The organism is Flavobacterium sp. (genome assembly GCF_044361015.1).
GTDB lineage: Bacteria > Bacteroidota > Bacteroidia > Flavobacteriales > Flavobacteriaceae > Flavobacterium.
Map to the genome: position 1 here is coordinate 1 of NZ_JBIKJL010000013.1, position 50,632 is coordinate 50,632.

The 50,632-nt window shown below is 31.5% G+C and carries 53 protein-coding genes and 2 pseudogenes; 24 read left to right on the forward strand and 31 right to left on the reverse strand.

Annotation, left to right across the window (positions count from 1 at the left end; genetic code table 11):
- Positions 1-337: 337 nt before the first annotated feature.
- Complete coding sequence (locus ACIQ2Z_RS05190) at positions 338-1,042, reverse strand: DUF4294 domain-containing protein (RefSeq protein WP_396183091.1); 705 nt, start codon at positions 1,040-1,042, stop codon at positions 338-340.
- A gap of 76 nt (positions 1,043-1,118) precedes the next feature.
- On the opposite strand from ACIQ2Z_RS05190, the gene ACIQ2Z_RS05195 reads away from it, so the two are divergent.
- Together ACIQ2Z_RS05195 and ACIQ2Z_RS05200 are read left to right on the forward strand one after the other, a co-directional pair.
- Complete coding sequence (locus ACIQ2Z_RS05195; protein ID WP_396183092.1) at positions 1,119-2,207, forward strand: M42 family metallopeptidase; 1,089 nt, start codon at positions 1,119-1,121, stop codon at positions 2,205-2,207.
- Positions 2,208-2,291: 84 nt separating this feature from the next.
- Positions 2,292-3,488 carry an LETM1-related biofilm-associated protein gene (locus tag ACIQ2Z_RS05200; protein ID WP_396183093.1) on the forward strand — a complete coding sequence of 399 codons (1,197 nt, stop codon included), beginning with the start codon at positions 2,292-2,294 and terminating at the stop codon, positions 3,486-3,488.
- Between the two features lie 15 nt (positions 3,489-3,503).
- On the opposite strand, the gene ACIQ2Z_RS05205 is transcribed toward ACIQ2Z_RS05200, so the two are convergent.
- From ACIQ2Z_RS05205 to ACIQ2Z_RS05235, 7 genes and pseudogenes are all read right to left on the reverse strand, one after another.
- Positions 3,504-4,328 carry a DUF3943 domain-containing protein gene (locus ACIQ2Z_RS05205; protein WP_396183094.1) on the reverse strand — a complete coding sequence of 275 codons (825 nt, stop codon included), beginning with the start codon at positions 4,326-4,328 and terminating at the stop codon, positions 3,504-3,506.
- A gap of 93 nt (positions 4,329-4,421) precedes the next feature.
- Positions 4,422-5,057 (reverse strand): carbonate dehydratase, encoded by a 636-nt coding sequence (gene can, locus ACIQ2Z_RS05210; protein WP_396183095.1) that lies wholly within the window; start codon positions 5,055-5,057, stop codon positions 4,422-4,424.
- A gap of 333 nt (positions 5,058-5,390) precedes the next feature.
- Positions 5,391-7,007: a SulP family inorganic anion transporter gene (locus tag ACIQ2Z_RS05215; protein WP_396183096.1), complete on the reverse strand. Its 1,617-nt coding sequence runs from the start codon at positions 7,005-7,007 to the stop codon at positions 5,391-5,393.
- A 22-nt stretch (positions 7,008-7,029) separates the two neighbouring features.
- The gene (locus ACIQ2Z_RS05220; RefSeq protein WP_396183097.1) at positions 7,030-7,671 is read right to left on the reverse strand and encodes a carbonic anhydrase family protein; all 642 of its coding nucleotides are present in this window, start codon (positions 7,669-7,671) and stop codon (positions 7,030-7,032) included.
- A gap of 102 nt (positions 7,672-7,773) precedes the next feature.
- Positions 7,774-7,979: pseudogene (locus tag ACIQ2Z_RS05225) on the reverse strand (SulP family inorganic anion transporter); the annotation flags it as partial.
- Positions 7,980-8,057: 78 nt separating this feature from the next.
- Positions 8,058-8,342 carry a hypothetical protein gene (locus tag ACIQ2Z_RS05230; protein ID WP_396183098.1) on the reverse strand — a complete coding sequence of 95 codons (285 nt, stop codon included), beginning with the start codon at positions 8,340-8,342 and terminating at the stop codon, positions 8,058-8,060.
- 66 nt (positions 8,343-8,408) lie between these two features.
- The gene (locus tag ACIQ2Z_RS05235) at positions 8,409-8,888 is read right to left on the reverse strand and encodes a Dps family protein (protein ID WP_396183100.1); all 480 of its coding nucleotides are present in this window, start codon (positions 8,886-8,888) and stop codon (positions 8,409-8,411) included.
- Between the two features lie 105 nt (positions 8,889-8,993).
- Between ACIQ2Z_RS05235 and ACIQ2Z_RS05240 the strand changes: the two genes are divergently transcribed.
- Positions 8,994-9,938 (forward strand): LysR substrate-binding domain-containing protein, encoded by a 945-nt coding sequence (locus tag ACIQ2Z_RS05240; protein WP_396183101.1) that lies wholly within the window; start codon positions 8,994-8,996, stop codon positions 9,936-9,938.
- A gap of 29 nt (positions 9,939-9,967) precedes the next feature.
- Here ACIQ2Z_RS05240 and ACIQ2Z_RS05245 read toward each other — a convergent pair whose 3' ends face one another.
- The 5 genes from ACIQ2Z_RS05245 to ACIQ2Z_RS05265 form a co-directional block, all read right to left on the reverse strand.
- A complete protein-coding gene (locus ACIQ2Z_RS05245) occupies positions 9,968-10,165 on the reverse strand; it encodes a hypothetical protein (RefSeq protein WP_396183102.1) in 198 nt (65 codons plus the stop codon).
- Positions 10,166-10,264: 99 nt separating this feature from the next.
- Positions 10,265-11,056 (reverse strand): TIGR00266 family protein, encoded by a 792-nt coding sequence (locus ACIQ2Z_RS05250; RefSeq protein ID WP_396183103.1) that lies wholly within the window; start codon positions 11,054-11,056, stop codon positions 10,265-10,267.
- 36 nt (positions 11,057-11,092) lie between these two features.
- Positions 11,093-11,755, reverse strand: coding sequence for a tRNA (5-methylaminomethyl-2-thiouridine)(34)-methyltransferase MnmD (mnmD, locus tag ACIQ2Z_RS05255; protein WP_396183104.1), 663 nt, complete (start codon positions 11,753-11,755; stop codon positions 11,093-11,095).
- A gap of 13 nt (positions 11,756-11,768) precedes the next feature.
- Positions 11,769-12,221 (reverse strand): hypothetical protein, encoded by a 453-nt coding sequence (locus ACIQ2Z_RS05260; RefSeq protein WP_396183105.1) that lies wholly within the window; start codon positions 12,219-12,221, stop codon positions 11,769-11,771.
- Positions 12,221-12,715 carry a DUF4920 domain-containing protein gene (locus ACIQ2Z_RS05265; RefSeq protein WP_396183106.1) on the reverse strand — a complete coding sequence of 165 codons (495 nt, stop codon included), beginning with the start codon at positions 12,713-12,715 and terminating at the stop codon, positions 12,221-12,223. The genes ACIQ2Z_RS05260 and ACIQ2Z_RS05265 overlap by 1 nt, the downstream gene beginning before the upstream one ends.
- A gap of 301 nt (positions 12,716-13,016) precedes the next feature.
- Here ACIQ2Z_RS05265 and ACIQ2Z_RS05270 point away from each other — a divergent pair, with 301 nt between their 5' ends.
- Positions 13,017-14,084 (forward strand): branched-chain amino acid aminotransferase, encoded by a 1,068-nt coding sequence (locus ACIQ2Z_RS05270; RefSeq protein ID WP_396183107.1) that lies wholly within the window; start codon positions 13,017-13,019, stop codon positions 14,082-14,084.
- A gap of 57 nt (positions 14,085-14,141) precedes the next feature.
- Here the strand turns inward: ACIQ2Z_RS05270 and ACIQ2Z_RS05275 are convergent, their stop codons facing one another.
- On the reverse strand, positions 14,142-14,525 hold the full coding sequence (locus ACIQ2Z_RS05275) for a hypothetical protein (protein WP_396183108.1): 384 nt from the start codon (positions 14,523-14,525) through the stop codon (positions 14,142-14,144).
- A 466-nt stretch (positions 14,526-14,991) separates the two neighbouring features.
- Between ACIQ2Z_RS05275 and ACIQ2Z_RS05280 the strand changes: the two genes are divergently transcribed.
- The 4 genes from ACIQ2Z_RS05280 (at position 14,992) to ACIQ2Z_RS05295 (ending at position 17,639) form a co-directional block, all read left to right on the forward strand.
- A complete protein-coding gene (locus ACIQ2Z_RS05280) occupies positions 14,992-16,068 on the forward strand; it encodes a transcriptional regulator (protein ID WP_396183109.1) in 1,077 nt (358 codons plus the stop codon).
- Between the two features lie 101 nt (positions 16,069-16,169).
- The gene (locus ACIQ2Z_RS05285; RefSeq protein WP_396183110.1) at positions 16,170-16,712 is read left to right on the forward strand and encodes an RNA polymerase sigma factor; all 543 of its coding nucleotides are present in this window, start codon (positions 16,170-16,172) and stop codon (positions 16,710-16,712) included.
- Positions 16,713-16,742: 30 nt separating this feature from the next.
- Positions 16,743-17,162 carry a hypothetical protein gene (locus tag ACIQ2Z_RS05290; RefSeq protein WP_396183111.1) on the forward strand — a complete coding sequence of 140 codons (420 nt, stop codon included), beginning with the start codon at positions 16,743-16,745 and terminating at the stop codon, positions 17,160-17,162.
- Positions 17,163-17,174: 12 nt separating this feature from the next.
- A complete protein-coding gene (locus ACIQ2Z_RS05295) occupies positions 17,175-17,639 on the forward strand; it encodes a sensor of ECF-type sigma factor (protein ID WP_396183112.1) in 465 nt (154 codons plus the stop codon).
- Here ACIQ2Z_RS05295 and ACIQ2Z_RS05300 read toward each other — a convergent pair.
- On the reverse strand, positions 17,636-18,700 hold the full coding sequence (locus ACIQ2Z_RS05300) for a WD40/YVTN/BNR-like repeat-containing protein (protein WP_396183113.1): 1,065 nt from the start codon (positions 18,698-18,700) through the stop codon (positions 17,636-17,638). The genes ACIQ2Z_RS05295 and ACIQ2Z_RS05300 overlap by 4 nt on opposite strands.
- A 159-nt stretch (positions 18,701-18,859) precedes the next feature.
- On the opposite strand from ACIQ2Z_RS05300, the gene ACIQ2Z_RS05305 reads away from it, so the two are divergent.
- Positions 18,860-20,203 (forward strand): hypothetical protein, encoded by a 1,344-nt coding sequence (locus ACIQ2Z_RS05305; protein WP_396183114.1) that lies wholly within the window; start codon positions 18,860-18,862, stop codon positions 20,201-20,203.
- Positions 20,204-20,270: 67 nt separating this feature from the next.
- Here ACIQ2Z_RS05305 and ACIQ2Z_RS05310 read toward each other — a convergent pair whose 3' ends face one another.
- From ACIQ2Z_RS05310 to ACIQ2Z_RS05320, 3 genes are read right to left on the reverse strand one after another with little or no spacing between them, the layout of a single operon-like run.
- Positions 20,271-21,431 (reverse strand): T9SS type A sorting domain-containing protein, encoded by a 1,161-nt coding sequence (locus ACIQ2Z_RS05310; RefSeq protein ID WP_396183115.1) that lies wholly within the window; start codon positions 21,429-21,431, stop codon positions 20,271-20,273.
- Between the two features lie 38 nt (positions 21,432-21,469).
- Positions 21,470-22,516, reverse strand: a complete 1,047-nt coding sequence (locus ACIQ2Z_RS05315) for an RluA family pseudouridine synthase (RefSeq protein WP_396183116.1) — start codon at positions 22,514-22,516, stop codon at positions 21,470-21,472.
- Positions 22,509-23,123 carry a PASTA domain-containing protein gene (locus ACIQ2Z_RS05320; RefSeq protein WP_396183117.1) on the reverse strand — a complete coding sequence of 205 codons (615 nt, stop codon included), beginning with the start codon at positions 23,121-23,123 and terminating at the stop codon, positions 22,509-22,511. Before ACIQ2Z_RS05320 ends, ACIQ2Z_RS05315 begins: the two co-directional genes overlap by 8 nt.
- A 104-nt stretch (positions 23,124-23,227) precedes the next feature.
- On the opposite strand from ACIQ2Z_RS05320, the gene ACIQ2Z_RS05325 reads away from it, so the two are divergent.
- Both ACIQ2Z_RS05325 and coaD read left to right on the forward strand, forming a co-directional pair.
- Positions 23,228-24,202 carry a D-alanine--D-alanine ligase gene (locus ACIQ2Z_RS05325; protein WP_396183118.1) on the forward strand — a complete coding sequence of 325 codons (975 nt, stop codon included), beginning with the start codon at positions 23,228-23,230 and terminating at the stop codon, positions 24,200-24,202.
- Positions 24,203-24,209: 7 nt separating this feature from the next.
- Complete coding sequence (gene coaD, locus ACIQ2Z_RS05330) at positions 24,210-24,665, forward strand: pantetheine-phosphate adenylyltransferase (RefSeq protein WP_396183119.1); 456 nt, start codon at positions 24,210-24,212, stop codon at positions 24,663-24,665.
- A 49-nt stretch (positions 24,666-24,714) separates the two neighbouring features.
- On the opposite strand, the gene ACIQ2Z_RS05335 is transcribed toward coaD, so the two are convergent.
- Positions 24,715-25,575, reverse strand: coding sequence for a T9SS type A sorting domain-containing protein (locus ACIQ2Z_RS05335; protein WP_396183120.1), 861 nt, complete (start codon positions 25,573-25,575; stop codon positions 24,715-24,717).
- Between the two features lie 93 nt (positions 25,576-25,668).
- Here ACIQ2Z_RS05335 and ACIQ2Z_RS05340 point away from each other — a divergent pair, with 93 nt between their 5' ends.
- Positions 25,669-27,393, forward strand: coding sequence for a M14 family metallopeptidase (locus ACIQ2Z_RS05340; RefSeq protein ID WP_396183121.1), 1,725 nt, complete (start codon positions 25,669-25,671; stop codon positions 27,391-27,393).
- A 68-nt stretch (positions 27,394-27,461) separates the two neighbouring features.
- On the opposite strand, the gene ACIQ2Z_RS05345 is transcribed toward ACIQ2Z_RS05340, so the two are convergent.
- The 3 genes from ACIQ2Z_RS05345 to ACIQ2Z_RS05355 form a co-directional block, all read right to left on the reverse strand.
- The gene (locus ACIQ2Z_RS05345; protein ID WP_396183122.1) at positions 27,462-27,977 is read right to left on the reverse strand and encodes a T9SS type A sorting domain-containing protein; all 516 of its coding nucleotides are present in this window, start codon (positions 27,975-27,977) and stop codon (positions 27,462-27,464) included.
- 81 nt (positions 27,978-28,058) lie between these two features.
- Entirely contained in the window at positions 28,059-28,382 is a 324-nt protein-coding gene (locus ACIQ2Z_RS05350; protein ID WP_396183123.1) for a hypothetical protein, read from the reverse strand.
- 40 nt (positions 28,383-28,422) lie between these two features.
- The gene (locus tag ACIQ2Z_RS05355) at positions 28,423-29,010 is read right to left on the reverse strand and encodes an NUDIX hydrolase (RefSeq protein ID WP_396183124.1); all 588 of its coding nucleotides are present in this window, start codon (positions 29,008-29,010) and stop codon (positions 28,423-28,425) included.
- 7 nt (positions 29,011-29,017) lie between these two features.
- Between ACIQ2Z_RS05355 and pyrE the strand changes: the two genes are divergently transcribed.
- A complete protein-coding gene (gene pyrE / locus ACIQ2Z_RS05360; protein WP_396183125.1) occupies positions 29,018-29,665 on the forward strand; it encodes an orotate phosphoribosyltransferase in 648 nt (215 codons plus the stop codon).
- 89 nt (positions 29,666-29,754) lie between these two features.
- Complete coding sequence (locus ACIQ2Z_RS05365) at positions 29,755-30,147, forward strand: SRPBCC family protein (protein WP_396183126.1); 393 nt, start codon at positions 29,755-29,757, stop codon at positions 30,145-30,147.
- Between the two features lie 2 nt (positions 30,148-30,149).
- Here ACIQ2Z_RS05365 and ACIQ2Z_RS05370 read toward each other — a convergent pair whose 3' ends face one another.
- The 7 genes from ACIQ2Z_RS05370 to ACIQ2Z_RS05400 all read right to left on the reverse strand — a co-directional run bounded on the left by ACIQ2Z_RS05370 (position 30,150) and on the right by ACIQ2Z_RS05400 (position 38,603).
- Positions 30,150-33,146 (reverse strand): glycoside hydrolase family 3 N-terminal domain-containing protein, encoded by a 2,997-nt coding sequence (locus ACIQ2Z_RS05370; protein ID WP_396183127.1) that lies wholly within the window; start codon positions 33,144-33,146, stop codon positions 30,150-30,152.
- A gap of 12 nt (positions 33,147-33,158) precedes the next feature.
- Positions 33,159-33,641, reverse strand: coding sequence for an ABC transporter ATPase (locus tag ACIQ2Z_RS05375; protein ID WP_396183128.1), 483 nt, complete (start codon positions 33,639-33,641; stop codon positions 33,159-33,161).
- A gap of 79 nt (positions 33,642-33,720) precedes the next feature.
- Positions 33,721-34,512 (reverse strand): (Fe-S)-binding protein, encoded by a 792-nt coding sequence (locus ACIQ2Z_RS05380; RefSeq protein WP_396183129.1) that lies wholly within the window; start codon positions 34,510-34,512, stop codon positions 33,721-33,723.
- Positions 34,513-34,551: 39 nt separating this feature from the next.
- Positions 34,552-34,995: a phosphoheptose isomerase gene (locus ACIQ2Z_RS05385; protein ID WP_396183130.1), complete on the reverse strand. Its 444-nt coding sequence runs from the start codon at positions 34,993-34,995 to the stop codon at positions 34,552-34,554.
- An 80-nt stretch (positions 34,996-35,075) separates the two neighbouring features.
- A complete protein-coding gene (locus ACIQ2Z_RS05390) occupies positions 35,076-36,401 on the reverse strand; it encodes a 4Fe-4S dicluster domain-containing protein (RefSeq protein WP_396183131.1) in 1,326 nt (441 codons plus the stop codon).
- A 6-nt stretch (positions 36,402-36,407) separates the two neighbouring features.
- A complete protein-coding gene (locus ACIQ2Z_RS05395; RefSeq protein WP_396183132.1) occupies positions 36,408-37,379 on the reverse strand; it encodes an MlaD family protein in 972 nt (323 codons plus the stop codon).
- Between the two features lie 39 nt (positions 37,380-37,418).
- Positions 37,419-38,603 (reverse strand): N-acetylmuramoyl-L-alanine amidase, encoded by a 1,185-nt coding sequence (locus ACIQ2Z_RS05400; protein ID WP_396183133.1) that lies wholly within the window; start codon positions 38,601-38,603, stop codon positions 37,419-37,421.
- A gap of 79 nt (positions 38,604-38,682) precedes the next feature.
- On the opposite strand from ACIQ2Z_RS05400, the gene ACIQ2Z_RS05405 reads away from it, so the two are divergent.
- Positions 38,683-41,403 carry a putative LPS assembly protein LptD gene (locus tag ACIQ2Z_RS05405; protein ID WP_396183134.1) on the forward strand — a complete coding sequence of 907 codons (2,721 nt, stop codon included), beginning with the start codon at positions 38,683-38,685 and terminating at the stop codon, positions 41,401-41,403.
- Between the two features lie 36 nt (positions 41,404-41,439).
- Complete coding sequence (locus ACIQ2Z_RS05410) at positions 41,440-41,820, forward strand: RidA family protein (protein WP_396183135.1); 381 nt, start codon at positions 41,440-41,442, stop codon at positions 41,818-41,820.
- A gap of 3 nt (positions 41,821-41,823) precedes the next feature.
- Here the strand turns inward: ACIQ2Z_RS05410 and ACIQ2Z_RS05415 are convergent, their stop codons facing one another.
- On the reverse strand, positions 41,824-43,404 hold the full coding sequence (locus ACIQ2Z_RS05415) for a T9SS type A sorting domain-containing protein (protein WP_396183136.1): 1,581 nt from the start codon (positions 43,402-43,404) through the stop codon (positions 41,824-41,826).
- A 242-nt stretch (positions 43,405-43,646) separates the two neighbouring features.
- A pseudogene (locus ACIQ2Z_RS05420) lies at positions 43,647-43,940 on the reverse strand (response regulator); the annotation flags it as partial.
- Between the two features lie 382 nt (positions 43,941-44,322).
- Between ACIQ2Z_RS05420 and ACIQ2Z_RS05425 the strand changes: the two are divergent.
- The 8 genes from ACIQ2Z_RS05425 to ACIQ2Z_RS05460 all read left to right on the forward strand — a co-directional run.
- Positions 44,323-44,670: a DoxX family protein gene (locus ACIQ2Z_RS05425; RefSeq protein WP_396183137.1), complete on the forward strand. Its 348-nt coding sequence runs from the start codon at positions 44,323-44,325 to the stop codon at positions 44,668-44,670.
- The gene (locus ACIQ2Z_RS05430; RefSeq protein ID WP_396183138.1) at positions 44,670-45,011 is read left to right on the forward strand and encodes a DoxX family protein; all 342 of its coding nucleotides are present in this window, start codon (positions 44,670-44,672) and stop codon (positions 45,009-45,011) included. The genes ACIQ2Z_RS05425 and ACIQ2Z_RS05430 overlap by 1 nt, the downstream gene beginning before the upstream one ends.
- A gap of 83 nt (positions 45,012-45,094) precedes the next feature.
- Complete coding sequence (locus ACIQ2Z_RS05435; protein ID WP_396183139.1) at positions 45,095-46,000, forward strand: hypothetical protein; 906 nt, start codon at positions 45,095-45,097, stop codon at positions 45,998-46,000.
- Between the two features lie 205 nt (positions 46,001-46,205).
- Positions 46,206-46,355 (forward strand): hypothetical protein, encoded by a 150-nt coding sequence (locus tag ACIQ2Z_RS05440; protein WP_396183140.1) that lies wholly within the window; start codon positions 46,206-46,208, stop codon positions 46,353-46,355.
- A 76-nt stretch (positions 46,356-46,431) separates the two neighbouring features.
- The gene (gene trmD, locus ACIQ2Z_RS05445) at positions 46,432-47,109 is read left to right on the forward strand and encodes a tRNA (guanosine(37)-N1)-methyltransferase TrmD (protein WP_396183141.1); all 678 of its coding nucleotides are present in this window, start codon (positions 46,432-46,434) and stop codon (positions 47,107-47,109) included.
- Between the two features lie 121 nt (positions 47,110-47,230).
- Complete coding sequence (gene rplS, locus ACIQ2Z_RS05450; protein WP_396183142.1) at positions 47,231-47,581, forward strand: 50S ribosomal protein L19; 351 nt, start codon at positions 47,231-47,233, stop codon at positions 47,579-47,581.
- A 156-nt stretch (positions 47,582-47,737) separates the two neighbouring features.
- Positions 47,738-49,855, forward strand: a complete 2,118-nt coding sequence (gene recG / locus ACIQ2Z_RS05455) for an ATP-dependent DNA helicase RecG (protein ID WP_396183143.1) — start codon at positions 47,738-47,740, stop codon at positions 49,853-49,855.
- Between the two features lie 125 nt (positions 49,856-49,980).
- The coding region (locus ACIQ2Z_RS05460; protein WP_396183144.1) for a bestrophin family protein at positions 49,981-50,632 on the forward strand (652 nt) is incomplete at its 3' end.

Below are 50,632 nucleotides of genomic sequence, written 5' to 3' on the forward strand. Positions count from 1 at the left end.
TTATCAATTTTTTATCCTCATTATATATCTATGAACGTAGCCCTGATTGAGGGTGCAAAAGTAACCCTCTTTTACCAATTTCCAAATCTTTTTTAACCTATTTTTTTTTCTTTTTCGCAACTAGCTGGTTAATCGCACTTTGTAATTCATTTATTTTTTTTGAAACCTATATTAACTGCCTTTATAATAACAATTTTGGGTTTTGTTATCAAAATGTTGAGAATTGTAGTAAAATTAACTGTCTTTTATTAATCGTCGGAAATAATAAATCCTACTATTAAATCTAAAAAAATAAATATAATAATTAATAAAACTTTTGAATTGGTGATTTGAAAAACTATTGAGGAGTATTCTTTTTTTCTTTTGCCTTTTCAACTTTTTCTTTCCATATTTTGGAAAGTTCAACATAATCGATAAAGTTGGCTGAAGGTTGACGTTGCAAACGCCCTTCATTAAAAGCTTTTAACAAAATACTTTCGATAAGAAAATCTTCCGTTACAGTAAAAGGGTCATATTTTGTTTTTAAATCTATGTCAAAAACTTTTGCAGTATTACTTGCCCAAAAGGCTTTCCAACTACTTTTTAAATCTTTAACTAATGTATAGGTCGATTTTCCTGTTTGGCGATAAATTAATTTGACTAAAATTTGACCTTGTTTACGAGATAATTTTTTAAGTTGGCCTTCAAATTCAATTTCTAGGTAGTTTTCAACAATCTTAAAGTATTTCTTTTTTTCACGTTCTGTTTTAAATTTACCCATATTGTAATTTAACCGCGTCAAATTGTCGGCTGCTAATTTCGCATAAGGATAAACTTTAATAACCCGTTGTTGTAATAACAGAAACTTTTTGCGGTATTCATCCTCTTTATTGGATTTATGTCCGGTTACTACAACTTCATCTAAATCTAAGGAAGTTCGTAATATGGAGTCATTTCCAATCAAATAATATATAACTAGGGAATCTTTTTTTGTCTCCTGAGAATTGGCAATAAATACGGTACACAGAAATAAAATTGATAAAAAGGCCTTCATGTTTTTCATAAATAAAGTTCAAAAATAGAGATTTATACTTAACTATGATATCTTATTTATAATTTAGCAAAAAAAATCAAAATTTATGTTTGCAAAAACCATACTAAAAAAATCATCACTCACATTTTTAGAAAAATATTTAAACAATGCCTCGCCTACAGGCTATGAATCGGAAGGTCAAAAACTATGGATGGAATATATTAAACCTTATGTTGGTACCTTTATTACAGATACTTATGGAACAGCAGTTGGTATTATAAATCTGGATGCCCCTTATAAAGTAGTCATTGAAGGTCATTCAGATGAAATTTCATGGTATGTAAATTACATTACAGACAATGGCCTGATCTATGTAATTAGAAACGGTGGTTCAGATCATCAAATTGCACCTTCTAAACGGGTTAATATTCATACTAAAAAAGGAATTGTTAAAGGAGTATTTGGATGGCCAGCTATACATACACGAAATAGAGGAAAGGAAGAAAATGCTAGAATTGACAACTTATTTGTAGACTTGGGATGCTCAACAAAGGAGGAAGTTGAGAAATTGGGTGTTCATGTAGGATGCGTAATTACATATCCAGATGAATTTATGATTTTAAACGAAAACAAATTTGTTTGTCGAGCAATTGATAATCGAATGGGCGGATTTATGGTGGCAGAAGTTGCTCGTTTATTGTTTGAAAATAAAAAGAAATTACCATTTGGATTATACATTACAAACTCTGTTCAAGAAGAAGTTGGTTTACGCGGGGCAGAAATGATTACAAAAACCATCAAACCCAATGTTGCCATTGTAACTGATGTTTGTCATGATACTACAACCCCAATGATTGACAAAAAGATTGAAGGAGAAACACAAATTGGTAAAGGACCGGTTATTACTTATGCTCCGGCAGTTCAAAATAATTTAAGAGAATTAATTATTTCAACAGCTGAAGTGAATAAAATTCCTTTTCAACGATTAGCATCTTCAAGGGTTACCGGAACAGATACTGATGCATTTGCTTACAGCAATGGTGGTGTAGCATCGGCATTAATCTCTTTACCCTTACGTTATATGCATACTACGGTTGAAATGGTTCACCGTGAAGATGTAGAAAACGTAATTAAATTAATATATGAAACCTTATTAAATATGGAAAACAACGAATCCTTTTCCTATTTCAAATAAACTATTGTTTTTTTTAAGATTACCAAAGGTTGATTTTAGGGAATTTTTGCTTTAAAAACCATAGCTTTGCAAAAAATTGAGTGAATGATTAATCCGTCTGCACATGGTTGGATAGACAAGTTTTTTAGCAAATATTATTTGCTTAATTCACCCTATGAAATTGATAGTAAAGATTTTTATTGCAGAACGCGTGCTACCGGGTTTATTTATGGTCATGTTATTTCGATTGGTTCTTTTAAACCTTTATTGATAAAAGGTTGGACCTCTGAAGAAATTTCAAAAGTAGCTTTATTGAATAGTTTATTTGGTATTTATCAATTGACTGCAAAAAATCAAGATAAATCTGAATTTTCTAAAATGGTTTTAAAATTTTATAATACGATAAATCCGGAAGGTTTTTCACTCCTAAAAAAAATATTACCCAATGAAAGTGATTCAATAAAATTAGAAAAAATAATTAGTGAAAGGGTTCAAACCAACGATAATATGGTAAGTAAAAACTTTTCACATATTGTTACCAATGCCTTATTGTTTATTGATGTTCTTGCTTTCCAAAATTTTCTTATTAACAACGAATTATCAAAAAATTATATCCAGAAAACAGAAGAAATTATTTTAGGTATAGTTTCTTTGGCTTTAACAACAAAAAGTAATAAAACATTGTATGATGATTTACTTATTAAACTTTTTGAAACTTCAGTGCGATATACTAAATTTTCAGGCACAAAAATAGATAGCTTAGACAAATTACCTTTAGAAATACTTCAAACAAATTTAGAAAAATACTATATCATGGATTTGGCTGCAATGGCTATTTGGAATGATAGTGAAATGGAAAAAAAAGAAGCTGAATTTTTACATGAATTGGGCTATACTCTACAATTAGAAAAATACTATATATTAGAATGTATATCAGCAATTAATCAATTTATAAATAAGTATAAAGCTGAAATCCCCTATTTTAATTATTCAAATCCAATTAAACATTTTTATGATCAATCGACACAAAATGTAGTTAATTTGATAACTCGAAATAAAAAAAGACTACAAAAAGAATTAGCTGAAAGTAAAGAATTAGTGGTATTACTAGCTACCTCAACTCAACGCGAATTAGATACTCAGGAAAAAAAGAAAATGAAAAAACAGCTTTTAGATGTATGTAAGACTATCCCATCTCTAACTATTTTTTTATTACCCGGCGGAAGTTTATTATTGCCCATATTAATAAAATTTATTCCGCAGATACTTCCCTCGTCGTTTAATGAAAATTTAGACAATTAAAGAATTTTAAAAAAATTAGAATTTCAATACCATCTGCATTCCCCAAGTTTGTTTATTGGTGAAAGGATTTCTCTCAATTGGAATAAAACTTGAATAAGCCACTACTTTATTTTTGGTTTTATACCCAAAAACATCTAATATTTCATTGAAGGGATCCATAATAAAAAGTGTAGTATTTCCCAAGAATTTTGAGTTCAAAATTCTTCTTTCATTTCTGATAATTTTTCCTTTTGCAATAAAAAACCCTTCACCAACTATTGAACCTACAACCGGAGTGATGATTAAATCTTGCCAAGAAGGTATTTCTGCAAAAGCTTCGATTCCATATTCCCAAAAAAATGTAGACATTAAAAAAGAATAAGTGGCACATTCCCAAGGTTTGTAACCACTTCCTCGGGCTGACATATAATAGACTCCTCCTGCCCATGGATGGATAATATAATTCATTACAAAATCATCTTCGTCTATAACGGGACCGGCTTTTACATTTTCTTTCCACTTTTTAAGCAACCCTTCTTCTTTTATTTCCTCTTTATCCCATTTAGATATACTCTCCGGTGCAATCCACAAAAGTCCAAATGCTCCTAAAGCGGTTACTGCATACATTCCTGTATTATACCACAATCTTTTTGGGTCACGTTGGGGATTGTAAATTCTGCTCGAATCAATTCGTGTTAAAGGTTCAAATTGGATAATTTTCGGGAAATCCTCTAATGAAGTTAAAGTATCTTTAACTAATTCTAATTTAGGAGTTGCAGGGATAGAATCATTTTGACCTGTTACTTTTGTAACGTTCAAAAAAATAAAAAAACCTAGTAAAAGAATACTTATTTTTCCCATGAAGCGACAAAAATATAAAAATGTAGCAAGAATCTAAATCTTTCTACACTTTTTTTAACATTTATAAGTAAATTTATTTTTTCTTATAAATAGTTAGAATTTAAGTTGATATACTTCATCTAATTCATCATTATTTTTGAAGTTTACACCTAAATCCGTTACATATCCCGAATTAAGTCCATAAACCCATCCATGAATTGACAATTTCTGTCCAGTTTTCCATGCTGACTGTACAATTGATGTTTTGGCTAAATCATACACTTGTTCTTTTACATTTAATTCTACAAACTTATTGAATCGGTCTGTTTCATCACTTGTATTATCAAGTTCTTCTTGATGAAAACGATATACATCTTTTATGTGTCGTATCCAATTATCTATAATTCCAATTGAATCATTTCCCATAGCAGCCTTTATACCACCACATCCATAATGACCACAAACGATGATATGTTTCACTTTTAAAGCATTTACTGCATAATCAAGAACACTAAGCATATTCATATCGGAGTGAATAACCATGTTTGCAATATTTCTATGCACAAAAACTTCACCCGGAGCTGCTCCAATGATTTCATTTGCAGGAACTCTACTATCTGAACAACCTATCCAAAGTAAGGGTGGGTTTTGTCCCTTTGATAAATCTTTAAAAAACTCAGGGTCTAATTTTAATTTATCTTCAACCCATTTTTTATTATTCTCTAGTATTTTTTTATAGAACTCGCTCATATCAAATTATTTTTTATTAGTGTTTTTTGTTATGCTCAATAGAAACGTGTTGTCTATCTTTGGTACTATTGCATCAGTTTACATCATAGAAAATTCAAATTTACCATGAAGTTTAACCTTTTTAATTTAAGATGCTTTTATCATATTGCTTGGCTAAGAAAACCAAAATTTCACCAATACAAGCCTCAGGAATTAACTCCAAAAATTGAGCTAAATATAGGGCTTCTTCTGTCAATTTTTTACGTATTATAGTAAAAAACACCCTCAGTGTGTCTACTGAAGGTGTTTTGTGAATTTTTAATTCACTCTTAAGAACGCAGAAATCTATTACTTTTAATTTTTAAATGCAGTATCTCCTGCGTCAAAATAAGAATAATTCTTGATTTTTTCTTTAAGGAAAAAATCAACATAACTCTGAGGATTGGTTACATTACCTCTTTCAGAAAGTAGATTTACGGTGATATTTTTATTTTCGGATTGTACTACAAAATCTTCAAGAATATCTATAATATCGCTATCAATGTATTTACTATTTCTAACGTCAAGCTCCAAAGTGATATCATTTGGAAGACTTTGAAGTTGTTTTGCAATAGCACCTTTATTTAAGAAAGTTACCTCTTCTGCAAAAACCATTTTTACTAATTTATCATTTGCTTTGTCTAAATGAAGGAAAAGTGAGTTTTGGTAACTTTTGACCATAATTACGATTATCCCAATAATTAAACCTGCCATAATACCCCATAATAAATCTTTTGCAACGATAACCGCAATTGTAGTTACAAAAGGCACAAATTGTGTCCACCCTTTATCCCACATTTTTTTAAATAAACTTGGTTTAGCTAGTTTATAACCAACCACTATGAGGACCGCAGCTAAAACTGATAAAGGAATATTATTTAGTAATTTAGGTAATGCTAAAACAGCAAGTAATAACAAAAAACCGTGAATAATAGATGACATTTTACTTTTAGCATTCGACTGTATATTGGCAGAGCTTCTTACAATCACTTGTGTTAAAGGTAACCCCCCTATCAATCCTGACAAGACATTTCCTGTGCCCTGAGCAAATAGTTCGCGATTAGTTGGCGTAACATTTTTAGCGGGGTCTAACTTATCTGTTGCCTCAACACTCAATAACGTCTCTAAACTTGCTATTAACGCTAAAGTAAAGGCAATAGTCCAAACTCTAACATCTTGAATAGCACTAAAATCAGGAAACGTAAGGAAAGCTTTTAAATCGTTAAAATTTTCAGCCACAGGAATCGACACTAAGTGTATGTCTTTTATGGCTAGATCTGTGTTGTTATCAAATATTAATTTAATGATTGTACCAACTACGACAGCTATAATAGGTCCTTGAATTACTTTGAATATTTTTGACTTTTTTGCTAAAATATTATCCCAAAAGAGAATCAATGTTAAGCCCAAAACACCAATAATTACAGATCCTGGGGTTATATTGCCAAGTATATGTATAATGGCAGAGAAAGTTGTTTCACCCGATGCTTCTACAAACTCATCTGCTCCCATAGGTTCAGCATCATATCCAAATAAATGTGGAATTTGTTTTAAGATGATAATAATTCCAATGCCCGAAAGCATACCAAGTATGACGCTATTTGGAAAAAAGTAGCCGATAATCCCAAATCGTAAGATGCCAAACAGTATCTGTATTAATCCGGCTAAGACTACCGCAACTAAAAATACTTCAAAGTTGCCAAGCTCAATGATTGCAGCTGCAACAATAGCAGCTAGCCCTGCTGCAGGACCTGAAACGCCAAGATTTGAACCGCTTAATGCCCCAACTACTATACCTCCTATCACACCAGTTATTAAGCCTGACAAAAGTGGTGCACCAGAGGCTAATGCAATACCTAAACACAAAGGTAATGCTACAAAAAAAACAACTATACTTGCTGGGAAATCACTTTTTAAAGTTTTTAAATTCATTTTTTCTATTTATTAATTCTAATTATACAATGAAGGTTGTATCAGCGTAGTAAGTAACCTGTCCTGTTGTTAAATCATGCATTCCGCCAATAATACCAACTTCACCGTTTTCAATCATGTGTTCAAGTATAGTGCTTCTTTCCATGATTGCTTTTACGGATCTTTTTACATTTATGGCAGCCACATTTTCAACAAAATCAGCATTTTTTGAGTTGCGATTTTCTTTAGTTTCTACTTCGTCATCTACGGCGGGTCTTATTTTGGCAAGCAAGGCTGTTAAATTACCCATTTCGGCATGGTCACAAGCTCCTTTTACTGCTCCACATTTGCTATGTCCTAAAATCACAATTATTTTTGAACCCGCTAATTTACATGCAAACTCTATGCTCCCTAAAATATCTTCATTGATAATATTTCCAGCAATACGCACACTAAAAATATCACCAAGTCCTTGGTCAAAAATAAGTTCGGCAGAAGTTCTGCTATCAATACAGCTTAAAACCACAGCAAATGGATGCTGTCCATCTGAGGTTTCGTTTGCTTGTTGTAATAGATTACGATTTGCTTTTAAGTTGTTAACAAATCTCTTATTGCCCTCTTGGAGCAATTTCAAAGCGATAGATGGCGTAATTGAATCTTGTAATTCTTTTGTTAATGTTTTCATTATTTTACTGTTTTTTGTTTATAATGTTATTGTTGTTTTTTAAACTTACGATTAGCTGATATATATTTCGTTAAATATGATTCCTTAAAAAAATTTAATTAATGCTACAGGACCGGAAATGCTGATGTTAGATTTACTTAATAACCCAACTAGAATTCCACCTATTACTACAGAAATAATTCCGGAAAAAAGATATGCTCCGGATGCTAATGCAATCCTACACACAACGGAAGTGCAACTAAAAATACCACCAAACCAGATACAAAATCAGATTTGAGGTGTGCCAAAATATTAATTTTTTTTGTCATTGACCTGAAATAAAATATGAATAAATAGTTAAAAAAACTATTGTTTCTCTGACTTAACAGAATAAAACACTTTCATATTTATACTTCGGGAGGCGGAGAAAATATTTCCTCTAAAACATCATCATATTGGATGTGGTTTTCAAAGGATACTTTTTTAGAGGAATGAATAATAAATTCAAAAGTTAATTCCTCTTTTAAATTTTTGATTGCTTCTTTTACTTTAAAGTTTTTGTGTGATTCCTCTTCTTCTGACATGTTATAAATAATAGACATGTCAACACTTTTATTCAAATATCCAACAATTGTGGGTAATGATATAAATGTAACAAATAAAACTAACACTAAAGAAGCTGTAATCTTCATAATTGCAAAACTATACTTTAAGCTGATTAATGCATAATTTTTTTATATAATTTAAAATAACTTTAACTAAATTCCTTCCTCTAACCAAGCCTTCATCATCCACATTGTTTTTTCTTGTTCTTTAATAAAATCACTCATCATAGAATTAGTTCCTTCATCTAATGCCTCACCCGCTTGTTTTAAAATTACTCTTTCTATTTTTAATAATTGAGTTAAGGAGCTCACAATTAAATTTATGGCATTTTCATCGTTTGAAACATCTCGTCCTACAAACAATTTGTTATTTTTAATATAGTCTTCAAAAGTATGCAACGGTGTTCCTCCCAGGGTAAGTATACGTTCTGCAATTAAATCTATTTTTAATTGACTATCATTATATAATTCTTCAAATTTTAAATGAAGATCAAAAAAACGTTTCCCTTTGATATTCCAATGTAACCCTCTTAAATTTTGATAATACACCTGAAAATTAGCTAATAAAATGTTTAATTCAGCAGACAAAACTTCTGCTTTTTTTGAATCCAGACCTATACTATTGGTTTTCATTACTTTATGTTTTTATAAATTATTACATAAATTTACAAAATATTAGCCATAAATCATATAAATAAAATTGATAGTTTTTATATTTGCATCATAAATTACTATTAGATGACCATTACCCAATTAAAATATGTTTTAGCCGTTGCAGAACATAAAAATTTTACGTTAGCCGCAGAAAAGTGTTTTGTCACACAGCCTACTTTAAGTATGCAAATACAAAAAATTGAAGAAGAATTAGGGATTTTAATTTTTGACCGAAGTAAAAAACCCATCCAATTAACAGAAATTGGACAAAAAATTGTCAATCAATCTAAAAACATTGTCAATGAAGCGGAACGAATTCAAGATATTGTAGATCAGCAGAAAGGATTTATTGGGGGAGAATTCCGATTAGGAATTATTCCAACAGTTATGCCAACCTTACTTCCGATGTTTTTGAATAACTTTATTAAAAAATATCCAAAAGTTAATTTAATTATTGAAGAGTTAAATACCACTGAAATAATAGTAAAACTTAAGAATGGCCATCTAGATGCTGCCATTGCAGTTACACCTTTGGAAGAAGAAAAAATTAAGGAAGTTGTTTTATATTTTGAACCTTTTGTTGCCTATATTCCTGAAAGTCATGCTTATTTTGAAAAAAAGGAAATTGAAATTTCCGATTTAAACTTAGATGAAATTTTATTGTTACAAGATGGACATTGTTTTAGAGACGGAATTGTCAATTTGTGTAAAAATAATAACACCACTTCGGATAAGTTTAACTTTCACATAGAAAGTGGCAGTTTTGAAACCTTAATAAAATTAGCGGATGAAGGTTTAGGTACAACTCTTCTACCCTATTTACATACATTAGATTTGAAAGAAAATGACAAGAAGAAACTTCGTCATTTTAAAGATCCAAAACCGGCACGTGAAGTCAGTTTAATTTACCCGAGGAGTGAATTGAAAATTCATATCATTGATGCTTTACGAAATGTTATTTCAGGAGTTATTCGAGGTGCAATTGCTTTTCAGGATGTTCAAATTATAAGTCCAATTCAAAAGAAATAAAAAAAGGAGCTATTTAGGCTCCTTTAGTTTTATGGGTTAACATAAATTAAACAACATCTTAATTCCGGTTTTTCTTCCGTAAAACTCAGCAACCAATCCCTCAATTGCTCAATTTCATATGGCAAAAGTGACTTTAGGGCTTTTTTCAGTTCTTTACGGAACAGATTAGGATCAAAACTAACGCTTTCAAGAATTCTCTTCGAGTAAGCAAACATGGTACTTGTCATAATCGTTTTTTAAGTAGGTTATTACTAATATTAGGATTAACCAAATTTATTAAATTTTATTTAATGAAAATTTTATTTTAAGAGTTAATTAGTATAATATTAACGATTATCGCCATCTAATAAGTTGCCTAAACCTCCTAACAAGCTTCCTTCTTCTTTATGTTTTCCGCCACCTTGAGGAGCTGCATCCCAGACTCTACTTGCTAATCTGCTGAAAGGAAGTGATTGAATATATACTGTTCCGGGACCTTTTAAAGTGGCAAAAAACAGACCTTCGCCACCAAAAATAGTATTTCTTATTCCTCCTACAAATTGAATATCGTAGTCTACATTTTGCGTAAAACCCACGATGCAACCGGTGTCAACTTTAATTAATTGTCCGGATTGTAGTTCAATTTTTGCCATAGTTCCACCGGCATGCACAAAAGCAAGTCCGGAACCCTCCAATTTTTGCATGATAAAACCCTCGCCTCCGAAAAGTCCGCGACCTAATTTTCTGGAGAATTCGATGCCTATTTTCACACCTTGATTGGCACATAAGAAAGCATCTTTTTGGCAAATGAATCGTCCACCAATGGCATTCAAATCGATTGGTAGAATTTTTCCCGGATAAGGCGAAGCGAAGGAGATTTTGCGTTGGTTTGGATAAGTATTTTGAAACAATGTCATAAACAAACTTTCACCGGTTAGCAAACGCTTTCCGGCAGAGAAGATCTTGTCCATAATTCCACCTGCATCGCTTCCGTCTCCAAAAATGGTTTTCATTTGAATACCATCTTCCATCATCATAAAGCCACCAGCTTCCGCAATTACTGATTCGGATGAACTCAAATTGATTTCTACATATTGCATTTCTTCACCGTAAATGGTGTAATCAATAATTTTATACATAATTTAGTATTTACAATACAACACTCTTTTTACAATCTACTCTTTTATCCCTCGCAACATTTCTCTTTTTCCGGGAGGTCCGGCTAATTTTTCAATTTGAAAACCGGCTTCCATCATGGCTCTTTTGATGTGTCCGCGACATGCGTAGGTGACCAATATTCCACCTGATTTTAAAGCCGTGTACATTTTCGTAAAAATTTCCAAACTCCACAGTTCCGGTTGCACCCGAAATCCAAAAGCATCAAAATAAATCAAATCAAATTGATTTATATCGTCAATTTCAGTAAATAATTGTTTACGTTTTGTTAGTCGGAAATGATTTGAAATTGTTACATTTTCTTCCCATTTACTAAGATGAAATAATTCAAATACAGGTTTAAAATTAGTAGCATTTAATTGATTTACATAATTCATTTGTAAAACTTCCTGAGAAGAAATCGGAAAGCCTTCAACACCAACATAGTCAACCATTTGATTTGATAGTTGACTTTCCAAAAAAGTGATAAACGCATTTAATCCGGTGCCGAAACCAATTTCTAAAATCGAAACGGATTGCCCTTTAAAAAGTGACAATCCGTTTTTGATGAATACATGCTGGGCTTCTTGAATGGCTCCGTGTTTGGAATGGTAACTTTCGTTCCAATCCGGGAGGTGAATGGAGGTTGATCCATCGGAAGTCACAATTATTTCTCTTTTCAAATGAACTTGTTTACTAATTTAATTGTAATTTTTTTATTCGAACAATCGGGCCGCTACATTTTACTTCATGACAAGAAATACAGGCTTGTATTGCATTGCTGTAATGTGCTTTCGCATTTTCAGGATCTTTATAAATCAATTCCTGAGCTTCCAAAAACACTTTTGCTTGTTTTTTGAAAAAATCGTCATTTTCAGTTGGATCCGTCATGATTGCACTGTGAATTTTTGCAAAGTGACTGGGGAATTCACCAGCCGGCTCGCCTTTTTCCAAACGAGCTTTTAGTCGTTGGTTGTCCACGTACATTTGTTCCATAAGCAGAGCCATTTCCGACATTTCGTACATGTCAAAAGTCTTTTTTGCTAGTGTATCTTTTGTTGCAGTAGTTTCTTTGGTGGTGGTTTCCTTAGTTTGTTGGCAACTTACTAAAGTAAAAAACGAAAGGACTATGAAAAGTACTTTATTCATTATTCTTTGATTAACACACCATTTGACAAAAAGGAATACGAAACTTTTGGTTCGATAATTGAATCAATTGCCGCTTGCGATTTGCCAGCATCTTTGGCATAATGTTTTAGCTCATCAACCGATTCTACTGAAATAAATGCCTTACCATTAACGATTGCTTCACTTCCTGCAGCATTTAAAGGCATGAAAAATCCATAATCTTTAAAACGCACAAATGTGTTTTTGTCATCACTCAAATTCATATTCATCCAGCAGCCTTTTTTCTGGCAAACATCTTTAATTTCTGAACGAAATTTAACCTCAACTGTGTCGCCTTCTTTAAGAGTTTCAAATTTGGCTAACAATTGTTCTTTTGTTATAGCTCCATCTAAGGTAATTGAATCACCAAATGATTGAAATTTTTCAGGAGCAACATTTGTTACTTCTTTAACTTCAACATTTTTACAAGCTATCATCGAGAAAATAGCTACCGCAATAACAAATACTTTTTTCATGTTTTAATTAATTAGATTTTACATTATTTATACAAAAGTAAAGAGTTTAATCCTTTTTAGAAGTATATTCTAATAAAATTTAAGCCATTGCTATCAAATCTGTAACAATTTTTATTCAGTTTAAGGAAAAATAAAAAAGTGTTGCTTATTTATCCTTTTTTTAGAAAACCATAAAAAACTCCACTATTTTTTTCTAATTTAGCAAAATCTTAAACAAAGTTATTATAGTTTTACATTTAAAAACATATCTCTTTGTTTTTCAATAACTTAAACACAACTGTACACTTTTAAATAAAAATCAATGAGTTCTAAACTTACTAACGAAATCGATATAGTTAAAGCTTCCAATTCAAAAATTAACTCGGTAGATTTTGAAAACCTCACCTTCGGAAATATTTTTACTGACCACATGTTAATCTGTGATTTTAAAGAAGGAAAATGGCAAAAACCTACCATTAAACAATACGAACCATTCCTGATTGACCCCTCTGCAAAAGTTTTTCATTATGGCCAAGCCATTTTTGAAGGAATGAAAGCATATAAAGATGAAAATGATGATGTTTGGATGTTTAGACCCGATCAAAATTATGAGCGTTTTAATCATTCTGCTGCTCGTTTAGCAATGCCGGAAGTAACGGAAGAAATTTTTATTGGTGGCTTGCATGCTCTCTTAAATTTAGAAAGAGATTGGGTAAAAAAAGGAAAAGGAAACACGTTGTATATTCGCCCTTTTATGATTGCGATTGGAACAGGTGTTATTGCTCAACCTTCTACTCAATATAGATTTATGATTATCCTTTCTCCTGCCCGTGCTTATTATTCAGGCGAAGTAAAAGTGCTTATTGCTGAACATTACAGCCGTGCGGCCAATGGAGGAATTGGTGCTGCAAAAGCAGCCGGAAACTATTCTGCTCAATTTTATCCAACTAAATTAGCCAATGAAAAAGGCTTTCAACAAATCATTTGGACAGATGATGCCACGCATACCAAATTGGAAGAAGCAGGTACAATGAACGTATTTTTTAGAATAAACGACACCTTATATACAGCACCAATCAGCGAACGTATTTTAGACGGTGTCACTAGAAAAAGTTTAATTGATTTAGCGAAACGAGAAGGAATCAATGTTGAAGTTCGTTCTGTATTAGTTTCAGAATTAATTGACGCAGTAAAACATGGCAGTTTGAAAGAAATTTTTGGGGCAGGAACAGCGGCCGTTGTCAATCCAATTGTTGGTTTTTCATTTCAGGAAACTTATTATGAATTACCAAAAATTGAAAATTCATATGCCATTCAATTAAAAGAAAAACTGACTAATATTCAATATAAATTAGCAGAAGATACTTTTGGATGGACCGTTAAAGTATAAGTTAACTTCTATTATAGAAAGTGTTCAATTGAAACCAAATTCACTGAACACTTTTTTTTATTTAAAAATCTTTTCAAAATCAGGTTTGAAATAATTTGGCCCTTTCATCACTTTTCCGTCTTCGCGATAAATTGGTCTTCCATCCTCTCCCAACTTACTCATGTTGCTGCGTTGAATTTCTTCAAACACTTCTTCAATTTTGTGTTGCAATCCGTGTTCTATAATTGTACCACACAAAATATAAAGCATATCACCTAACGCATCGGCCACTTCAACCAAGTCATTGTTCATGGCAGCTTCAAGGTATTCTTCATTTTCTTCTTTCATTAAATTATAACGTAGTAGATTTTTATTTTCGCCCAAATGAACAGCTGGTGATTCCTTAAAACCAATTTCAAAAGCTTCATGAAACTCTTTTACGGCATGAATTTGTTTTTGCATAATTCCATAAATTTAAAAAGTAAAAATAGAATTTTGGAAAACATCTTTTGTCACTTCAATTCAAAAACAATTAACTATTTTTGTTGAAAAATAAAACTATGTTTTCCAAAGGTCAATTAATTTTTGCAGGGATTTTTGTCGTCTGTTTTATAGCCATTATGATTTATGTTTATCGGAAAGACTTTGCTTTACATAAAATTCATTACAAAGGAAGCCTAAAAGTATTGTTTGGTTTTATTCTCTTTATTATTTTACTGTTCATCATAAAAATTTATCTTAAAAATAAATAGCTTTTTTATAAAATTCTTTTAAATAAACATGCCTCAAATAGTGTCTACTTTTTGGGGCATTTTTTTCAACTATTTTTTTTTGATAGCTCTGTTCAATTTATAAATTTAAAAAATCAAGGTTTTTTAACCAAAATAAATTTCCTACCTTTACATTTGAATATTCATAATAGAACGTCATGAGAATATTGAAATATATCTTACTTTTAATCGTTTTAGTAGCTTTGGCATTAGTCGTATTTATAGCCACTAAAGATGGTAGGTATAGCGTTACCAGCAGCAGAATGATTAAGTTGGAAAAATCCACTTTGTTTCAGTATGTAAATGACTATAAGAACTGGGAAGATTTTTGTTCCTTGAAAGAAGATGATGCTCAATTAAGATTTACTTTTCCCGAAAACACTGTTGGTGTTGGTGGAGCTTTCAGTTGGGATGGTGGTTTAGAAAGCGGTAAGATGCAAACCATATACTTAAAAGAAAACGACAGTATTGCCCAAAATTTATCTTGGAATGATTCTGAATCCAAAGCAAATATAATCTTTCGTGACACCATAGGGGGTACAAAAGTACGATGGAGTTGCAAAGGCAATCAGAATTTCTTAGGAAAATTTTATGCTCTTTTTTCTGGAGGAATTGAAAAAAAACTAACCCAAAACTTTGAAAATAGTTTAGCCAAGCTTGATAAAGTACTAACAAAAGAAATAAACACCTACGATATTTCCATTAATGGTCTAGTAAACGTAAATAAAATAAAATACCTTAAACGACGCTCTATTTCTAAAATACCCGATTTCTATACTAAAGTCCAAAAGCAAATGCCGCTACTTTTGAATTTTGTTAAAGATAATAACGTCGCAACCTTTGGTAGTCCATTTGTAGCTTTCGACTCGTATGATATACCTAACAATCTTGTAAAATTTGCAATTGCAATTCCGTTAAAAGAAGAAATATTCACCACTCCGGAAAGTGAATTTACCACAGATAGTATTCTTCCCTACCAAGCAGTAAAAATAACCTTAAAAGGAGATTATTCACACAGTAAAGAAGCTTGGGAGAAAGGAACTGAATTCATCAAACAGAATAACCTGGAGGAAAGTGCAACTGGCACCTATCAAGAAGTTTACACTAAAAGTAGAAAAGACATAAAATATCCTTCACAATGGATTACTGAAATCTACATCCCTATTAAAGCTAAACCGGTTTCAAAACTCGCTCAACCAAAACCGCAAACGGTTATTTCGGAAGCAATGGAATAATAATATTAAATTATATAATAATTATTTTATAAATACTAAGTTATTTTTAAGATTCCTTTAAACCATTTAAATTATTATCAGTCTAAACCACAAACAAGGTTTTGGAAAACGAGAAAGTTTTTATAGAAACATTATTAAACCCAAAAACGCAACAAGCTGCGTTTAAGCAATTGGTTTTCCAATTTCAAAAGCCATTGTATAACCATATACGTAATATAGTGCTCAATCACGACGATGCTAATGATGTTTTACAAAACACGTTCATCAAAGTTTTTCGAAACTTACCTAAATTTAAAGGTGAAAGCAAATTATTTTCTTGGATTTACCGAATTGCAACCAATGAAGCCTTGACCTTTTTACAACAAAAAACGAAACATCATCAATCCTCATCAGAAGAATATTTACAAAAACAAACTGAAAAGTTACAAGCTGATGTGTATTTTGAAGGTGATGAAATTCAATTTAAATTACAACAAGCTATTGCTCAATTGCCAGAAAAGCAAAAACTTGTTTTTAAAATGAAATATTTTGAAGAAATTAAATATGAAGATCTTTCGGAAATTTTAGATACTTCTGTAGGAGCATTGAAAGCTTCCTATCATCATGCTGTAAAAAAAATTGAAGAATATTTAAAAAAGGATTAAACCAATCATTAAAAATATAGTCTTATAAACATGAAATCATTTGACTTAGAAAATAGTCCAAAAATAAAATCGGGTTTTAAAGTTCCTGATGGTTATTTTGAGGAATTTAATGCAATACTAACTGAGCAACTAGCTATTGAAGTTGAGCCAAAAGTAATTTCATTTCATTCTAGAAAAAAGGTATGGTATTCCGCAATTGCTGCAATTTTACTTTTTGCAATTAGTGTAAAGGTCTATCAAAATTGGAAAGTAAATTCGTCTCCTCAATTAAATCAAGATGAAATTGAAAATTTTTTGAGCTATCATCCATCCATCACCACCGAAGATTTAATTACTTTGCTAAATGAGGAAGATATCCTAGCCTTTCAAAAAAGTAAAACTATTGAATCAGATACTATTGAGAATTATTTATTGACAACAGAATCTTTAGAATATTATTTAATTGATTAAAAATATAAAACGATGAAAACATATTTAAAACAAATTTCTTTATTGCTTATATTTATTTCAGCGATTACTTATGCACAAAAGCCACAAGGCAAACGAGATAAAGTAAAATCTTTGAAAATTGCTTTCATTTCAGATGAATTAGCATTAACCCCTCAAGAAGCTGAAAAATTTTGGCCTATTTACAATACTTTTGAAGATAAACAATTTGTATTACGCCATGAAAAAATGAAATCCTATATGGATAGAATGGAGACTTCTATTGACAAAATTACTGAAAAAGAAGCATTAAGTTTATTATCTCAAATTGAAAGCACTGAAGATGAATTGTATCAATTACGAAAAAAACTTATTACTGATTTGAAAGGTGTAATTAGTGCCCAAAAAATAATAAAGCTCCGAAAAGCAGAAGAGGATTTTAATCGAAATTTATTGAAACAATTTAGAGGAGGACGTCAGAATCAACCACCAAAAAATTAATTCGAAGTAAATTTCAATTTTACAATTTTATTTTTACCTGCAGCAATAGCATTACGTTCATCTACAAAACGAATAGTGTGTAAATCTGTATCATTACTTATTTTTTTCCAAAAACCACCAATATCATTTGAAAAATAAATGCCTTGAGGTCCAACACTTACAATCAAAATTCCTCCTGATTCAGGAACAAATTGTATACAAGAACTATAACCAAATCCCTGACCATCGGCTAATAAACTCCAAGACTGCCCACTGTTAATAGTAAGTGCCTTGTTTTTTGTGTTATTATTTTGATTTTCATAATCTCCACCAGCGATTATTCCTATAGAATCATTGTAAAAGTCAGCTGAAAATATTCCTGCCATTGATTTTCCCTGAATCATAGGGGTATCATGAACTGACCATGTTTTACCTTTGTCTTTTGAAAAAAACACTCTAGCTTTAGTTCCTCCGGTTACAACCCAAGTATTATCTCCTTTAACAATTAAACTACTGTTACTTGCAGCAAATCCTGCTTCACCTTCCGCGGTTTTAGGTACGTTTGAACAATCTACTTTATCCCATGTTAAACCACCATCTCTGGTAACTACTAATGACAAACATTGGTTTTTTGGGTCTCCCATCGCAATACCTTCGTATTCATTCCAAAATTGGATACCATTATAAAAAGCAGTTGGATTTGTATCTTCAAAAACTTTAGAAATTTTATTTTCCTCCTTTTCAATTTTATAAATAACAGACGGCTTATCTGTACTCACTAGAAAAATTGAAGTACTATTCTGAGCAATAGCCCTAAAATGAGGTTTTATAGAATTAAATTCTACTTTACCAACATAGTTTTTAGATTTATCAAAGTTACAATATCCATACGTACCTTTATCTGTCGCAAACCAAACTTTATTTTTATCTAGAGTAATAGCTCTAACACTCATACTAGCAGACATTAAAGTTTCAGAAATTACACCGGTAAATGGAGCCCGCTTGTTTGTTACAATTTTTTTAGTTTCTTGATTACAAGAAACCAAAACTATTAACAGTAAGATTTCACAAACTTTACGCATTTTGTTAAATATATAAGCAAATATAATAACAAAATCCTTTTTAACAAGAAATCATATTATAAAAAAACTTGTAAAAATTATATTGTAAGTATTGGCACAGAAATTGTATAACTAAAAAAATGAAACTTAAAATCTAATAATCATTTAAAACTTACCGTTATGAAAATTAAATTATTTACCCTTTTAATTGTATTGGTTAGTATTACCGATTCAAGAGCTCAAGACCGAACTACGGTTAAAGCTAATTCTGTGGATATAAGTGATAACTTAGATTTAAGAGCTATTGCAACCATATTTGGAGAAGCTGCTAATTTAGAAGATTTCGAACATCGATTAAATGATCCACAAACACAAATTTCAAATCTTGATTTAAATAATGATAACCAAGTTGATTATTTACGTGTAATTGAATCTGTAGAAGGTAGAACACATTTAATTATTGTTCAATCAGTCATAGGACGAGACCTTTTTCAAGATGTTGCCACTATTGAAGTAGAAAAAGACCGGAATAATAAATTACAAGTTCAAATTGTAGGAGATGTTTATATGTATGGTACAAATTATATCTATGAACCTATATATGCTTACACACCAATTATTTATAATACTTTTTGGGTAAACTCCTATCGACCTTACTGCTCACCGTGGTATTGGAATTATTATCCATCATACTATTTTGTATGGAATCCCTATCCCTATTTTCATTATAGAAATCACATAAATTTTTATGTGAATTATAATAATACTTGTCATTATGTAAACCACAGAAGAAGTAGTCATGCAGTAGCAATGCATCGCAATTATAGAACAAATGGTTATGAAAGACAATATCCAAATCGTTCCTTCAATCATCGCAATGATGGCTATTATAATCGTCACGAATTAGTTCAAATTCGCAATTATAGTTCTAATAGAGATAAAGCTGTTGCCTCTTCTCCAAGAAGTACTAGAGCAAATTTGTACACAGGAACTTCAAATTCAGGGGTAAGAAATAGAACTTATAATACTTCTAATGTTAGTAATTCACCAAGGCCAAGAACTGAAAATCCTAAAAGCTATTCTAGTGAGTCGGTCTATTCTTCTCCAAAACCAAGAACTGAAAATCCAAAAAGCTATTCAAATGAGACAGTCTATTCTACTCCAAAACCAAGAGTAAAAAACACCAATTCATCAGAATATTTAGCTTTTAATAATCCGAGAAGTACAACTATGAATAGTTCATCTTCAGAATATAGCAGTCCGAAACCTAGAGTTGAAGGGGTAAAAGAAGATAATAATTTTTCAAGTACGCCAAGAATTACGCCAAAATCAAGTGAATATAGTTCACCGCGTTCAACTACAAATCAAGCATCTTCTCCAAGAGTTCAAAATCAAAACTCTTATTCAAATTCTCCTCAACCAAGAGCAACTAGCTCCTCTAAAGTTGAACAAACAAGAAGTGAAGGAAGAAATAAAAATACTGCTGAGACAAGAACTTCCGGGAATTCAATTCGAAGAGGTTAAACTTTAAATTAATAAAAACACAAAGTAGCGACTTCAAAATTCGCTACTTTTTTTATTTAATTAATTTTTATTTTACTAATTTAAATACAGAGACTTTATGTTTTTGATCTGTACATTTTATAAAATAAATTCCAGATGCCCAATCTTCAGTGTTAATTCTTGTAAATGCAGAAATAGCTTCTTTGTATACTAATTCTGCATGCATATTATAACATTCTATTTTTAGCAATTGATTAGGAAAAGCTGAAATTCTTATTTCATTTTGAAATGGATTTGGATAGGCTTTAAATAACTCACTTTCATTTAATTCCAAAATATTAAGTGCACAATATTCACAATTATTAACTGAAGAGATTCCAACAGAAGAAGTAAGTAATTGTTGAAACGAATCTCCGGCACTACAATTTGATTTCAATTGATAATCAAGCCAATATAACATGCTTGGGTTTAATAATTGATGTTGTTCAGTTCTAGAAATGGTCGGTGAAGGCGAACAAGTGGATTCTCCAATGCTACAAAACAAATTATAGTTTGCCATTTGACAATGATTTCCTCCGGTAATGCTTATATACGTTTTACATTCACTATTAAGTACATTGTACATTGGCAATTGATTGGTGTTTGTTGGAGTTACACAATCATTTGTTCCGGCAATAACCAAAGCAGGAATAGTTAAATTTCCAGCAGCTGTAATCGCTGAAGGATTAGTTTCTGCAGCTGCTAAAGTAAGAATTACATCTATTTCGTTTGAAAATTGGACAGCTAAAAAAGCAGCTCCACCTCCCATACTATGCCCCATCAAAGCACTTTTATCTGATATGCGATTGTAAAAAATAGAAGATGAATTTAAATTTAATAGTGCCATCTGGCTTATCACAAAGGATAAATCTTTACCAAATTCTAAATGAGAAGGAGAAGCTCCTCCTTCTGTTTTTGGAAAAATCATGATGTAGCCTTGGGGTACTAATGCTTCCCAAATATTTTGATAAGCATCCCAGGACATTAAAAATCCATGCCCAAAGCTCAAAACGGGAAAAGACTCCGAAGTTGTAGAAACAACAGGAACATTAATTCCTGCGGAGTTGGCAGGATAATAAATTTCAGAGGCAATAGAACGATTTCCTCGACTGGCATCAATGAAAGTAATGGTAGTTCTACCTATTTCAAATGATTGAGCCGACATTCCAAAGGCTAAAAAAAGTAATATAAGGTGTAAAATTCTAATCATAATTTAAACATTTACAGCGTTTAAATATAATAAAAAAATTACTCTTCTTCTTCCAAAGTATGTGATTTTGAATAAGTTCGCCATTTTTCAACACACTCGGCCATATCTTGTGGGATTTCGGTGTCAAAGCGTAAAAATTCTTTGGTTATTGGATGTTCAAAACCTAAAGTTTTTGCATGAAGAGCTTGCCGGGGCAATACTTTAAAACAATTGTCTACAAACTGTTTGTATTTTGTGAAAGTTGTCCCTTTAAGAATGTTATGTCCGCCATATCGTTCATCATTAAACAAAGTATGTCCAATATGCTTCATGTGGGCTCTAATTTGATGCGTTCTCCCTGTTTCTAATTTACAGGATATCAAAGTTACATATCCTAATCGTTCTATAACTTTATAATGAGTCACAGCAGGTTTTCCCATACATTCATCTTCAAAAATTGCCATTTGCATACGATCTTTCACATGTCTGCCTATGTAGCCACGCACTGTACCTTCCTCTTCTTCTACATTTCCCCAAACTAACGCAATATATTCTCGTTCTGAAGTCTTAGCCGCAAATTGCTTGGTTAAATAGGCCATAGCAAAATCTGTTTTAGCAATCACCAAAAGACCGGAAGTATTTTTATCAATTCGATGCACTAACCCGGGTCTTTCTGAGCTATTCATAGGGAGATTTTCAAAATGATAAGCCAAAGCATTTACTAACGTTCCGCTATAATTTCCATGTCCGGGATGAACAACCATTCCCGCTTCTTTATTAACAACTAACAATTGATCATCTTCATAGATAACATTGATTGGAATATTTTCGGGTTCCAACAAGTATTCAAATGGCGGATGAGGCATCAAAACCCTAATTACATCAAATGGTTTTACTTTGTAATTAGATTTTACTGGTTGTTCATTTACCAATATATTTCCTGCAGTTGCTGCTTGTTGAATTTTATTTCTTGTTGCATTTTCGACTACTTGTATTAAATATTTATCAATACGAAGCATCGATTGTCCTTTAGGAACATCAAATCGGTGGTGTTCAAATAATTCGTCGTCTGTTTCATGTTCGACCGTTGGAGGAATATTATTCATTAGTGGGGTTTCTTTCTTGTTCTCGAATCAAACTGTCAATTTCAGTTTCATCAAAAGCGGCTTTACCATCACCTAAAACCAAGTCAATTTTAGATGTTTTCATGATTTTAGTTCCTGGTTTAACAGGAGCTCCCTTGTATCTCATTTCTAAAACCATATCTTTACCTAAATAAGGTTTGTAAGTTACCTCCCCTACTTGTAATCCTATCGACTTTAGCGTTGGTTCTGCTTGTCGGAACGTTTTTTCTATCAAGTCCGGTAACACAACGAAAGTATAACCGGATGTATTTACTTTGATATAAATTTTTCTATTTGCCTTAACTTTAGCTCCTTTTTTGGGTTCTTGTTCTACAACAGAAAACTGTGGAAAATCTTTATTATAATCCAACGTATCTAATAATACATAATCTAAACCTAATTCATCTAAAGTTTCTTCTGCCTGTTCAACATTCATTTTACTCAAATCTGGAACAGTGATTTCCTGACCGTGATTAGTAAAAAAAGAGAGCATATTAAAAAACACAAATGACAAAACAGTAATAATACCAAATGCTATTAAAACTTGCCTGAAAAACACTTTACTGGTTAGGTAATTTTTTAAACTCATTCTATTTTATTTGTTGCAAATATATAAAATAATAAACCGTTTTTAGTTTCCATAAATAAATGATAAATTTGTTAAGGTAAAACCTAATCTTTAAACGCACACCAATGAAAAATGTTGCCATCATCATGGGCGGATATTCCAGTGAATACCAAATTTCACTCACAAGTGGAAATGTAGTTTATCAATACTTGGATAAATCGAAATATAATCCCTACTGTATTCACATATTTAAAGAAAAATGGGTTTTGGTAAACGATAATAAAGAAGAGTTTCCGGTAAATAAAAATGATTTTTCCGTTAGTATGAATGGTGAAAAATTAAACTTTGATGTTGTGTTTAATGCCATTCACGGTACTCCCGGGGAAGATGGTTTGATGCAAGCCTACTTTGAATTATTAACTATTCCACAAACTAGTTGCGATTATTATCAATCAGCTTTAACCTTTAATAAAAGAGATTTGCTTTCTGTATTAAAACCGTATGGTATCAAAACGGCTACCTCCTATTATTTGAATTTTAGTGATGCTATTCAACCGGAGACTATTATTAAAAAGGTTGGATTGCCTTGTTTTGTAAAACCCAATAAATCAGGTTCCAGTTTTGGAATATCTAAAGTTATTTCGAAGGAAGAATTAATTCCCGCTATTGAAAATGCCTACAAAGAAGATAATGAAATCATTATTGAAAGTTTTTTAAACGGTATTGAAGTTTCTGTAGGTGTAATCAATTATAAAGGGAAAATTACTGTTTTACCTATTACTGAAATTGTTTCAGAAAATGATTTCTTTGATTATGAAGCTAAATATTTAGGAAAATCACAGGAAATCACACCGGCTAGAATTAGTGATGAATTAAAAGAAAAAATTGAAACAGTTGCAAAAAGAGCTTATGAAGTTCTAAAAATGAAAGGATTTTCAAGAAGCGAATTTATTATAGTAAATAATGAACCCTATATGCTGGAAATGAATACAATCCCTGGGATGACTACTGAAAGCATTTTACCACAACAAGCTAAAGTTGCTGGTATCTCATTGTCTGATTTGTTTGACAATGCCATTGAATTAGCGTTGACAAAATAATATAATTATGAAAAAAGCAATATTCCCAGGTTCATTTGACCCTATAACGTTAGGACATTTTGATATTATTCAACGTGGTATTTCACTTTTTGATGAAGTAATTGTAGCTATTGGAGTAAATGCAGAAAAAAAATACATGTTCTCCATTGAACAACGTATGAAATTTATTGAAGAAGCCTTTAAAGATGAGCCAAAAGTTCGCGTAATTACTTATGAAGGATTGACTATTGATTTGTGTAAAAAAGAAAAAGCTGAATTTATTTTACGTGGTTTACGAAATCCGTCTGATTTTGAATTTGAAAAAGCGATTGCTCATACCAACCGAAGACTATCAAAAATTGAAACTGTATTTTTATTAACTGCTTCTAAAACTTCCTATATCAGTTCGAGTATTGTTCGCGATGTTATTAGAAATGGAGGAGATTATACCGTATTAGTTCCTGATTCAGTCAAAATAAATTAAAAAACCCGATTCATTTGAACCGGGTTTAAATGAATCTTATTGAAAAAAATTATTCTTTGATAAGTCTTTTATTCAAAACTCCTTCTGAAGTTTGTAAATTCAAAATATAGATTCCTGTATTGTATTCAGAAATTGAAAATGAATTTGAAACATCTAAATTAATTGCCATTTGTTTTCCTGTAATATCAGTTAAACTCGCTTTTTCAATTGAAACTGAAGCTGGTAAATCAATTGTAAATTTTCCTTTAGATGGATTTGGAAAAACAGAAACCTTTTGTAAAATACTTTCTTTAACACTTAAAGTAGTTCCGGTAACACTCAATACTAAATGAGCATTTGGAAAATTAATTGCAGCCATTGTTGTTGGAGCATTAATTGCGCAACCAGTAGAAGAAATATAAGTTGGTGCAGTTTGCCCTAAATTGTTAGCAGATAAAAACACTCTATTTCCGCTATTTGCTGTTTGGGCATCATATCCTACTTCAACCAAAACATTTGAACCTGCTGGAATTGCTGCAACAATTGGAATAGAAACCAATGATAATACATTACTAATTAAAATATTTGTTGTAGCAGTTGCCAATAGAGTATATCCTGTAGGATAGCCTGCTGGAAAATTCGTATTTGTTGTAGAGTAAATTTTCACTGTTATTGGAAAACCATTAGGCAAAGTAGGTATTGTTAATGATTGAACTCCATATTGTACACTTGAAATTGTATAGTCAGAAGTTATTGAAAATGAATTCAATTGAAAAAATCTGAAATAACGATTATCACTTGAAGTAGATGGTGTTCCGCCATTACATGCAACATTTGTATCGCCTAAGTCCATTGAAGTAGAATGAGAAATTGTTTGACTCATTCCAATAAAACTAATAAATAATAAAATAGCTAAAGTAATTTTTTTCATAAATGTTTATTTTTAAATTTGTTACTAACAAAACTACTTTTTTTTTCTTAGACTAAATAGATTTTGGTTATTTTTTTTTAAAAAAACAAACACATGTTAAAATATTTTCAATTATCAGTATTTCTAGCCTGCTTTTTATCTTTTTCTCAAAATAAAAGTTTCATTTTGACACCTTTTGAAAAAGGTAATGGCAATCAATCGACAACTTATGAAGAATGTATTTCCTTTTATCAAAATTTAGCTAACAAGTATTCAAGTATTCAAATGCTGGAAAAAGGTAAAACTGATAGTGGAAAATCATTGCATATTGTTGTTTTTTCTGAAAATAAAAACTTTGATTTTGATCAAGATAAAGCAATTGTTTTGGTGAATAACGGAATACATCCCGGTGAACCCGATGGTATTGATGCTTCAATGATGCTCCTCCGAGATTTGGCAACTTCAAAAATTAAAGTTCCTAAAAATACGCTAATTGTAGTTATTCCGGTTTATAATATTGACGGAATGTTAAATAGAAATTTCTCTTCCAGAGCTAATCAAAATGGTCCGGAAGCTTATGGTTTTAGAGCAAATGGGAGAAATTATGATTTGAATAGAGATTTTATCAAATCGGATACTAAAAATTCAAGAAGCTTTCAAGAGCTATTTAGAAGTATTAATCCGGATGTTTTTTTAGACAATCACGTTTCTAACGGTGCTGATTATCAATATACTTTTACTTGTATTGCCACTCAACACGAACGATTAGGAACAACTTTAGGAAACTATTTCACCAACGAATTTTTTCCTGACATTATCAAAAGCATGAACCAAAAGAAAATTGAAGTTGTTCCCTATGTAAATGTTCACAGTACTACTCCAGACCAAGGTTTTGAACAATTTACAGATACACCAAGATATGCTACCGGATATAGCACACTTTTCAATACCTTGGGTTTTGTACCTGAAACACACATGCTCAAATCGTTTAAAGAAAGAGTGAAAGTAACTTATGAATTTATGGTTAGTGTTATTAATTATACCGATGCCAATTGGAATAAAATTAAAAAAATAAGAACGGAAAGTTATAATGATTACCAGGAAGGATCAAACTATCCAATAGATTGGGCAATTGACTCAACTAAAGTATCATATATTGATTTTAAAGGATTTGAAGGAAAGAACAAGCCAAGTGACATTTCCGGGAAAGATCGATTATATTATGATAGAAGTAAGCCGTTTACCAAGAAAATTCCTTTTTATGGAAATTATAAACCTACAAAATTTATTACGATTCCAAAATCCTATATCATTCCACAATCGCAATGGCAAATTATTGATTTGTTGAAATTAAATAAGATACAATATTCTCTAATTCAAAAGGATACGCTCATTGAAGTTGAAACGTATAAAATTGACAGTTATCAAACATCAAAATCTCCTTACGAAGGTCATTATGTACATTACAATACAAAAATTTCAAGAAATATTAAAAAAGTAAAATTTAATTCTGGTGATTATATTTTTTTCTCGAATCAACAGGGAGTAAAATATTTACTAGAAACACTTGAACCAGAGGCAGTTGATTCCTATTTTAATTGGAATTTTTTTGATGCCATTTTGCAACAAAAAGAATGGTACTCTGCTTATGTATTTGAAGATTTAGCTACGGATATTTTAAAACAAAATCCAATTTTAAAAGAAAGCTTTGAAAAAAAGAAACTGGAGGAACCAAAATTTGCTGAAAGTGGTTCGGCTCAATTAGATTGGATTTATAAAAATTCTGACCACTACGAAAAAGAACATTTACAGTATCCGGTTTATCGTCTATTAAAGTAATATGTAACGTAATTTTAAAAAAAACGTCAAGAATTTATACTCTTGACGTTTTTGTTTAGATAATAAAATTAGTTTTTTAGCAACTTAATTGAATTTCCAGATTCAAAATTTAAGAAATACAAACCTGTTTCAAAATTTGATAAATTTATAGTGGCATTATCCTCTAAAATCAAACCTTTTAGAATTACTTTCCCAAAACTGTCAGAAATTGTATAATGTTGATTATCATACAATCCTTTTATAAAAAACACATCCTTACTCGGATTAGGATAAACTACCACGTTACTATTTTTTTCATTTGAACCAATTGATAAAGCAGTTGGTGTAAACTTATAAACTGTTGTATTTGCAGGCGTTCCAGTAATAAAATCCATTTCAGTTGTTGTAGTAGGATTTGCTTGATTACCAATTAAAAAAAAGGAATTAGTAAAATCTTCCGTATCAAAATCAGCGGAGGTTACTCCAATAATACCGCCTGTTTCGCCTAGGTAAAAAATGGACGGATTAGTCACACTACTAGAGCCATAACGAATTTCAAAAACATTTGTAGTTTCATAAAGCCAAAGTTGAAAGTTTACAAACATTGCTAAGGTTGAATCATCAAAACTACCGCAATTTTTCCACTGTATTTTAAAAATACGACTGCCCACTGCTCCTTCTACTTTTTAGCTTAGTGGTGACAAAGAGTTATCACCGTTAAAGCCTCTGTCTACTAGGTCGTTGCCCATCGGACTAATAATTTCTGATAAAACTCCTTCAAAAGTGATAAAACTATCGCTCATGATTAATTCTTGAAAATTCTGACCATTAACATTAAAAGTAAATGGAATAGCAATTGGAACATCAAAATCATCCCAAATTTCGCCTTGATTAATTGACACCGGATTAACCAACTCAACATAGGACTGGTTTAATTTAAGAAATGTATAATTTTGAGCTTGTAAAAAACCGCAAAACAAAACGAAAACATAAGGAAAAGTTTTTCTCATAGAAGTAATTATATTTTTTTTATAAAAGTATAAAAAAAAATTACTTTTCAAAGAGCAATTTTATGTTTTCATACGAATTTAAAAGGCAATTTTCAATTTCACTTTCAGGTTTCCACTCCACTTTTTCAATCCCTTCTTCGACTTGACCAATTAATTTTTCATTGAAACTCGTTCGCATTTCAAACCAATGTGTTATTTTCAGTTTATAACGCCCGCTTCGTTTAAAAATATGATATGTTTTAGAAAGCTTTCTAATTATTTTTAATCCTTTCACTCCTGTTTCTTCTTCAACTTCCCGTATAGCGGTATATTCAATTTCTTCACCTTTTTCAATTCCGCCTTTAGGTAAATCCCATTTTTTATTTCTAAAAATAAATAAAACTTCATTTTTATCATTGTAAACCAATCCACCTCCAGCCTTTTCAACCGGGATTTTTGATTTCAACTTTTTCATCATTTCCTTTTCATCGGGATGATACAAAAAAGCTTTATCAACTTTGTTTTTAAATATTTTGATAATAAGCTCTTTAATATCAACACTTTCAAGTAAAAACAATTGAAAATCCGTTTCTTTTTGGATTTCATTTGTCAAAAAAAGTGGCTTGTCGTTCACAAAAACTTTATACATTTGTACTATGATTTTAAATAACGATACAGCTAAAAAAACGGCCGAATTGCTTTTACAAATAAACGCAATTAAATTAAATCCTAAAAATCCTTTTACATGGGCTTCAGGATGGAAATCGCCTATCTATTGTGATAATCGGATAACACTTTCATTTCCACCAATTCGTAATTATTTACGAGAGGAATTTTCTAAACATATCGAAAAGCAATTTGGAAAACCGGATGTTATTGCCGGTGTTGCTACTGGTGCAATTGGAATTGGAGTGCTTGTTGCTGAATACTTGGGATTACCTTTTGTATATGTTCGTCCCGAACCTAAAAAACATGGTAGACAAAACCAAATAGAAGGTTTTTTACAAAAAGGACAGAATGTTGTTGTTGTAGAAGATTTAATCAGTACAGGAAACAGTAGTTTACTTGCAGTGGAAGCTTTAAAAGAAGCAGGCGCTAATATTAAAGGAATGGTAGCCATTTTTACATATGGTTTTGATGTATCTGTTGAAAACTTTAAAAAAGCTAATGTTGAATTATATACACTTTCAAACTATGATAATTTATTAGAATTAGCTGTTGCGAAAAATTATATCACAGAAGAAGAACAACACACTTTACAAGAATGGCGGGTTAGCCCATCTACTTGGGGAGTTGAAGTTTAAGAATAGAAAAAAGAAAAAAGAAAAAAGAGAAAAGACAAAAATCTAAACCGACATCGGAAAACAGAAAACCGATAACAGAAAACAAAAAAATGAATTTAGAAAGCCCAAAAGTTACTGTAGAAAAATCAGCTCAGTATTTATTTGATTCCTTGAGTGATGTCAGCAATTTCGAAAAACTAATGCCTGATACAATTGCTAAATTTGAAGTAACCGGTGAAGATTCGTTTATTTTCGGACTTAAAGGTATGCCGGAAATCAAGTTACGGATGAAAGAAAAAAATCCGAGCAGTCAAGTTATTTTAGGAGCTGCTTCAGAAAAATTACCATTTACTTTAACCGGAAATATCACTAGTCTAAGTGATGTAAGTTCTGAAGTTCAATTATCTTTTAACGGTGATTTTAATCCTATGATGGCTATGATGATTAAAGGACCTATTTCAAAATTTATAGAAACTTTAGCTGCAAACATGCATAAATTATAAAACTACTTTATAATTGCATCATAAATAACCTGCTGAATATTTTCTCGAATATTTTTTTGAGATAATATGTTTTTATCGGCATTTGGAAACGTTCTATTTGATAAAAATATATAAATAATTTCCTCTTCAGGATCAGCCCAAGCCATTGTTCCGGTAAAACCGGTATGACCAAAACTAGTCATCGAAACACAACCGCATGTTGGTCCGGAAGTTCCTAATTGTGGCTTATCGAAACCAATTCCGCGACGATTTCCATTCTCGCAATAAAAGCATGTATTAAAGACTTCAAACGTATTTGCTGAAAAATAAACTTCTCCTCCATAGCTTCCTTTTTGCAAAAAAAGTTGCATCATCTTTGCTAAATCCATTGAATTGGAAAAGATTCCGGCGTGCCCTCCTACTCCCCCTTCCATTGCAGCCTCCATGTCATGCACATAGCCTTGAATAGTTTGATATCGAAAATAAGTATCTATTTCTGTTGGTGGAATTTTACTCATATCAAACTTGTGCAACGGATTGTATAACGTATTATTCATACCTAATTTAGAATAAAAGTTTTTACTACTCAGTTCATCAAGCGTTTTTCCAGTTGTTTTTTCTAAATAATTTTTAAGAATGATAAACGTAAAATCGCTGTATTTATATTCTTTTTTGGGTAATAATTTACTTTCTGCAATAGCCTTCATGATGGTGTCATAATAGTCTTTTCTTAAATATAAATTTTCAGCTACTTGATTTGGAAAACCGGTGCTATATGCTTTTCTATAATACTTCTCGGACGGCAAGTTATTTGAATCCAATGTCTGTTTATAAAATGGAATCCATGCCTGCAAACCTGCGTAATGGGATAACAAATCTTTAAAAATGATGTTTTCTTTATCTGTTCCTTTAAAAAGTGGTAACATTTCTCCCAAATGAGTTTCCAAGGATACCTTTTTATTATCGTATAATTGCATCACATTAGGCAAAGTAGATACAATTTTTGTTAACGAAGCGACATCATAAATATCTGAATTTTTAACTTGCATTTGTTTTTCATAAGTATGAAATCCAAAAGCTTTTTGATAAATTACTTTTCCTTTTCTAGCTACTAAAATTTGTCCTCCCGGTGTCATTTTTTCATCTATTGCTTTTTGCATGATTGCATCAATTCGTTGCAAAACAAAAGGATTCATTTTTACATTTTGAGGAGGTGTAAATCCTAAACGATTTAATTTTTCAGTTGATAAACCATGGTCAACTTTAAATTCTTCATTAATGGTAACTGGTAATTTTCCCTTAGCCTCAAGAGCACCAAAAATAAGTTGGGCAGAAACATTTTGAGCCACATCGCTATTTTGATAAGAAACTAAAACACCATCAATATTTTCAAAAGTAGGAATTGAACTTAACGCATAGGGTTTTACAAAACAATTTAAAATTACTTTTTTACGTTTGGCTATTTCTGTAATCCAAACAATTTCTTTAGCAGAAAAATCATGTTTTTTCCAAGCACCATCTGCTTTATGAAATCCTAAAATAACCTTTGTATAATCTTTTAATAAAACATTTAATGAATCTATATTTTCATGTTTAACCTCAGTTATATCAGTATATTTTTTTAATGTTTCTAAGAAAACTGTATTAGAATCATCTCCCAATTTTACATAAGCAATTTTATCTTTGTCCAATTCTTTGATTGGAATTATGGCTCCTTTATTTTTAATTACTGTGATGGCATTTTCATACAATTGATATTGTAGTCCTTCATCATGAGGAGTATTTATTGCAGATGAAAGTTTTTGAATTTCAATTGGTTTATTGGCATTCAATCCGGCTTTGTACTTGAAATGCAATATTTTTTTAACGGAATATGACAATCTATCTTGTGTAATAAATGAACTATCTATGGCCTCTTTTATTTTTTGAATAGCAACAGGAACATTTTCAGGAAAAAGCAAAATATCATTTCCGGCAGTAAAAGCGGCTAAATCGATATCCCCCGGTTTTTTAAAATTGCTTGCTCCTTTCATATTCAGAGCATCTGTAAAAATTAATCCTTTAAAATTCAACTCTTTTTTCAGCAAATCAGTAACAATAACATTAGAAATTGAAGAAGGATAACCCGGACGATTTTCAAAACTTGGTACATCCAAATGTGCAACCATTACACTGGCTAATCCTTTATAAATTAATCTCTTATAGGGATATAATTCAACGTCTCGTATATGTTCCTGTGAAAAATTAACTATCGGAAGCATATGATGTGAATCTGATTCTGTTGCACCATGACCCGGAAAATGTTTTCCGGTGGCAAACACGCCATTAGATTGCAATCCAATCATTAAAGCTAAAGCTCTTTCCGTAACATTCTTTTTATCTTCTCCAAAAGAACGATTTCCTATTATTGGGTTTTTCGGATTGGTATTGATATCTAAAACGGGTGCAAAATTAAAATGTACTCCCAATTGTTTAGATTGAATAGCCATTAATTCCCCCGTTTTTTCAATTAAATTTAAATCTTGAATAGCACCTAAAGTCATATTCCAAGGAAAACGATTGACAGAATCCAAACGCATACTTAATCCCCATTCGGCATCAATGCCAATAAACAAAGGAACTTTCGATTTCTTTTGAAAACGATTTGTCAATTGAGCTTGACGTACCGGTCCGCCTTGAAAAAAAATTAAGCCCCCAATTTTTTGTTCATCAATCAATTTATCAAGGGATTTAATATGAGTTGAATCTTTATTTGAATAAGCGGCCACCATAAATAGTTGACCAATTTTTTCTTCTGTTGAAAGTGAATTAAAAATACTGTCTACCCATTTTTTTTCTTCAGGGGTTGACAAGGAATAATTGAAGGTTAAATTTTCAAAATCCTCTATATTTTTATCTTTGGTAGGATTGATAGTTGATTCTGAAATAACAGGATTAGAGTTGACAGCTTTTTTTGTAGCACAATTTACAACTGAAATCAGCAAAAAGAGGAGAAGAAAAATTCGAAAAAATTTGAACATTATAATTTTTTTTTAAAAAAATCGGCTATGCCAGCTATCTGAGGCAGGAACTTCCCAGTTTTCTTTCCATTCTTCAATTGTGTTAACCAGATTATTAAATACAATCGTATTTTCAGAAACAGCTTTTTCTTTAGCCATTCGTTTAAAATCCAGCAATGATTTATGAGTCAAAAATTCTCCTTGCTTATAAGTAACATTCATTTTGTCTAATAAATCTACTTTATATTTTTGTTCTAATTTTTGAATAAACTCAACCGATTTATCAATTGAACATCCAGTTGCTTGTTGAACATCCTGATTAACGGCCAATATTAGAAATCGATTATATTTTGTTATAAAAGAGGCTTCTAACGGAGTTCCATGAGACATCCATTCGTCAATAAAAGATTGCAAATCTTTCTCAATTTCAATTATTTCATCATCAGAAAATTTTCGGTTGGATTGATAAATCCAAATTCTGGATTCTTCGGGAAGATTTTCAAATAGAATGTACATTTTTTTTGGTTTTGGGTGATTGGTAATGGGTTTTAGAACTATATCCTTTTACCAATTACCATTTACCTATTATCGAATATTATAAATCTTGAGCGTTTGCAATCAATTCTGCCACATCCATTACTTTTACGGAGGTTTCTTTTTCTTTATTTTTAATACCATCTGTCATCATGGTATTACAAAACGGGCATCCAGCGGCAATAATATCGGGTTTCGTTTCTAAAGCATCTTCTGTTCTCTCGATATTGATTTCTTTATTACCGGGTTCAGCGTCTTTAAACATTTGAGCACCTCCAGCTCCACAACACAATCCTTTGGCTTTGGAACGTTTCATTTCTACTAATTCAACATCTAATTTTTGAATTAATTCTCTAGGTGCTTCATACACATTATTTGCTCTTCCTAAATAACAAGGATCATGAAAAGTAATTCGTTTTCCTTTAAACTGACCACCTTCAATTGTTAAGCGTCCATCATCTAAAAGCGATTTTAGAAATTGAGTATGGTGCATCACTTCATATTGTCCCCCTAGTTCAGGATATTCATTTTTTATTGTATTGAAGCAATGCGGACAAGCGGTAACAATTTTCTTAACTTCATATGCATTCATGACTTGAATATTCATCATGGCTTGCATTTGAAATAAAAATTCATTTCCTGCTCTTTTTGCCGGATCACCGGTACAACTTTCCTCGGTTCCTAAAACTGCAAAAGGCACATTCGCCCGATTTAGAATTTGAACAAATGCTTTTGTGATTTTTTTAGCTCGATCATCAAAACTACCGGCACATCCAACCCAAAATAAAACTTCAGGTTGTTTGCCTTGAGCCATCATTTCTGCCATCGTTGGCACTACTAAATTTTCTGCCATATTATTTTGTTTGTGACAAGACTTTCATTGTCAGTACTATTAGTGATGTTCGTCGTCAAATACTTGAATGGTAACTTCTTTTTCGACTAAATCTGTAAATTTTCCTCTATAACGAGTAGCTTTCACTAAATGGTTATCAATCCAATGGTAATTTCCACCACGTGGTTTACCAAATAAAATTCCGTGGTATTTAAATCCATGTTTTTTAAGCCAAATCTCAGTATATTCTCTGTGAGCTTCAGTTCTGGAAGTAAAAAAGAATATAATATGCCCTTCATCATACCATTTATTTAATGTTACCAATGCATCCGGATAAACCTCTGCTGTTAACATACGTTCCGGCTCTTCGTTGGGAATATCATCACATACGGTTCCGTCAATATCTATTAAATAATTTTTAATTCCTTCCGGTAAAATCGGACTTAATTGCTGTCCATTTTCAGTAATGGCTTGAAGCTTTTTGTTAATGTCTTCCATTTTCATTTTTTAGTTTTTAATTAATTCACATTCATTAAACACTTTCCCAAGTCTCACTATTATGGAAATTTGTTTTTATATATAGTTTAGTTCTCCTCCTTCCAATTCAAGCGATCCATTTGGTTATATTGCCATGGAGCACCATTATTTTCAATATTTGTCATCATAGCGTTTATTGGCATCGGTGCAGCACTTTGTTCCATGACCAAATATCGTCTCATATCCATGATGATAGATAACGGGCTTATATTAACAGGGCATTCTTCTACACAAGCGTTACAAGATGTACATGCCCAAAGTTCTTCTGTGGTGATGTAATCATTTAATAACGATTTATTATCTGGAACAAAAACACCTTTGTTTAAATCTATAATTTTTCCTACTTCTTCAAGACGGTCACGTGTATCCATCATAATTTTACGAGGAGATAGTTTTTTTCCGGTTAGATTAGCCGGACAAGAAGAGGTACATCGTCCACATTCAGTACATGTGTATGCATTTAATAACTGTACCCAATTTAAATCCTGCACATCACTAGCTCCAAATTTTGACGGTATAGTCTCAGGATTTGCCTGTGCAGCAAATGGATCAGCTGAAGGATCCATCATTAATTTAACTTCGTTTGTAACACTTTCCAAATTATCAAACTTTCCTTTTTCGTTTAAATCTGCAAAATAAGTATTTGGAAATGCCAATAAAATATGTAAATGTTTCGAAAAGTATAAATAATTTAAGAAAACCAAAATTCCACAAATATGTAACCACCAAGCAGTTCTTTCAATTACGATTACCACTCCTTCAGACAAACCATTAAATAGTGGCGAGATAAATTGACTGATAGGAAAACTACCAGCTTGGTTATAATGATGAACATTCATTTCCTGTAACCATAAATCCGCTGCATTCATTATCAGAAATAATGACATTAAAACTATCTCAAAATATAAAATATAGTTTGCGTCATTTTTGGGCCAACTTTTCAAATCCGAGCTAACAAAACGTTTTAATTTTATTACATTTCTTCTTAACCAAAAAATAATAACTGAAACTAAAACTAATACGGCAAGTATTTCAAATGAAGCAATTAAAACATCATAAAATCCACCCATGAACGAAAACACACGATGAGTTCCGAACAAGCCATCAATAACAATTTCCAATAGTTCTAAGTTGATAATAATGAAACCAACATAAACTATAATATGCAAAAATCCTGCGATTGGACGTTTCAACATTTTTGACTGTCCTAATGCAATCATGGTCATGTTTTTCCGGCGTTCAGATGAATTATCTGTTCTGTTAACTTGTTGTCCAAGTTTAATGTTTCGAACAATTTTTTTTACATTAAGGGCAAAATAACCAAAGCCTAAGCCTAAGATTATCAAAAATAAAATATTATCTAAATAGCTCATTTACTGCTAATTTTTAATTTTAGAAGAATCTATTTCAGTTGGAGCAACATAAGGTTTGTTTTTCTTACCAAATAGGGAAACATTGACATATCGAGTTGGATTCAATCGTAAGTCTTCTAACAGAAGTTCCAATTCATTGGAAGCTTTTGTAAAATTTGTATACATCTTGTCATCTTTCAATAATTTGCCCATAGTGCCATTTCCATTCTCTAATTCGGCCATGATTTTATCAATATTTGCCAATGTTTTTTCTAAATTTTGAACGGTTTGCTTGATATTAACTTGAGCAAGTGAATCAGAGATTTTAGCAAAGTTTCCGGTGACATTTTCAAAATTTGCCAATGAATTATTAATTTTCGATTTGTTATCCGTCAGCGTTGTATTCACGGTTTTCGAGATATCACTAAATTCAGCCATGGTTTCACTGAATTTTGAAATACTGTTTTTGATATTTTGTTTTGTGTTCGCATCTAAAGTTTCATTCAAATTGCTTAACAAAATATCAGTTGAAACCATTACTTTTTCAATTTTTTCTTGTAGCGGTTGTAATTTTTCTGAAACAAGTGCGGTTAAACCACTTTTGATATCTCCTTTCAAATAATCGCCTGATTCAGCCAAAACAGATGGATTAAGAGTTCCCGGAACAATTTGAATCATCTTACCTCCTATTAATCCGGGTTCATAAATTAGTGCAATGCTGGATTTAGAAATCGAATATTCTTTATTAATTTGAATTTCAACCATAGGTTTCCATGAACTCATATTAATGAAACTAATATTTTTCACTTTTCCAATAACAAGACCATTAATAGTAACCGGGGATGAATTTACCAAACCCTCTACATCATTGTATTCTATGTAAAAAGTATTATAATCTGTTAAGATATCAGTCCCTTTTAAATAGCTATAACCCCAAATGAATAACAAAATGGAGGAAATTACTAATATTGCTGTTTTTATTTCTTTCGTTAATTTCAAAATTGTTCTAGTTTTTAGCAAATTTAAGATAAAAAAAATTTAATTGGCTTTTAATGCTTCTTGAATGCTAATTTTATTCCCATTTTTAAAGGCAACAATAAAAGAGGATTCATATCCTTTGTTTTTTGCTTCCGATAGATATTTCTTAGCTTCTTCATAGTTAGAGGTTTGAGAAAAATAATATTTATACAAACCCTTTTCGTCAACAACTGAAACTGGTGATAATCCATTAAAATTTTGTGGAACTAAATCAAGTTTTTTTCCACTGGCTGATATTTGTATTTTAAAAGTAATTCCTTTACTGTCGTCAGGAATAGGTTCATTAGTAATAACTACCTTAGCTTTTTCAACTTCTTTGGTATTGCTTTTATTTTGAACTACTGGAGTATCTTTTTCTACTTTTTCAACTGTCGCTTTATTTGTTTTTTCATCAACAATAACATTGGTGCCACCAAAATACTCTTTTTTATAATTCAAAATAGCATCTGAAATAGCTTTGGCTAATTCTTCCTGACCTTTATCAGAATTTAGATATTCTCCTTCAGGCTTATAAGATATAAAACCTAATTCGGTTAATATACTAGGCATTGAGGTTTGATTCAATACTAAAAACGGCCCTTGTTTTACACCTCTGTTTTTTCTGTCTAATTTATTTGTAAATTCATTTTGAATTTTAGTAGAAAGTGTTATGCTTTGGTCTAAATATTCTTCCTGCAAAAGCGGAATTCCAATTACACTTTCCAGTGAATTAGGATTATATCCGGCATATTTTATTTTATAATCACTCTCAAGTGTAATAACCGAATTCTCTTTTTTGGCTACTTCTAAATTGGATGCATTTTTGGTTAAACCCATCACAAACGTTTCAGTTCCAAAAGCATCGCCTTTTGGTGAAGCATTACAGTGAATTGACAAGAAAATATTTGCATTCGCTCTGTTAGCTATTCTCGCACGTTCCATCAACTCAATAAAAACATCGGTACTTCGTGTATAAATAACTTGAATATCATTGTATTTTTCTAAATTTCTACCAACTTTCAAGGCTACTTTTAAAGCAATATTTTTTTCTATGAAACCATAATAGTTAGCACCGAAATCTTTTCCACCATGACCTGGATCCAACACAACTTTAAATTTTGTATTTGTTTGAGAAAATAAATTTGCTGTTGATAGTATTAGAAAAGCAAAAAAGATAAATTTGAATTTATTTAAAAAGTGCATCATTGTAAAAGTTAATTTAATTAAAACTCTAGGTTTTAAATTTTATTATTTACTTATTTTTGACCGAAAATTATATGTAAGTTTGGCACTCCAAAAATCAAGCCATAATTTTACAAAAATAGCATTAAAACATTTGCGGACAAACTTATTTCATATCGTTTTATCAGCATTTTTCCTAACAATTGGATTTACAAAAGTTAGTGCACAGGAATTGCAAAATAAAACCTTAAAGGTTGAAGCCCAAAAACCAGTTGATAGCCTGATTATCAACAGTGAAGATTTTTTTCAGATTAAAGATACCGTTATTAACGATTCTTTAGAGCTTAACAAGAAAAAACCGCTTTTAGAAGATAAAATCAAATATAAAGCTGATAAATACACAAAAAATGATCAAAAGAATAAATTAATCACTTTATATGATAAAGCTGAACTTTATTATCAGGATATTGAACTGAAAGCCGGAATTATAATCATGAACTATGAAAAAAATGAAGTTTATGCCGGCAGAATTAAAGATTCAAGTGGAGTTTATACGCAAAATCCTGTTTTTAAACAAGGCTCAAATGTAGTAGAACCAGATTCCATTCGATTTAATTTTAAAACTCAAAAAGCTCTTATTTGGAATTCCAGAACCGAACAAGGAGAATTTAGAGTTAAGGCAGAAATTTCAAAAAAAGAAAATGACTCAGTCTATTTTTTAAAAGGTGCCCGATTTACTACCTCAAAAGATATAGACAATCCTGAGTATTATTTTTATACAGATAAAATTAAGTTAGTTCCCCGAAAAAAAGTAGTAACAGGTTTTACTAATATGGTTATTGCTAATGTGCCCACGCCTATAGCAATTCCTTTCGCTTTTTTTCCAATGACGGAAGAAAGTAGTTCCGGATTAATAATTCCTACTTTTCAAGATACCCGTAGACAAGGTTATTCGTTACAAAATGGGGGCTATTATTTAGCCTTGAGTGACTATTATGATTTAGCGATTTTAGGAGATTATTATACCAATGGTAGTTGGGGATTGCGATTTCAAAGTAGTTATGCTTTAAAATATAGGTTCAATGGAAGTTTTAATCTTCGTTTTGAAAACATTATACAAAGTGAACGTGGTTTTCCTGATTATTCAAAATCAAAAAATTACAACATTCAATGGTCTCATACACAAGACGCAAAATCAAATCCAAACTCACGGTTTTCGGCATCAGTCAATTTAGGTAGTAGCCAGTATTTTCAACAATCATTAAATCAGATAAATGTTGGTTCAAATTTAGTGAATAATTTGAGTTCATCTGTTTCCTATTCTAAGACTTTCAATACTGTTCCGCAAGTAAATATGTCCTTATCAGCTACCCATAATCAAAATACAGGTACAGAAGAAATAAATATGACATTGCCAACTCTACAAGCCAGCGTTGACCGTATTTTTCCATTTGCTTCAAAAGAAGGAACAAAAAAAGGATTAATTAAAAACATCAATCTTCAATACAATTTAAGAGGTGAATACCGAATCAATACCTACGATTCATTGTTTTTTAAACAGGAAATGTTTAAAGAAGCAAAAACCGGAATGCAACACACTATCCCGTTGAGCACAAACTTTAAAATTTTTAAACATTTTAGTGTTTCTGCCAATGCAAATTATAATGAAGTTTGGACTTTAAAAACGATCAATAAAGCCTTTGATGAGGAATTAAATAAAGTGGTTACAAATGAAGTCAGTGGTTTTGATTCCTTCCGAACTTATTCTTTTGGATCAAATTTAGGAACAACAATTTACGGAACATTTAATTTTGGTGAAGCCAATAAGATTCAAGCTATCAGACATGTGATGCGACCTTCCGTTTCTTATAGTTACACACCAAGTTTTGAAAAGTATTTTGACACCTATGCCATTGATGCCAGTGGAAAAATGGATGATTACACCCGTTTTGAAGGTGGGATTTTTGGTGAACCATCCAATACATACTCTAATTTTGCAGGAATTTCATTAGGTAATACATTTGAAGCTAAGGTGACTGAAAAAGACAGTACCAAGACAGAACCCAAAAAAGTTATGTTGCTTAATCAATTGAACTTTTCAACAAGTTATAATTTAGCTTCTGATTCTTTACAATGGGCTCCTGTTAGAATGAGTGGAGGAACATTATTATTCAATAATAAAATGAACGTTAATTTTGCGGCAACTTTAGATCCTTATGCCATTAATGCTGCCGGAAGAAGAATCGAAAAATTTAATATTGATAATGGCGGAAGTCTGTTTAGAATGACAAGTGCCAATATGACTGCCAATTATTCTTTTTCAAGTCAAGGAAAAAAAGATATTAAAAAGAAGAATGTACAAGGTGCAAAAAATGGTGGCCGTGATGATGATTTATTTGGAACCAATACAGACTTAAGTGACCGAAGAGAGAGTCAATTTGATGATTCTGATGAGGAAGAAGAAGAATTCTCAGAATTCTATAATTCTAAAGCTCCATGGGATTTTACTTTAGCATATTCGTTGACTTACAGCAACACAAATAGGGAAAGTATAATCTCAGGTAACTCTGTGATGTTTTCTGGAAATATTGATATTTCACCCCGATGGAAAGTTGGTGTTTCGTCGGGATATGATTTTGTTCAAAAGGGCGTGACGTTTACTCAGTTTAGATTTGAAAGAGATTTGTTGAGCTGGAGAATGGACTTCAATTGGTCTCCTTACGGAGCAAATGCCTATTGGGGTTTTTACATCGGAATTAAATCCTCTGTGTTGAGTGATTTAAAATATGACAAACGCTCAATTCCAGATAGAACATTACGTTAATTTTCTTTTATAGAATTTAATTATCAATAAAAAGTTATGAAAAAAATTATTTTTACAGCCAAAGCACCGGCTCCTATTGGACCCTATAATCAAGCTGTCTTAATTGGAAGTACATTATACACCTCCGGTCAAATCGCTCTAAATCCAAAAACGGGAGAATTAATTTTAGAGGATATTGAAACGGAAACCAATCAAGTTATGCAAAACTTGAAAGCTGTTTTAGAAACTGCGGATATGCAGTTTTCCAATGTGGTAAAAACGACTGTTTTTATCATGAACATGAATGATTTTGTTGCCATCAATAAAGTATATGGACAGTACTTTGATGAACATAACGCCCCTGCCAGAGAAACTGTTCAAGTAGCAGGTTTACCTAAAGGTGTAAATGTGGAGATTTCAATGATAGCAGTAAAATAAATCTTATTGCATTTTTATAATTTTTAAGGTTTTTGAAAGTCCGTTTTCTTGTTCTATGGTAATAAAGTAGATTCCATTTGAACCTAAAACTTCTGTAGAAAAATTGGTTTTATTTTTAATTTCAAGGATTTGAATAGCTTTTCCTAAACTGTCTGTTTGAAAAATTTTACCGTTAAAAGGAGTTGGAAAACGAAAATGAAGAGCTTTAGTTGTAGGATTAGGAAAAATATTGATTTCAGAAAAAAAAGCACTTTCAATCGATAAGGTATTAGGTTCTAGTAGCATTACCCAATAATCAGACCCTCCACGATTTAACTCCGTCTTTTCACCCACGTTGTTTGAAAGTGAATTTCCGCCTAAAAGAATTCTTCCATTGTCATCTATAAGCATATTTTCAATTCCATCATATAATTCACCACCAATAGTTTTTTGACCAATAATTTCACCATTAAGATTTATAAAAACTACCCAAAAATCTTCTAATCCTCTTGAAAAACTGGTTTTATCTCCTGAAATTCCTGATTTTGAGGTTCCGCTAACCACATATCCAATTTCTCCATTTTTTGAAATACTGGTTAAATTATCTTTATCATTTCCGCCAATTACTTTCTGCCAATCAATTAAACCAGATGATGATAATTTTACTAACCAAAAATCACTCAACCCATTAGAATCTTGAGTTTTATTTCCTGAAATACTTGAGTTCGAATAACATCCAACTAAAAATCCTCCATCATCAGTTACAATAACATCACCAAAAACTTCTAAACCACTTCCTCCAAGGGTTTTTTGCCATTCTATTTCACCATTACTGTTGAGCTTAACTATCCAAATATCATATTCGCCAAAACAATTTTCATTTTTTTCAGCAGAACTATTAGAATTAGAATCTCCAGACAAAATATAACCCCCATCAAGTGTGGAAAGAATCGAGTATAATCGATCATCAAGATTTCCACCAATTGTCCGTTGCCATTCAATTTCATTATTGCCATTCAATTTTATAATCCAAAAATCATGTTCACCAATAGCACCTCTTCTATTCTCAGTTTTTTCACCCGAAATATTTGAATCTGAAAAACCACCAATAATGATTTCATTTTCTAGTGTTTTCAAAACTGATGTTTGCATATCACTCCTATCCCCTCCAATTGTTTTTTGCCAAATGATACTTCCTTGATTATTAATTTTAAACAACCAATAATCACTTAATCCCCTTCTATCTTCGCTTTTTTCTCCAGAAATATTAGAAGATGAGGTTGCAGCCAAAATGTATCCGTCGCTTTCATTGATTATTTGATATAATCCATCACTCCCACTACCACCAATTGTTTTCTGCCAATCAACAGTTCCGCTTTCAGTAAACTTGATAATCCACACATCTGTAGAACCTCTACTGTTTTCATTTTTGTCGCCGTTGATTCCTGAATTTGAAGTTCCACCAACCAAGAAACCAGAATCATTTCCAACAACACAAGAACTGAAACCATCAATTTGATTACCCCCCATTGTCTTTTGCCAAATAATTCCAGGTTGGGCAATAACAAATTGAGATAACAAAATAAAAAATAAAGCCTTTTTCATAATGTTTTTTTAGCTACAATTTAAAGAAAATAAAGCTTGAATAATGCTTCTTAAAAGAATTTTAACTTTTAATTAAATAATTCATCTAAAAGGAGTTGAGCTGTTGCTTCATTTATTGCTAAAGGCACATTATGCACATCACTAACACGAATAAGCATATTTACATAGGCTTCACAGGGATGACTGGATAATGGATCTTTGAAGAAAAGTACCATTTTTTTTCCTTCTGCAACTCTACCGATAATTTTTGAACCGATAGCTTCTTCCATCAGGTATTCTTCCTCACTTTTGGTAATCATAATCATCGGAATCGCCGATTTAATTTCTTTCATTTCCGAAAGTGTTTCCAAACCACTCATTCCAGGCATGTTTTCGTCAAGGAATACAATGTCGAAGTTTCCTTTTTCAAAGATATCAATGGCATCTCTTCCGTTGTTACACTTAGTTACGCTATAGTTTTTTTGTTCTAAAAAGAGTATATGTGGTTTAAGTAAATCAATCTCGTCGTCTACCCAAAGTATTTTGATTGGTTCCATCGTGTGCTATTAAATTTCTGCTTGCAAGTTAACAAATCACGAACGCACAAAGTATTAAAGTTATTGTAAATGTTAAAGGAAAGTTGACTGAAATGCACTAGTCACCATATCTTACTAGTTATATGCTTCGTTAGTATAAAAATAATATTTTAAGATATAAAAAAAAAGCCACTAAAAATTGATTTCAATTATAACTTGCAATAAAATCAAAATCAGTTCTTGGTAACAGTCGGTAATTTTTTATATATTTGAAGTATTATCAGTTGTGATGCTCATTCTAGATAACTATTGATGCACTGAACTTTCTGAGGCTTAGAATTGTACCGTTTAGGCTACAAAATAGCACTTTGGAGTATACCTAACTAAAATCTAAAACTAAAATATGACAACTTACTCTACAATTGCTCAAATTATCATTGCCTTTTCAATTATCATTGTTTGGGTTTTTCGTTTTCACAACGTCGAGCAAGAATTTAAACAATATCAATTAAGTGATTTAGTTCGCAGTGCTGTTGGTGCAACAAAAATAGCCTTGTCAACCTTATTAATTGTTGGTATTTGGCACCCTGAATTAATACTTATTCCTTCATTAATAATGGCTTTTTTAATGATTTCAGCCCAATATTTTCATTTTAAAGTGAGTAATCCTTGGCACAAACACTTACCTTCATTATTTCTATTGCTGCTTTGTCTTTTTGTTGCTGCTGTATCATTAGAAGTAATTAAATAATGACCGTGCTTAACGTATTGATTTTTTTTTCCAGCTTTTCTTTTTTCATTTACGGATTGGCCTTTTTTACTTCAACAAAAATGAAAAGTGAATTTAAACGTTTTGGACTTGAAAAAGTAGGGGCACTCACAGCAGTTTTGGAACTTTTGGGTGCTATTGGTTTGCTGTTAGGTTTAAAATTCCAACCATTGTTACTTTTAGCATCAGGTGGTTTGGCTTTGTTAATGTTTTTTGGCGTTGTTGTTAGAATCAAAATAGGCGATTCGCTTTGGGTTTCTTTACCGGCATTGCTTTTTATGATTATAAATGGCTTTATTTTTTATGGTGCTATATTCACTTAAATAAGCAATAGGTGATTAGATTTACTAATGTGAGTTAACGATTATATTGTAAGGTGTTCATAAATTTAAAAAAAGAAAATCAAATGAATAGTCAAAATTTTATAAATAAAACAATTGAAAAATTGTTGTCTGCAAATAATAAAGAGCGAACAGAACGAGTGATTCTCTTTGTTGCAATAACTAGTTATTTGATTCACTTGGTTTTAATTTTTTTAGTATATCAAGACGTCATTCAAATAGAATCAAAATTATTTAATAATCCTATTGCAGCCATTTATACACCTTTTTCATTTATTCTTTTATATGAAGTATATTTGCTTGTATTCTATATCCCAAAATCAATCACAACCTATATTGGTAAGCAATACGAAATTATTACACTTATTGTTATCCGAAAAATCTTTAAAGATATTTCAAACCTGGAACTTACTGCCAATTGGTTTCAGAGTAATAGCGACCTTAAATTTTCTTACGATGTAGGAACTTCACTTATTTTATTTTTTTTAATCTATTTATTTTACCAAAAAAACAATAAAAATCAAAGTTTGGAGGTCAAATTGTCTGACAGAGAAGGTGAAAATTTAAATAAATTTATATTTTTAAAGAAGGGTATCGCGGTTGCTTTGTTACCGATACTGATTGCACTTGTATTTTACACTTTTTTTAGTTGGACAAATGATGCAATAAGTAATTATCAAAATGGATTAATCGCTTTTGAAGATGTAAATAAAGTTTTTTTCGACGAGTTTTTTACCATCTTGATTATTACAGATGTGCTGCTACTTCTTTTATCATTTTTTTATTCTGATGAATTTCATAAAATAATTAGAAATTCCGGTTTTGTAATTTCAACAATACTTATTAAAATATCTTTTTCAGTTGAGGGAATTGTCAGCAATGCATTAATAGTGGGTGCAGTTTTATTTGGCTACCTCATTTTAGTGATTCATGATTTATATGATAGAAAAATACATGATCAAAAAAAGTAGCTAGCAAAGTAAATGAAGTTTGATTTGTTGACAATTACAAATTATTACAGTACTTTTCAAGTAAGCACCTAAACTATGTTCTTGTAGGCGAAAGAACTTTGCAAAACTCTTTATGACGTCGTTTTGCATAACGTGGCTCTTCGAGTGTTTTCATAAGGGTACTTTTTGTGTATCGCTATAACAGGACAAGACAGAAAATTTAGATTTGTTAAAGGACACAGCTGCATCTAAAGCAACGAAAAAAGGAAAAGGTGTTGTGTTATGCTATGCTGATATTTCCTCATTTAGAGGTTTTTGGTTAGGGACAGAAAAACTTCTTTGGAACGGAATTTTCTATGGTAAACTCATGCCTTAAAACAAAAATGAACTTTTTTACTCAAATAAAAAGCGGAAACACTTTCTATAAATAAGTATTTTTGCAAAAAAAAACAATGCGAATAGATATCATAACCGTTTTACCTGAACTTTTAAAAAGTCCATTTGAAGCTTCTATTTTAAAAAGAGCTATTGACAAAGGTTTAGCTGAAGTTCATGTGCACAATTTGAGAGATTACACCACAAATAAGCAGAAAAGTGTAGACGACTATCAGTTTGGAGGCGGTGCCGGAATGGTAATGTCAATTCAACCGATAGATGATTGTATTGCCAAATTGAAAAGTGAACGCAAATATGATGAAATAATTTATATGTCGCCCGATGGTGAAACATTAAACCAGAAAATGGCCAATTCGATGTCGCTTTTAAAAAATATAATCATTTTATGCGGACATTATAAAGGTGTAGACCAACGGGTTCGTGACCATTTTATAACGAAAGAAATTTCCATTGGCGATTATGTGCTTTCCGGCGGTGAATTGGGAGCTGCTGTTTTGTCGGATGCCATTATTCGCTTGATACCCGGTGTTTTGAGTAATGAAACTTCTGCCTTGACAGATAGTTTTCAGGATAATTTGTTATCTGGACCTATATATACCCGACCGGCAGAATACAAAGGTTGGAAAGTCCCCGATGTTTTACTAAGTGGCAACTTTGCTGAAATTGACAAATGGCGAGAGAATAAAGCGTATGAACACACTAAAAACCGACGTCCGGATTTATTGGAAGAGTAAAAAAATACAGATTATTTTTCTGATTCAATAAAATTTATTACTTTTGCACTCAAATTTAGACCAACCTCTGACGAAAATCGTGAATGTTGCTCTGATAATCATTATTTTTAACTTAATTGTTATGGCAGATTTAATGAAATTCGTTGAAAGCGAATTTGTAACAAAAAAAGATTTTCCAGAATTTGGAGCCGGTGATACTATCACTGTTTATTATGAAATTAAAGAGGGTGAAAAAACAAGAACACAGTTCTTCAAAGGAGTTGTAATTCAAAGAAGAGGTTCAGGAACTACTGAAACCTTTACTATTCGTAAAATGTCAGGTGCTGTTGGGGTGGAAAGAATTTTCCCTGTAAACATGCCTGCTCTTCAAAAAGTAGAAGTTAACCAAAGAGGTAAAGTTCGTAGAGCTAGAATTTTCTATTTCAGAGACCTTACAGGTAAAAAAGCAAAAATCAAAGAAAGAAGAAGATAATCTTTTTTCAAGTTATACCAAATCCCGTTTTGAATTTCAAAACGGGATTTTTTATTTATTTGAGGCGACAAAATTATTCTCTTTCAATTTTCATCGCAAAAAACTATCTTCGCTTTGAATTGAAATTGTCATTGTTACTGAAGTTGATTTTTTAAAATGAACGATATCCTGCAAACTCCAATAGAATATCTTAAAGGCGTTGGTCCTTCAAGAGGTGAAACACTTCGAAAAGAACTCAGCATTCATCGTTATGGAGATTTGTTGACTTTTTTCCCAAATCGCTATATCGACCGCACACGATATTATAAAATCAATGAATTGCAATCACGAAGTGTCGGTAGTAATGCAGAAGCGCAAATTATTGGAAAAATTATTCATCTTAAAACAGTTGAGCAAAAAAAAGGAAGAGGACGATTAGTAGCCACTTTTGTTGATGAAACCGGCGAAATGGAATTGGTTTGGTTTCAGGGTCAGAAATGGATTCGCGAAAGTTTAAAACTCAATACACCTTATGTTGCTTTTGGAAAAGTTACTGCTTTTTCAGCAATGTTTAATATGGCTCATCCTGAATTAGAATTATTGGAAGAACATAAAGAAAGTCTGCGTTCAGCTTTGCAACCGGTTTATCCATCCACTGAAAAACTGACTCAAAGAGGCATTTCTAATCGAACAATAAATAAAATGATGCAACAATTATTTGTGGAAACACAAGCTCGTTTTTCAGAAACGTTGCCTAACTATTTAGCAGATGAATTAAAATTGTTTCCGAAAAATGCTGCTTTATTCAACATTCATTTTCCAAAAAGCCAGGATTTATTGACTAGAGCACAATTTCGATTAAAGTTTGAAGAGTTGTTTTTTATTCAACTGCAATTAATTACTAAAAACCTAATTCGAAAAAATAAAATCAAAGGATATCCATTTGAAAAAGTGGGTACCTATTTTAATGATTTTTACCAGCATCATTTACCTTTTGAATTAACAAATGCTCAAAAAAGAGTGTTGAAAGAAATTCGAAATGATTTAGGGAGTAATGCTCAAATGAATCGTTTATTACAAGGCGATGTTGGTTCAGGAAAAACAATTGTTGCTTTAATGTGCATGCTGATAGCCTTGGATAACGGATTCCAAAGTTGTTTGATGGCACCAACAGAAATATTAGCTACACAACATTTTAATGGATTAAGTGATTTAGCTAAAGAGTTGAATATCCAAATAAAATTACTAACCGGTTCCACAAAAACGGCTGAACGTAAAATCATTCATGGGCAATTAGAAAGTGGTGAATTACATATTTTGATTGGCACCCATGCTTTGTTGGAAGATAAAGTTCAGTTTAACAATTTAGGATTAGCCATTATTGATGAACAACATCGATTTGGTGTTGAACAACGATCAAAATTATGGAAGAAAAATGATATTCCGCCTCACGTTTTGGTGATGACGGCTACCCCAATTCCTAGAACATTAGCGATGAGTTTATATGGCGATTTAGATATTTCGGTGATTGATGAATTGCCACCGGGCAGAAAACCTATTCGAACCGTTCACCGATTTGATTCCAATCGCTTAAAAGTTTGGAAATTTTTAAAAGATGAAATTGCCAAAGGCCGACAAATTTATATTGTATATCCGTTGATTAACGAAAGTGAGAAAATGGATTACAAAGATTTAATGGATGGTTATGAAAGTATTTCAAGGGATTTTCCATTGCCGCATTATAGCGTTTCCATCGTTCACGGACAAATGAAAGCGGCAGACAAAGAAGAAGAAATGAGACGTTTTTCGTTAGGAAAAACCAATATCATGGTTGCCACCACAGTAATTGAAGTCGGCGTCAACGTTCCTAATGCCAGCGTAATGGTGATTGAAAGTGCCGAACGTTTTGGCCTTTCACAGCTACATCAGCTTCGAGGTCGCGTTGGTCGTGGAGCAGAACAGAGTTATTGCATTTTAATGACGAGTCATAAATTGAGTGATGACAGTAAAACAAGATTAGAAACGATGTGTAAAACCAACGACGGTTTTGAAATCGCTGAAGTAGATTTAAAACTCCGCGGACCAGGTGACATTATGGGAACACAACAAAGTGGCGTTTTGAATTTACAAATCGCTGATTTGGTAAAAGACCGAGATATTTTAAAACTTGCTCGCCACGAAGCCATCAAACTCTTGAAAAAAGATGTTTCGATGACGTTGCCTGAACACCAAACGTTGCGAATGATTTTTATGGAAATGAGTAAGAAGAAGAATATTTGGAATTATATTAGTTAGGGAAAGGAGTTTCGAGTTTAAGAAAAACTGAAAATTCATATTCATTTATTTAAAATTATAATTTCTTTTCTACATTTACATTTTAAAACCAATCACTTATCACTTTTAACCTTTTACCCTAAAAAATGGTTCAATACAACCCAAAAGACTGGATTACATTTATTTTTAGATTTCATAAATCCGATACATTCAGGCAGTTAATTCCAATGATGATTTTTATCGGTTTGTATACGTATGGTGTGGGCTATTTAGAGATTGTATATTGGAAAATGTCTGAAAAAAGTCATTTAAGTAATATCACGATTATGCATAATATGCTCGGTTTCGTGATTTCTTTATTATTGGTTTTTCGAACTAATACAGCATACGACCGTTGGTGGGAAGGCAGAAAATTATGGGGTTCTCTTGTTAACAACAGTCGAAATCTTGCTATCAAATTAAGTGTCATTTTAAAAGAGGAAAGCGACCGCTTATATTTCAAAAAATTGATTCCCGGATATGCTTCTATTTTAAGCAAGCACTTAACGAATGATGAAACAAGTAAACAATTGTTCACAGACGTGGACCTAGAAATTGATCATCATAAGCATAAACCCAACCAAATAGCAAAAATGTTGTTTCAAAAAGTAAATGATTTATATGACCAAAAAAAAATAACCGGAGATCAATTGATTATTTTAAATGGTGAAGTTCAATCATTTACAGAAATTTGTGGAGCTTGTGAACGAATTAAAAACACACCAATACCTTACTCCTACAGTGCTTTTATAAAAAAAT

Coding starts and splice junctions, on each gene's coding strand:
- ACIQ2Z_RS05190 (WP_396183091.1), bottom strand. CDS start 1,042: ATGAAAAACATGAAGGCCTTTTTATCAATTTTATTTCTGTGTACCGTA.
- ACIQ2Z_RS05195 (WP_396183092.1), top strand. CDS start 1,119: ATGTTTGCAAAAACCATACTAAAAAAATCATCACTCACATTTTTAGAA.
- ACIQ2Z_RS05200 (WP_396183093.1), top strand. CDS start 2,292: ATGATTAATCCGTCTGCACATGGTTGGATAGACAAGTTTTTTAGCAAA.
- ACIQ2Z_RS05205 (WP_396183094.1), bottom strand. CDS start 4,328: ATGGGAAAAATAAGTATTCTTTTACTAGGTTTTTTTATTTTTTTGAAC.
- can (WP_396183095.1), bottom strand. CDS start 5,057: ATGAGCGAGTTCTATAAAAAAATACTAGAGAATAATAAAAAATGGGTT.
- ACIQ2Z_RS05215 (WP_396183096.1), bottom strand. CDS start 7,007: ATGAATTTAAAAACTTTAAAAAGTGATTTCCCAGCAAGTATAGTTGTT.
- ACIQ2Z_RS05220 (WP_396183097.1), bottom strand. CDS start 7,671: ATGAAAACATTAACAAAAGAATTACAAGATTCAATTACGCCATCTATC.
- ACIQ2Z_RS05230 (WP_396183098.1), bottom strand. CDS start 8,342: ATGAAGATTACAGCTTCTTTAGTGTTAGTTTTATTTGTTACATTTATA.
- ACIQ2Z_RS05235 (WP_396183100.1), bottom strand. CDS start 8,888: ATGAAAACCAATAGTATAGGTCTGGATTCAAAAAAAGCAGAAGTTTTG.
- ACIQ2Z_RS05240 (WP_396183101.1), top strand. CDS start 8,994: ATGACCATTACCCAATTAAAATATGTTTTAGCCGTTGCAGAACATAAA.
- ACIQ2Z_RS05245 (WP_396183102.1), bottom strand. CDS start 10,165: ATGACAAGTACCATGTTTGCTTACTCGAAGAGAATTCTTGAAAGCGTT.
- ACIQ2Z_RS05250 (WP_396183103.1), bottom strand. CDS start 11,056: ATGTATAAAATTATTGATTACACCATTTACGGTGAAGAAATGCAATAT.
- ACIQ2Z_RS05260 (WP_396183105.1), bottom strand. CDS start 12,221: ATGAATAAAGTACTTTTCATAGTCCTTTCGTTTTTTACTTTAGTAAGT.
- ACIQ2Z_RS05265 (WP_396183106.1), bottom strand. CDS start 12,715: ATGAAAAAAGTATTTGTTATTGCGGTAGCTATTTTCTCGATGATAGCT.
- ACIQ2Z_RS05270 (WP_396183107.1), top strand. CDS start 13,017: ATGAGTTCTAAACTTACTAACGAAATCGATATAGTTAAAGCTTCCAAT.
- ACIQ2Z_RS05275 (WP_396183108.1), bottom strand. CDS start 14,525: ATGCAAAAACAAATTCATGCCGTAAAAGAGTTTCATGAAGCTTTTGAA.
- ACIQ2Z_RS05280 (WP_396183109.1), top strand. CDS start 14,992: ATGAGAATATTGAAATATATCTTACTTTTAATCGTTTTAGTAGCTTTG.
- ACIQ2Z_RS05290 (WP_396183111.1), top strand. CDS start 16,743: ATGAAATCATTTGACTTAGAAAATAGTCCAAAAATAAAATCGGGTTTT.
- ACIQ2Z_RS05295 (WP_396183112.1), top strand. CDS start 17,175: ATGAAAACATATTTAAAACAAATTTCTTTATTGCTTATATTTATTTCA.
- ACIQ2Z_RS05300 (WP_396183113.1), bottom strand. CDS start 18,700: ATGCGTAAAGTTTGTGAAATCTTACTGTTAATAGTTTTGGTTTCTTGT.
- ACIQ2Z_RS05305 (WP_396183114.1), top strand. CDS start 18,860: ATGAAAATTAAATTATTTACCCTTTTAATTGTATTGGTTAGTATTACC.
- ACIQ2Z_RS05310 (WP_396183115.1), bottom strand. CDS start 21,431: ATGATTAGAATTTTACACCTTATATTACTTTTTTTAGCCTTTGGAATG.
- ACIQ2Z_RS05315 (WP_396183116.1), bottom strand. CDS start 22,516: ATGAATAATATTCCTCCAACGGTCGAACATGAAACAGACGACGAATTA.
- ACIQ2Z_RS05320 (WP_396183117.1), bottom strand. CDS start 23,123: ATGAGTTTAAAAAATTACCTAACCAGTAAAGTGTTTTTCAGGCAAGTT.
- ACIQ2Z_RS05325 (WP_396183118.1), top strand. CDS start 23,228: ATGAAAAATGTTGCCATCATCATGGGCGGATATTCCAGTGAATACCAA.
- coaD (WP_396183119.1), top strand. CDS start 24,210: ATGAAAAAAGCAATATTCCCAGGTTCATTTGACCCTATAACGTTAGGA.
- ACIQ2Z_RS05335 (WP_396183120.1), bottom strand. CDS start 25,575: ATGAAAAAAATTACTTTAGCTATTTTATTATTTATTAGTTTTATTGGA.
- ACIQ2Z_RS05340 (WP_396183121.1), top strand. CDS start 25,669: ATGTTAAAATATTTTCAATTATCAGTATTTCTAGCCTGCTTTTTATCT.
- ACIQ2Z_RS05345 (WP_396183122.1), bottom strand. CDS start 27,977: ATGTTTGTAAACTTTCAACTTTGGCTTTATGAAACTACAAATGTTTTT.
- ACIQ2Z_RS05350 (WP_396183123.1), bottom strand. CDS start 28,382: ATGAGAAAAACTTTTCCTTATGTTTTCGTTTTGTTTTGCGGTTTTTTA.
- ACIQ2Z_RS05355 (WP_396183124.1), bottom strand. CDS start 29,010: ATGTATAAAGTTTTTGTGAACGACAAGCCACTTTTTTTGACAAATGAA.
- pyrE (WP_396183125.1), top strand. CDS start 29,018: ATGATTTTAAATAACGATACAGCTAAAAAAACGGCCGAATTGCTTTTA.
- ACIQ2Z_RS05365 (WP_396183126.1), top strand. CDS start 29,755: ATGAATTTAGAAAGCCCAAAAGTTACTGTAGAAAAATCAGCTCAGTAT.
- ACIQ2Z_RS05370 (WP_396183127.1), bottom strand. CDS start 33,146: ATGTTCAAATTTTTTCGAATTTTTCTTCTCCTCTTTTTGCTGATTTCA.
- ACIQ2Z_RS05375 (WP_396183128.1), bottom strand. CDS start 33,641: ATGTACATTCTATTTGAAAATCTTCCCGAAGAATCCAGAATTTGGATT.
- ACIQ2Z_RS05380 (WP_396183129.1), bottom strand. CDS start 34,512: ATGGCAGAAAATTTAGTAGTGCCAACGATGGCAGAAATGATGGCTCAA.
- ACIQ2Z_RS05385 (WP_396183130.1), bottom strand. CDS start 34,995: ATGAAAATGGAAGACATTAACAAAAAGCTTCAAGCCATTACTGAAAAT.
- ACIQ2Z_RS05390 (WP_396183131.1), bottom strand. CDS start 36,401: ATGAGCTATTTAGATAATATTTTATTTTTGATAATCTTAGGCTTAGGC.
- ACIQ2Z_RS05400 (WP_396183133.1), bottom strand. CDS start 38,603: ATGATGCACTTTTTAAATAAATTCAAATTTATCTTTTTTGCTTTTCTA.
- ACIQ2Z_RS05410 (WP_396183135.1), top strand. CDS start 41,440: ATGAAAAAAATTATTTTTACAGCCAAAGCACCGGCTCCTATTGGACCC.
- ACIQ2Z_RS05415 (WP_396183136.1), bottom strand. CDS start 43,404: ATGAAAAAGGCTTTATTTTTTATTTTGTTATCTCAATTTGTTATTGCC.
- ACIQ2Z_RS05425 (WP_396183137.1), top strand. CDS start 44,323: ATGACAACTTACTCTACAATTGCTCAAATTATCATTGCCTTTTCAATT.
- ACIQ2Z_RS05430 (WP_396183138.1), top strand. CDS start 44,670: ATGACCGTGCTTAACGTATTGATTTTTTTTTCCAGCTTTTCTTTTTTC.
- ACIQ2Z_RS05435 (WP_396183139.1), top strand. CDS start 45,095: ATGAATAGTCAAAATTTTATAAATAAAACAATTGAAAAATTGTTGTCT.
- trmD (WP_396183141.1), top strand. CDS start 46,432: ATGCGAATAGATATCATAACCGTTTTACCTGAACTTTTAAAAAGTCCA.
- rplS (WP_396183142.1), top strand. CDS start 47,231: ATGGCAGATTTAATGAAATTCGTTGAAAGCGAATTTGTAACAAAAAAA.
- recG (WP_396183143.1), top strand. CDS start 47,738: ATGAACGATATCCTGCAAACTCCAATAGAATATCTTAAAGGCGTTGGT.